The 57671-nt window shown below is 43.3% G+C and carries 53 protein-coding genes, 1 tRNA gene and 1 pseudogene (2 of these 55 only partly in view); 30 read left to right on the top strand and 25 right to left on the bottom strand.

Annotation, left to right across the window (positions count from 1 at the left end):
- A protein-coding gene (locus tag ABEB05_RS13325; protein WP_265790876.1) for a class I SAM-dependent methyltransferase crosses the window boundary here: on the bottom strand, window positions 1-63 show its start. The gene continues 594 nt to the left of window position 1, outside the view; only the first 63 of its 657 coding nucleotides appear in the window; its start codon is at window positions 61-63; its stop codon lies off the left edge, out of view.
- Window positions 64-343: 280 nt separating this feature from the next.
- Between ABEB05_RS13325 and ABEB05_RS13320 the strand changes: the two genes are divergently transcribed.
- Both ABEB05_RS13320 and ABEB05_RS13315 read left to right on the top strand, forming a co-directional pair.
- The gene (locus ABEB05_RS13320) at window positions 344-1108 is read left to right on the top strand and encodes a ThuA domain-containing protein (protein ID WP_265790875.1); all 765 of its coding nucleotides are present in this window, start codon (window positions 344-346) and stop codon (window positions 1106-1108) included.
- 35 nt (window positions 1109-1143) lie between these two features.
- Entirely contained in the window at window positions 1144-2154 is a 1011-nt protein-coding gene (locus ABEB05_RS13315) for a Kelch repeat-containing protein (protein ID WP_265790874.1), read from the top strand.
- A 152-nt stretch (window positions 2155-2306) separates the two neighbouring features.
- On the opposite strand, the gene ABEB05_RS13310 is transcribed toward ABEB05_RS13315, so the two are convergent.
- From ABEB05_RS13310 to ABEB05_RS13295, 4 genes are all read right to left on the bottom strand, one after another.
- Window positions 2307-4910: a M14 family zinc carboxypeptidase gene (locus tag ABEB05_RS13310; RefSeq protein WP_265790873.1), complete on the bottom strand. Its 2604-nt coding sequence runs from the start codon at window positions 4908-4910 to the stop codon at window positions 2307-2309.
- Between the two features lie 55 nt (window positions 4911-4965).
- On the bottom strand, window positions 4966-6285 hold the full coding sequence (locus ABEB05_RS13305) for a RagB/SusD family nutrient uptake outer membrane protein (RefSeq protein ID WP_265790872.1): 1320 nt from the start codon (window positions 6283-6285) through the stop codon (window positions 4966-4968).
- A 37-nt stretch (window positions 6286-6322) separates the two neighbouring features.
- Window positions 6323-9559 (bottom strand): SusC/RagA family TonB-linked outer membrane protein, encoded by a 3237-nt coding sequence (locus ABEB05_RS13300; protein ID WP_265790871.1) that lies wholly within the window; start codon window positions 9557-9559, stop codon window positions 6323-6325.
- Between the two features lie 311 nt (window positions 9560-9870).
- Window positions 9871-11151 carry an Nramp family divalent metal transporter gene (locus ABEB05_RS13295; RefSeq protein ID WP_265790870.1) on the bottom strand — a complete coding sequence of 427 codons (1281 nt, stop codon included), beginning with the start codon at window positions 11149-11151 and terminating at the stop codon, window positions 9871-9873.
- Between the two features lie 189 nt (window positions 11152-11340).
- On the opposite strand from ABEB05_RS13295, the gene ABEB05_RS13290 reads away from it, so the two are divergent.
- Together ABEB05_RS13290 and ABEB05_RS13285 are read left to right on the top strand one after the other, a co-directional pair.
- Window positions 11341-12480, top strand: coding sequence for a baeRF7 domain-containing protein (locus ABEB05_RS13290; RefSeq protein WP_265790869.1), 1140 nt, complete (start codon window positions 11341-11343; stop codon window positions 12478-12480).
- Between the two features lie 235 nt (window positions 12481-12715).
- On the top strand, window positions 12716-13609 hold the full coding sequence (locus ABEB05_RS13285) for a M14 family zinc carboxypeptidase (RefSeq protein ID WP_265790868.1): 894 nt from the start codon (window positions 12716-12718) through the stop codon (window positions 13607-13609).
- A 195-nt stretch (window positions 13610-13804) separates the two neighbouring features.
- Here the strand turns inward: ABEB05_RS13285 and metK are convergent, their stop codons facing one another.
- The 4 genes from metK to ABEB05_RS13265 all read right to left on the bottom strand — a co-directional run bounded on the left by metK (window position 13805) and on the right by ABEB05_RS13265 (window position 17683).
- Window positions 13805-14953, bottom strand: a complete 1149-nt coding sequence (metK, locus tag ABEB05_RS13280; RefSeq protein ID WP_265790866.1) for a methionine adenosyltransferase — start codon at window positions 14951-14953, stop codon at window positions 13805-13807.
- A 198-nt stretch (window positions 14954-15151) separates the two neighbouring features.
- Window positions 15152-16153 (bottom strand): Holliday junction branch migration DNA helicase RuvB, encoded by a 1002-nt coding sequence (gene ruvB, locus ABEB05_RS13275; protein ID WP_265790865.1) that lies wholly within the window; start codon window positions 16151-16153, stop codon window positions 15152-15154.
- A gap of 93 nt (window positions 16154-16246) precedes the next feature.
- On the bottom strand, window positions 16247-17035 hold the full coding sequence (locus ABEB05_RS13270; protein WP_265790864.1) for a tetratricopeptide repeat protein: 789 nt from the start codon (window positions 17033-17035) through the stop codon (window positions 16247-16249).
- 102 nt (window positions 17036-17137) lie between these two features.
- Window positions 17138-17683: an RNA polymerase sigma factor gene (locus ABEB05_RS13265; RefSeq protein ID WP_265790863.1), complete on the bottom strand. Its 546-nt coding sequence runs from the start codon at window positions 17681-17683 to the stop codon at window positions 17138-17140.
- Window positions 17684-17848: 165 nt separating this feature from the next.
- On the opposite strand from ABEB05_RS13265, the gene ABEB05_RS13260 reads away from it, so the two are divergent.
- Window positions 17849-18592 (top strand): segregation and condensation protein A, encoded by a 744-nt coding sequence (locus ABEB05_RS13260; RefSeq protein WP_265790862.1) that lies wholly within the window; start codon window positions 17849-17851, stop codon window positions 18590-18592.
- Between the two features lie 34 nt (window positions 18593-18626).
- Complete coding sequence (locus ABEB05_RS13255) at window positions 18627-20336, top strand: M28 family peptidase (protein WP_265790861.1); 1710 nt, start codon at window positions 18627-18629, stop codon at window positions 20334-20336.
- Between the two features lie 25 nt (window positions 20337-20361).
- Here the strand turns inward: ABEB05_RS13255 and ABEB05_RS13250 are convergent, their stop codons facing one another.
- Complete coding sequence (locus ABEB05_RS13250; RefSeq protein ID WP_265790860.1) at window positions 20362-20823, bottom strand: GAF domain-containing protein; 462 nt, start codon at window positions 20821-20823, stop codon at window positions 20362-20364.
- A gap of 94 nt (window positions 20824-20917) precedes the next feature.
- On the opposite strand from ABEB05_RS13250, the gene ABEB05_RS13245 reads away from it, so the two are divergent.
- Entirely contained in the window at window positions 20918-21637 is a 720-nt protein-coding gene (locus tag ABEB05_RS13245) for a MarC family NAAT transporter (protein WP_265790859.1), read from the top strand.
- Between the two features lie 42 nt (window positions 21638-21679).
- Here ABEB05_RS13245 and ABEB05_RS13240 read toward each other — a convergent pair whose 3' ends face one another.
- Window positions 21680-22441: a type III pantothenate kinase gene (locus ABEB05_RS13240; protein WP_265790858.1), complete on the bottom strand. Its 762-nt coding sequence runs from the start codon at window positions 22439-22441 to the stop codon at window positions 21680-21682.
- Between the two features lie 111 nt (window positions 22442-22552).
- Here ABEB05_RS13240 and ABEB05_RS13235 point away from each other — a divergent pair, with 111 nt between their 5' ends.
- The 8 genes from ABEB05_RS13235 (at window position 22553) to ABEB05_RS13200 (ending at window position 29776) form a co-directional block, all read left to right on the top strand.
- Window positions 22553-23041 (top strand): DinB family protein, encoded by a 489-nt coding sequence (locus ABEB05_RS13235; RefSeq protein WP_265790857.1) that lies wholly within the window; start codon window positions 22553-22555, stop codon window positions 23039-23041.
- 91 nt (window positions 23042-23132) lie between these two features.
- A complete protein-coding gene (locus ABEB05_RS13230; protein ID WP_265790856.1) occupies window positions 23133-24470 on the top strand; it encodes an alanine/glycine:cation symporter family protein in 1338 nt (445 codons plus the stop codon).
- A gap of 461 nt (window positions 24471-24931) precedes the next feature.
- A complete protein-coding gene (locus ABEB05_RS13225; RefSeq protein ID WP_265790855.1) occupies window positions 24932-25411 on the top strand; it encodes an ankyrin repeat domain-containing protein in 480 nt (159 codons plus the stop codon).
- 123 nt (window positions 25412-25534) lie between these two features.
- Complete coding sequence (ruvC, locus tag ABEB05_RS13220) at window positions 25535-26119, top strand: crossover junction endodeoxyribonuclease RuvC (protein ID WP_345694293.1); 585 nt, start codon at window positions 25535-25537, stop codon at window positions 26117-26119.
- 6 nt (window positions 26120-26125) lie between these two features.
- On the top strand, window positions 26126-26722 hold the full coding sequence (ruvA, locus tag ABEB05_RS13215) for a Holliday junction branch migration protein RuvA (protein ID WP_265790853.1): 597 nt from the start codon (window positions 26126-26128) through the stop codon (window positions 26720-26722).
- A 117-nt stretch (window positions 26723-26839) separates the two neighbouring features.
- The gene (locus tag ABEB05_RS13210) at window positions 26840-27520 is read left to right on the top strand and encodes a response regulator transcription factor (RefSeq protein ID WP_265790852.1); all 681 of its coding nucleotides are present in this window, start codon (window positions 26840-26842) and stop codon (window positions 27518-27520) included.
- Between the two features lie 3 nt (window positions 27521-27523).
- Window positions 27524-28609: a sensor histidine kinase gene (locus tag ABEB05_RS13205; RefSeq protein WP_265790850.1), complete on the top strand. Its 1086-nt coding sequence runs from the start codon at window positions 27524-27526 to the stop codon at window positions 28607-28609.
- Window positions 28610-28690: 81 nt separating this feature from the next.
- Complete coding sequence (locus ABEB05_RS13200) at window positions 28691-29776, top strand: mannose-1-phosphate guanylyltransferase (RefSeq protein WP_265790848.1); 1086 nt, start codon at window positions 28691-28693, stop codon at window positions 29774-29776.
- 15 nt (window positions 29777-29791) lie between these two features.
- On the opposite strand, the gene ABEB05_RS13195 is transcribed toward ABEB05_RS13200, so the two are convergent.
- Genes ABEB05_RS13195 through ABEB05_RS13185 form a run of 3 tightly spaced genes read right to left on the bottom strand, consistent with a single transcriptional unit; the run spans window position 29792 to window position 31602 of the window.
- Complete coding sequence (locus ABEB05_RS13195; protein ID WP_265790846.1) at window positions 29792-30550, bottom strand: MBL fold metallo-hydrolase; 759 nt, start codon at window positions 30548-30550, stop codon at window positions 29792-29794.
- A complete protein-coding gene (locus ABEB05_RS13190; protein WP_265790844.1) occupies window positions 30547-30855 on the bottom strand; it encodes a hypothetical protein in 309 nt (102 codons plus the stop codon). The genes ABEB05_RS13195 and ABEB05_RS13190 overlap by 4 nt, the downstream gene beginning before the upstream one ends.
- A gap of 9 nt (window positions 30856-30864) precedes the next feature.
- Window positions 30865-31602 carry a hypothetical protein gene (locus tag ABEB05_RS13185; protein ID WP_265790842.1) on the bottom strand — a complete coding sequence of 246 codons (738 nt, stop codon included), beginning with the start codon at window positions 31600-31602 and terminating at the stop codon, window positions 30865-30867.
- A gap of 116 nt (window positions 31603-31718) precedes the next feature.
- Here ABEB05_RS13185 and ABEB05_RS13180 point away from each other — a divergent pair, with 116 nt between their 5' ends.
- On the top strand, window positions 31719-32237 hold the full coding sequence (locus ABEB05_RS13180) for a glutathione peroxidase (protein WP_345694298.1): 519 nt from the start codon (window positions 31719-31721) through the stop codon (window positions 32235-32237).
- Between the two features lie 89 nt (window positions 32238-32326).
- Here the strand turns inward: ABEB05_RS13180 and apaG are convergent, their stop codons facing one another.
- Entirely contained in the window at window positions 32327-32737 is a 411-nt protein-coding gene (gene apaG / locus ABEB05_RS13175; RefSeq protein WP_265790841.1) for a Co2+/Mg2+ efflux protein ApaG, read from the bottom strand.
- A gap of 104 nt (window positions 32738-32841) precedes the next feature.
- Here apaG and ABEB05_RS13170 point away from each other — a divergent pair.
- Window positions 32842-32915 (top strand) — tRNA-Asp (locus ABEB05_RS13170).
- Window positions 32916-33305: 390 nt separating this feature from the next.
- Here the strand turns inward: ABEB05_RS13170 and ABEB05_RS13165 are convergent.
- Window positions 33306-33434 (bottom strand): annotated as a pseudogene (locus ABEB05_RS13165) (integrase core domain-containing protein); the annotation flags it as partial.
- 473 nt (window positions 33435-33907) lie between these two features.
- Complete coding sequence (locus ABEB05_RS13160) at window positions 33908-34390, bottom strand: ankyrin repeat domain-containing protein (protein ID WP_265790839.1); 483 nt, start codon at window positions 34388-34390, stop codon at window positions 33908-33910.
- A gap of 339 nt (window positions 34391-34729) precedes the next feature.
- On the opposite strand from ABEB05_RS13160, the gene ABEB05_RS13155 reads away from it, so the two are divergent.
- The 7 genes from ABEB05_RS13155 (at window position 34730) to ABEB05_RS13125 (ending at window position 42774) form a co-directional block, all read left to right on the top strand.
- Window positions 34730-35785, top strand: a complete 1056-nt coding sequence (locus ABEB05_RS13155; protein ID WP_265790837.1) for a histidine kinase — start codon at window positions 34730-34732, stop codon at window positions 35783-35785.
- A 301-nt stretch (window positions 35786-36086) separates the two neighbouring features.
- A complete protein-coding gene (locus tag ABEB05_RS13150) occupies window positions 36087-36899 on the top strand; it encodes a sensor histidine kinase (protein ID WP_265790835.1) in 813 nt (270 codons plus the stop codon).
- 15 nt (window positions 36900-36914) lie between these two features.
- Window positions 36915-37670 (top strand): LytR/AlgR family response regulator transcription factor, encoded by a 756-nt coding sequence (locus ABEB05_RS13145; RefSeq protein WP_265790833.1) that lies wholly within the window; start codon window positions 36915-36917, stop codon window positions 37668-37670.
- Between the two features lie 391 nt (window positions 37671-38061).
- The gene (locus tag ABEB05_RS13140) at window positions 38062-39093 is read left to right on the top strand and encodes a glycoside hydrolase family 5 protein (RefSeq protein ID WP_265790831.1); all 1032 of its coding nucleotides are present in this window, start codon (window positions 38062-38064) and stop codon (window positions 39091-39093) included.
- A gap of 84 nt (window positions 39094-39177) precedes the next feature.
- Window positions 39178-39528, top strand: a complete 351-nt coding sequence (locus ABEB05_RS13135; protein ID WP_265790829.1) for a cupin domain-containing protein — start codon at window positions 39178-39180, stop codon at window positions 39526-39528.
- Window positions 39529-39659: 131 nt separating this feature from the next.
- Window positions 39660-41231 (top strand): cation:proton antiporter family protein, encoded by a 1572-nt coding sequence (locus ABEB05_RS13130; protein WP_265790827.1) that lies wholly within the window; start codon window positions 39660-39662, stop codon window positions 41229-41231.
- Between the two features lie 163 nt (window positions 41232-41394).
- On the top strand, window positions 41395-42774 hold the full coding sequence (locus ABEB05_RS13125; protein ID WP_265790825.1) for an amidohydrolase family protein: 1380 nt from the start codon (window positions 41395-41397) through the stop codon (window positions 42772-42774).
- Window positions 42775-42804: 30 nt separating this feature from the next.
- Here the strand turns inward: ABEB05_RS13125 and ABEB05_RS13120 are convergent, their stop codons facing one another.
- The 3 genes from ABEB05_RS13120 to ABEB05_RS13110 form a co-directional block, all read right to left on the bottom strand.
- Window positions 42805-45732, bottom strand: a complete 2928-nt coding sequence (locus ABEB05_RS13120; protein WP_265790823.1) for a CHAT domain-containing protein — start codon at window positions 45730-45732, stop codon at window positions 42805-42807.
- Window positions 45733-46117: 385 nt separating this feature from the next.
- A complete protein-coding gene (ftsY, locus tag ABEB05_RS13115; RefSeq protein WP_265790821.1) occupies window positions 46118-47071 on the bottom strand; it encodes a signal recognition particle-docking protein FtsY in 954 nt (317 codons plus the stop codon).
- Window positions 47072-47146: 75 nt separating this feature from the next.
- Window positions 47147-47737: a CDP-alcohol phosphatidyltransferase family protein gene (locus ABEB05_RS13110; RefSeq protein ID WP_265790819.1), complete on the bottom strand. Its 591-nt coding sequence runs from the start codon at window positions 47735-47737 to the stop codon at window positions 47147-47149.
- Window positions 47738-47816: 79 nt separating this feature from the next.
- Between ABEB05_RS13110 and ABEB05_RS13105 the strand changes: the two genes are divergently transcribed.
- Window positions 47817-48383 (top strand): NUDIX domain-containing protein, encoded by a 567-nt coding sequence (locus tag ABEB05_RS13105; protein ID WP_265790818.1) that lies wholly within the window; start codon window positions 47817-47819, stop codon window positions 48381-48383.
- A 95-nt stretch (window positions 48384-48478) separates the two neighbouring features.
- Here ABEB05_RS13105 and ABEB05_RS13100 read toward each other — a convergent pair whose 3' ends face one another.
- Complete coding sequence (locus ABEB05_RS13100) at window positions 48479-48772, bottom strand: hypothetical protein (protein WP_265790817.1); 294 nt, start codon at window positions 48770-48772, stop codon at window positions 48479-48481.
- A 50-nt stretch (window positions 48773-48822) separates the two neighbouring features.
- On the bottom strand, window positions 48823-49233 hold the full coding sequence (locus tag ABEB05_RS13095; protein WP_265790816.1) for a helix-turn-helix domain-containing protein: 411 nt from the start codon (window positions 49231-49233) through the stop codon (window positions 48823-48825).
- A 396-nt stretch (window positions 49234-49629) separates the two neighbouring features.
- On the opposite strand from ABEB05_RS13095, the gene ABEB05_RS13090 reads away from it, so the two are divergent.
- The 3 genes from ABEB05_RS13090 (at window position 49630) to ABEB05_RS13080 (ending at window position 52842) form a co-directional block, all read left to right on the top strand.
- Window positions 49630-50103 carry a DinB family protein gene (locus ABEB05_RS13090; RefSeq protein WP_265790815.1) on the top strand — a complete coding sequence of 158 codons (474 nt, stop codon included), beginning with the start codon at window positions 49630-49632 and terminating at the stop codon, window positions 50101-50103.
- A 63-nt stretch (window positions 50104-50166) separates the two neighbouring features.
- Window positions 50167-51474: a two-component system sensor histidine kinase NtrB gene (locus ABEB05_RS13085; RefSeq protein ID WP_265790813.1), complete on the top strand. Its 1308-nt coding sequence runs from the start codon at window positions 50167-50169 to the stop codon at window positions 51472-51474.
- A gap of 3 nt (window positions 51475-51477) precedes the next feature.
- Window positions 51478-52842 (top strand): sigma-54-dependent transcriptional regulator, encoded by a 1365-nt coding sequence (locus ABEB05_RS13080; protein ID WP_265790811.1) that lies wholly within the window; start codon window positions 51478-51480, stop codon window positions 52840-52842.
- On the opposite strand, the gene ABEB05_RS13075 is transcribed toward ABEB05_RS13080, so the two are convergent.
- Window positions 52831-53517 (bottom strand): YceI family protein, encoded by a 687-nt coding sequence (locus tag ABEB05_RS13075; protein ID WP_265790809.1) that lies wholly within the window; start codon window positions 53515-53517, stop codon window positions 52831-52833. The genes ABEB05_RS13080 and ABEB05_RS13075 overlap by 12 nt on opposite strands.
- A 55-nt stretch (window positions 53518-53572) precedes the next feature.
- Entirely contained in the window at window positions 53573-54169 is a 597-nt protein-coding gene (locus tag ABEB05_RS13070) for a YceI family protein (RefSeq protein WP_265790807.1), read from the bottom strand.
- A 375-nt stretch (window positions 54170-54544) separates the two neighbouring features.
- On the opposite strand from ABEB05_RS13070, the gene ABEB05_RS13065 reads away from it, so the two are divergent.
- Window positions 54545-54910 (top strand): DNA-binding transcriptional response regulator, encoded by a 366-nt coding sequence (locus ABEB05_RS13065; RefSeq protein ID WP_265790805.1) that lies wholly within the window; start codon window positions 54545-54547, stop codon window positions 54908-54910.
- 782 nt (window positions 54911-55692) lie between these two features.
- Here ABEB05_RS13065 and ABEB05_RS13060 read toward each other — a convergent pair.
- Window positions 55693-56967 carry a hypothetical protein gene (locus tag ABEB05_RS13060; RefSeq protein ID WP_265790803.1) on the bottom strand — a complete coding sequence of 425 codons (1275 nt, stop codon included), beginning with the start codon at window positions 56965-56967 and terminating at the stop codon, window positions 55693-55695.
- Window positions 56968-57349: 382 nt separating this feature from the next.
- Between ABEB05_RS13060 and ABEB05_RS13055 the strand changes: the two genes are divergently transcribed.
- On the top strand, window positions 57350-57671 hold the 5' portion of the coding sequence (locus tag ABEB05_RS13055; protein ID WP_265790800.1) for a DoxX family membrane protein. It continues 56 nt past the right edge of the window; 322 of the gene's 378 nt are visible here — the first part of the coding sequence; its start codon is at window positions 57350-57352; its stop codon lies beyond the right edge, outside the window.

Genomic DNA, 57671 nt, shown 5'->3' with positions numbered 1-57671 from the left:
TCCGGTTTTACCGGTAGGCTTTTTTAGTTGGCGGGAGAGCTCAACGGGATCAAGGTTTTCCATGGACTAATTGAAGGAAGTTTATTGATGAATAAATCTGGCTTTCATTATAATAATTTTTAACTCATGCCACCAGTACCTAAGAGGATATAGTTACTATATTTATGCCCATTTACAGTTCCCCAGAGCACTTCTTTTTTAATAAAATAAAGAAATTGAATTTCGTTATAATCATTTTAGATTAAGAAGACGGATAAGAGGCAACAGATTACGCTGATTTTATTAAATATTCTCCTGCGGATTAGCAGTTACTAAAACACTACCAACGAAGAAATTACTTGTAATGCAGAATATATCACTTCTTACTCAGCTATTGGGACTAACCTTAATCCTGGTATTTGTATCCTGTGCTTCTGCCCAAAAGCAGGGAAAGCCAATACAGGCCCTGTTGCTTACCGGCGGAGGCTGGCACGATTATGAAACGCAGAAAAAACTGTTAACGGAGGGGATTAATGAACAGCTGGCGGATAGTGTTGATTGGACCGTTATACACGAAGGAGATGGAGAACCTGATCACCTGCTTTCGATATTGCAACAGGAAAACTGGGCTGAAGGCTACGATGTGGTTGTGCACAATACTGGCTTTGGCCGGGTGGAAGACGCTGATTTTGTAAAGCAATTTGTAGAGCATCACAAAGGGACTCCTGCCGTGCTTATCCATGCCACGATTCACAGCTATCGTTATTCGGAGCCAGCCGATCCCTGGTTTGAGTTCATGGGCTTTCAGTCCATGCGGCACGAAGACCAGCGAGAGTTCGACGTCAAAAACATTGCCCCGGATCACCCGATTATGGAAGGATTCCCGGATACATTCCGCACTCCAATGGATGAAGTGTATGTTGTTGAAAAAATATGGGGCGATATAACGCCGTTGGCCCGGGCCTATGGTAAAGAAACCGAAGAGTATCACACGGCAACATGGACTCACGAGATTGAAGACACACGGGTGTTTGCAACTACCCTTGGTCACAACAATGAGATGTTTGAGGAAGAAGTCTTTTTAAGAAAGGTGGCCAATGGACTTTTATGGGCTATCGATGAGCTTTAATTAAGAATATTATTTAAAATGAAGACAAAATAGATATGAAATTATCAATAATTACACCAACAGTTGTACTTCTTATAGGATTACTGGTTCTTACCGCGGATGCCCAGCAATCATCAGGAGGCTGGGAACTGATTGAAGGGGAAGAGCTCCCCACGCACCGGCACGAAAATGCCTACGCCACTGTGGATAACAAGTTATACCTGCTTGGTGGACGCGGTGAACGGCCGGTGGAGGCCTACGATCCTGCAACAGTAGAGTGGGAAACCAAAGCCACACCCCCTCTTTCGATGCACCATTTTCAGGCGGTGTCGCTGGATGGAAAAATTTATGTAATCGGGGCTTTTAACGGTGGATATCCATATGAGGATCCGATCCCTAATGTCTATATCTATGATCCATCGGCGGATGAATGGACCAAGGGTCCCGAGATTCCCGAAGACCGGCGGCGGGGTGCGGCCGCAGCTGTGGCTCATGAGGGCAAGATCTATATAGCAGGCGGCATCCAAAACGGTCATGCTGACGGACATGTGCGGTGGCTGGATGAGTTTGATCCAGAAACAGGCGAATGGAACAGGCTGGCCAATGCCCCGCGCAACCGCGATCACTTCCAGGCAGCGATAATTGACGGGAAACTTTACGCAGCAGGGGGGCGGCGTAGCTCTCAGGCAACCGGCGAAACTTTTGAGCTGACGATTCCAGAGGTGGATGTGTATGACTTTGACACGGGTAAGTGGACGCCCCTCCCTCCTTCCGGCGATCTGCCGACCGAACGTGCAGGTACAACATCCATTGCCGTCGGAAAATATGTAGTGGTTTTAGGTGGGGAAAGTGCAGCCCAGACCGAGGCCCATGCCGAGGTGGAAGCTCTGAATACAGAAACCGGGGAATGGGATGCCCTCGATTCGCTGAATGTAGGTCGCCACGGCACGCAGGCTGTATTGCATAAGGATAAGATTTATATTACGGCGGGCTCCAAAGTGCGCGGTGCTGACGAGATCAACTCCCAGGAAATCTATACCATTCCGGATTCATTGATAGGTGAATAAGTAATGAAATGTCTACTTCTTCCAATCCTGAAGGCCGGAGCAATAAGACTCAACAAGCTTTAGAATTTCGATATCTCATAAAAAAGCCGCAAGCCAATATTAGAAATGACTTGCGGCTAAATGATATTAAAAGCGCTTTACTCTTTAGTCGGTTACAGACTCAGGTTCCGGCCAAAGAAAATGGCATTCAAAAAGAGGCGGCTGGTCGTATGCCAGTAGCTGCGGAAGTTGGGATCATCGGCAAAAAGAATGACTTTTCCGCTGCCCTCCTCTTTGGCAACAAGTGGCGAAGTTCCGCGGACTTTATCCAGGTTTTCGTCACTGATGTGTCCCCCCACAAAAGGCTCGTCGGTATATTTAGCGACGGTTGCATAGGGATTGTCACTCTGCTTTAAAAACAGGCTGCTGTTCTTGATAAACAACTGACTTCGGTCCGGTACTCCAAAGGCAAGCGGATTGGAGGTATCAATATCGGCCTCTAAAATGGTGCCGGGAATAGTACTGGCTCTCCAGCGATCGCTCTGCTCTTCGTAGTCGTAGCGAGGAGGCGTGCCCGTGGTATCTTCGGGAAAGGTTTGCAGCAGATCTTCACTGACCAGCTTTTGATTGATAGCCCATTCCGAAGCGTCTTCATCCGTAATGAGAACGCCGCCGGCATGCACCCAGTTTTTTAGATTTTCTACCGCCTGCTCGTCCCAGTCGCTGTAGTTCCCGTCAACGAGTATAATGGTATTATAACGTTGCAAATCGGTTTGCGGGAACTGCGGCTTTCGGATTTTGGTCGCTTCTATTCCCGCGTGTTTGTTTAACAGGAACCAGGCTTCACCCACCTCATAACTGCTTACACCGGGTCCAATGACAAGGGCCACTTCTGGCTTTTCAACTGGTTCGATGTTATTGCTCCCCAGATCAATTCCGGAAGGTGTCATGCCGGTATCCACCGCATAGAAGGTAACGTCGTGTGCTTCTGCCGTCTCGCTCAGCTTTTGATGCAGCTCGGATGGGGACAAGTCCTGCTCGCGTACGGAAACAACTATAGTGCCGTAGCCGAATTCCTCTTCTCCTGAAGCCACGTTTGCGGTGAAGGGTTTATGAGCCACGCGACTGGTAATATTATTACTTAACAATTCGTATAAAGCAGGTGAAGCATTGTAATCCGACCATTTGAGCAGGTAGGCGTATTCAGATTGTCCGCCTTTAACCGTTCCGCTCCGCTCGGGAAGCTCAGCAACCTGTTGGCCCTGGTAATTTTGGAAGTTGTCAGATTCTACTTCGTTATATTGGATGCCATATCCCTGTACTACTGACCAGCCGGTAATATCATAGAATACGCTGTCCGGGAAAGAAGTATTGGGCTCAAAAAGATCGTGGATAACTCGGTAGTGAATCTGATCAGTAGGCACCACATAGCTGCTGCCGGCTTCAAAACGCTTGTCGTTTCGTTCAACCGTCTGGTCCACTTCATAGACCTCAAGACGATGCTTGAGCAGCAGATCCAGAAACTTATGAGTGAGCGAGGGATCTTCTGCATCACCGAAGATGTAAGCGTTCACTGGTTGGGAGTTAGCTACATCCAGTGCTGAGGCAAAGTAATCTTTCTGATACTCAAAGAATTGTTCCTTTTCGGAAACAGCGCCGCGTACTGTGGCAATGCCTGTATGCAGGTGCTTGCGGATAGTCGATCGGAACGTAATTTCGCCGGCATTGCTCTCCTGAACAAGTCCACGGGAACTGCCGACCTCAAAAGTCACACCTACGCCGCCCTGTATATCGGGATAGGTAGAACCGTAGATAGGAGAAATGTTATCGAATACTTCTTTGGTCCAGTATAGTGCGCCTAAATTATCCAGCGCATCGATATGATATTCGGCCAGCAGGGGATTCATTTCCTCGTAGTGGTATTCCGGGATAATCGGGTTCCAGGTACGTACCGGTTGGGTAGGCTCCAGGTAGTAGGTGCTATTGGTACCCATCTCGTGGAAGTCGATCTGTACATTGGGATACCACTGGTGGTAAAAGTCAATGCGGTTGGCACTCTCCTTCTGGGTGATAGCAAACCAGTCGCGGTTCAAGTCGTGCAGAAAGTGGTTTGTGCGTCCCTCTGGCCAGGGCTGGTTGTGTTCAGCATCGGCTGGATCGGCTACCGGTGGAAAGGATTTATAGCTATTATGGTAATGAGCGGCGCGATCACGGCCATCAGGATTCTGGGCCGGATCGATATGAATGACTCCTTCTTCCAAAAACTCCTGTGTTTCATCGCTTTCATTGGCAATCAGGTAATAGGCCGTAAGAAGGGCCGCTTCGCCGCTGGAAGTTTCATCGCCGTGCACGCTGTAGTTGAGCGCAACCACGGATTTTCCTTCTTCGGGGCTCAGGGTTGGTGCATCGGGATCCAACAGGGTGAGGTGATCCTGCCGGATCTGCTCGAGGTTTTGATGGTTGGTGGCAGAAGTGATCGTTAGTATGACTTGTGACCGTTTTTCGTAGGTTTCCCCGATCACCTGGAACGTCGCCTTATCCGATAATTCTGCCAATTCCTGAAAATAGGCAACGATACGGTCATGGCGCGTATAGTGCGTGCCGATATCGTATCCCAGGAAGTCCTGCGGAGAGGGAATGGATTCATCAAATTCAGCTTGGTTCGCATCCGGAAAGTAGTAGTCCGTTTGTGCGGCCGACAGAATTGGTAGCGCAAGCACCGCCAACGCGGCCAGGAGCACAGTTTTAAATGGTGTTTTATGATTCCGTAAGTACATTATGAGTAGATTTTTTGTTATGAATTGGTCTATTATAAAGTGAGTGAATTATTTATCAGTTTTCGAGACTTAAATTCGGATTCGCCCGGATTTCCGTGATAGTAATCGGGAAGAAAGTACCCTCTTCTACCCTGTTCAGGTTCCATTCCGGGGAGGTCTGTTCAAAGCGATACAGGTCTGCCAGTCGTCGTCCCTGTAAAAAGAGATTGACTTGGCGGGAGTGTTGCAGGAGCTCTAGTGCCGGAACCTGCCCCTGGTAGTCTGTAAGACCGTCCAGTGCCCGTAAATCATTAATGGTGGACTCAAAAGATTGGCTGTCATTTCGGGCCAGTGCATCTTCAGCAATAATTAGGTGAAGCTCACGGGCTGATACAACCGTAATATCGGCGTATTCGTTGGCTTCCACGAAGGCATCAATTTCGGCTTCCAAAAATGGCGCTGGAATCTCATCGATAGGATCTTCCAGACTTACGCTCTCAGCTTTGGTATTATCGTCAGTAGGCTCTATAAAAGAGTTACCAATGCGCAGTTCCAGCCGTTCGTTAACCTGGAAGGCCATATTATTATTGGGTGTTTGAGAAGATACACCAAGACGATAGTTCCAGTCCGCTCCGTCCTGAATGATAGCCAGGGCTTCCTCCGCATCATTTACTGCATCGGCACTTTGAACCAAGGGGTCACTGCTGGCAATATCCGGATTAAGCTTATTCCATAGGGCTTCTTCGTAGTGAGCCCGGGCCCGTATGGCCAGCAGGCGGGCCTCCCATTCTGATCCTGATTGAACCAGCGCGAGTCCACTATTGAGATAATCAATGGCCGTTTGGTACAGCTGGTCCATATTTCCTTCACCTATCGCTGGTGCCGGCTCTTGGCGATCACCTATAACGACATCATCAAAAGAGGAGGCAATGGACAGATAGTTTACGGCTCCATACAGGTAGCTTCGGATCAATGGCAGATTGCTTTGAAGGGCTCCCTCCTCACGGAAAGCTTTCAGTCTGCTTATGGCGTTATCGGCTGTCCAGCGCGATTCACTGATAGAGTTAAAAGCGCCATCGGTGAATTCGTTAATCGGGTTGTCAAGCATTCCCTGATCCAGCTCCTGCCAACCGTCACGGGTACCGATCCACGTCAGTTCGTCGGTAGCAGTGGAGTATGGAGCAAGAAGGTCTCCCAGAGCGTTGGTCAGGGTGGCCTCGGCACCGTTTGCGATAGCCGGAGCAGCTGCGGGATTATTCAGATCTTCTTCGATCAGGCTATTTGGATTGTTGACATTCAAAATATCACAGCCTGTGATTGTGATAATGAATCCTGCAAATAATAGGGGTATCCAATAACTCTTTGTGATAATGAGTATTTGATTGAGAGTATTCATGGTATTATACGGTTTAAAATTCTTTAGAAATCGTCAGCTATAAGCCAAGTTTAAGGGTAAGCAGTACTTTGCGGGGTATAGGCATATTCCAGGCATCGGTACCCAGCAGGAAGTTATTTTCCAGACTGCTGCCCCCGTCACGTCCTATGGCATTGACCTCGGGATCGGGACCGGGATATTTGGTCCACAGCATGAGGTTGCGTCCTGAAAGCGAAAATGACAGTCGACGTACGTTCAGCCGGTCTGTAAAGTCCTGAGGCACGGTATAGCTTACGCTCAACTCTCTCCACCGGAGAAAATCTGCCTGTTGAATGGTATTGAGTCCCGGAAAAGGATCCAGAGCCAGGAGTTCATTCAACCACTCTTCCGCGGCATCCAGACGGACCTGACCGTTGTTTTGGGGTTCATAGCTTGCATTTACGCCTCCCGTAACATAATCGCGTTCTACACGAGCGGATGCGGGCGTATTGCGACCAATACCGGCACTGCGTTGACGAAAGCCTTCGGTAAGATTGTTTATGTAGAAATTACCGGCTTTATATTCGAACATAGTGTTAATACGGAAGTTATTGAAACTAACAGATCCGCCGAAGGAACCCTGCCAGTCGGGCGTAGGCTTGCCTAAATGGTGGTCGAGTTGATCTCCATCTCCATCTTTATCTGCAAGCAATACATAGTTATTCAGCTCTTCGAGACTGGCCGTACCCGGTGTGAGCGAATTCAGGTAATCGAGTACCAACTCACGTTCGGCAGGCTGACCGGGATCTACATTGGCGTAGTCTCGTCCGAGGGTCTGCAGTAGTCCTCTTTTGTCGAGGGGCAGGTGCCCTTCGGACACATCCGGCAGCTGGGCTCCAAAATTAGTGGCAGGAGCATAACCCTCCGTCAGGAATTGTCGATATCGCGGATAGCTTCCGCCAACCTTAATAGGAGGAGCACCACCGAGGGAGGTAATTTGTTCCCACAGGTAAGCACTTCCGGCAAAAACACTAGCCGACCAGTTGCTGTTTTCTACAATCTGGGCATCTATACTTAGTTCCAGACCGCGTCCTTTTAGCTCTCCAATATTATCGAGCTGGGTTTGCAGAAATCCTCCACTGACAGGGAACTGCCGCTGAACGAGGGCGTCGCTGACAGTACGATCCCAATAGGTGGTTTCCACCGTCAGGCGCTCGTTAAAGAGTCCGGCATCAATTCCCACTTCGTATTCGGTTGAGATTTCCGGTTTCAGGTTTGGGTTTCCGAGATTTTCCGGAACGATACCGGGACCCGTAGCCGAGGTAAGAGATGAGTAGGTTGTAAGAGCATCAAAGGCACCCGGCTGGAGTCCCGACTGACCGACAGCAGCCCGAACTCGAAGAGAAGAAAACGGCCCTAATCCACTCCAGAAGGGAGCGTCAGATGGTACGACGGAGAGGGAAAGTTTGGGATAAAAGACTCCGCTGAATTCCGCACCAAAAGCGCTGTGGGTATCATAACGACCACCTATAGTGGCAAAGATGAAGTCGTCAAAGCCAATCTGTTCCTGAAGAAAAAGGCCAACCTGTGTTTCTTCAATATACTCTTCGGATATATTCTGATTTGCAGCAGCTCCGCTTACATCTAAGCCCGGACCGGGAAAATTAACGGCTTCACCGCCCCGAACCAGGTTCTGTTGATTGAAAATCTGGAATCCTCCAATGAGAGTAGATTCAAAACGCTCGCTGATCTGATTTTGTAACGTACTTTTTACGTCCACCGTAATATTCAGGTTTGAACGATCGGAAGTACGCCGGGCGCCTTCGGTTTCAATACTGGCGTAATCGTTAATATTCCATCCAAAAGGCCGTCGCGATTCACTAAATTGACTGGTATAGTCAATTCCAAAGGTTCCATCAATGGTCAGGATGTCGAATGGACGATAATTGGCCCCAATGCTGCTGTTGAAGTGTTGGACTTCCTGGCTAACGGTTTGCTGGATACGTTCTTCAATAGTAGCAGTATAAGAAGCCCCGGATCGGTTTTGATGGCCGACCAGCTCAGGCTTTCCATGCATAGCCCCGGAGGTAACTCCATACGGGTTATTACCGGTTTGAAAGGTTTCAAAGTTTGAAGAAGTATACCCGGATATAACCCTTAACTGAAGATTCTCAGTTGGGAAAATATTGAGATTTGTAGAAAGCTGGCCCTTTTTTAATATATCGTTAGCCAACGGACCTGCACCTTGGGGATAAACAAGGTTATCGCCCCCCAGCGGACCGTCTTCATCTGACCAGCGAGCATTGACAAAATAGGTAATACCTTCGGTACCTCCGCTTACGGAGCCGGAATATTCTTGGGTTAGGCCGGTTTCATATAGCTCATGAAGGTAGTTTTCACGGACCAATTCATAGGGAGAAATATTACCTCCTATATATTGGCTCATGGTGTCTGCCTGTGCTCGCGTTCGTGCAAATCCGGTATTATCGGGAATAGATTTTGGATAATTAATGGTCCCCTGGCTAACCTTGAAGTCAAATTTAGGTTCGCTTACACTTCCTTTCTTGGTAAATACCTGAATAACACCGTTAGAGGCTTCCGTACCATAAAGAGTAGCTGCAGCCGCGCCTTTAAGAACTTCAACCCGATCAATAGCTTCGGGATTCAGGTCGTCCAGCCGTGATGGAGAGGCACTACCTCCTGCACTTACCGAACCACCAAATCCACCGCCTCGGTCAACGCGAACACCATCGATAAGAACGATCGGTTCGTTGCTTTGGGAGAGGCTGGATGATCCCCTAATACGAATTCGGGAGCCTTCGCCTGTTACTCCACTGGATGGGAGTCCCACGAGGCCGGGAATACGACCCTGTATTACATCTGAAAAGTTCGATATAGGGGCGTTTTCCAGTTCTTCAGCACCGACCCTGCCAATAGAGTTGCCGAGTTTGCGCACTTCTACGGGTCCACCCGTACCAGTGACCACCACTTCGTCTAGGCTGACCGAGCTTTGGCTGAGAGTAAAATCAACAGTCAACGCTTGATTTGCTTCAAGTGAAATTTCACTTGATTGTTCTTCGTAGCCAATAAAGCGTGCTCTAAGGGTATATGTACCCGGTTCTATATTGGTTATTTCATACTTCCCCGCAATATCCGTTGCGGCACCTTGAGAAGTACCTTCTATAAGAATGTTAACACCCGGAAGCGGATCACCGGTGCCGTTTTCTGTAACGGTACCCGAAATGCTTTGGGCAAGAGCATGATGCGGTCCTGCCGCAAGCACTACGAGAAAAAAGAATAGTAACGATGATTTCATTGCGTTTTGTTTATGTTTGGTTTTTGATTGAAAGTTTAGGCCCAAACAGACGCAAGAGAGTGGAAGGCAAAACAAAAAAGCCCACTCATCTGCGTGATGAGTGGGCTTTTATTTGTTTTAAAAGCTTTTAGGCGGGAAACCTTTTTCCACTATCATCCCAACAGGTGCAGATCATACAGCACATCATAGGCATACACATACAGCACGCCATATTGCACATATTGAGTTGACAGTTATTGAAAATCATAATATATAAAAAGCTACCCCGTTTCGTTTTGCGAATGGGATGATAAACGATTAATTTTCCAATGTCAAACTAAAATAATCCAGTAGAGATAAAGCAGGGCAAAACCAGTAAGGAAAAGAAGTCCTCCAAAACTTAACCATTTGAGCCAGGATTTAGGCTGGCAGTCTTCGGGCATATGGTCGGCTGTAACAAGACGATAATTAATATAAGCAAGAACCGGTGCCGTTAAAAAGGAGAGTGTTGTCGCTATATCTATCATCAGGGTAAAGGAGTCTCCCAGAAAATACAGTACTCCCAAAGACAACACAGGAATACTTATCAGTAGGAGCCGATAGAGCGGCAAGCTGTTTTCAGTTTGAACAGTATCAGGCCTGATCACTTCTATCATCCGCCGACACACACGGGGATATGCATCGGTGACCGTTAAAGTAGTGCTAAACATTGTTGTAAAAGCGCATATAATTATGATAGTATATGACCAGTCACCAAGTGTATCGGTATAAAGGCTAATAAGCTGATTAGAGAAAATCGTTCCGCTACTAGCAAACTCCTCTCCGCTGCCGTACATCACTAAAGCTCCCAGCAGCAGGAATCCAAGTGCCAGAAATGCTGCTCCTATATATCCAATATTAAAATCGAGTAAAGACTCTTTTAGCTTGGGACGATATTGGGTTTGTTTCTCCCGCTCTAATGTCCATAGGGAATGCCACGCAGCAGCATCAATGGGAATGGGCATCCATCCCATAAGCGCTATCAAAAAGGAAATGCCTGCCATATCCCAAATAGACGGATAATAGTTCGATACTTCCTGCTGTCCTCCCTGTATAAGAACAGCCGCCAGTGCAATAATGGTTGAAATAGCGAGCACCGCCATAATGATCTTAACGGCTCCGTCGAGGGCAGAATATTGCCCTGACATTAAAAGGATGACACAGATGACCAGTAGAATAGTGCTCCACGTTAAGGGGGAAAGCGCAATGCCGGTAAGTTCAGCCGCCAGGGTAGCGCTGACAATGGTAACCGCAGCCTGGACAGCAAACATGGTTCCGAGTGTAAAAGCAGCAAAAATCCATATTGCCCAGTTTCCCAAGCGCTTATAGCCTTCAATCATGCTCTCACCGGTGGCAATAGCATAACGGGGGCCATACTCAAGGAACGGGTATTTGAAAATATTAGCAAGCACAACTGCCCAAACCATAGCGAATCCAAAGGTGGCCCCAGCCCGGGTAGATTGTACCAGGTGGGATACCCCAATCGCTGCGGCGGCCATCAATAGACCGGGCCCTAAACTTTTTTTGATCCCCAGCCAAGTGGTCTTTTCGGAACTTTTTTTCTGCTTGCTCAATGTAATAATACTATGTTGGGTTTCGAATCGGTTTATATACCAAATTTTATAATGAATTTAAAAACATGACGTATGATTGGAAGCATATTCTTTAAAAAAAGATCTGGAAAGTAATAATTGAATCTTGTCTTTCGACTTGTTGTTTATTAATTATCCGTATAGAGTTAATTTAAATAATTGGAGGTTTATATGATTACGCGTGATGATATCCTTGGCCTTGCGAAGCAACAGAATGATGTTAGTATTTCTATTTATTTACCTACACATAAAAAGGGCGAAGAGGTACAGCAAGACCCTATACGCCTAAAAAATCTTTTAGCAGAAACTCAAAAACAGCTTAAGGATAAAAAGGTAGCAGATAAGCGCATTGAGAACTTACTTGAAGAACCTCGAAAATTATTGGATCAACCTCCTTTTTGGCGCCATAACGACAAGGGCTTGGCACTATTTATCAGTGAAGAAGATTTTGAATATTATCGCATTCCACACTCATTTGAGGAGCGTGTCATGGTAAGTGATCATTTTTTGATTACGCCGCTTGTCCCCATGATTTCCCTGGAGGGAAGTTTTTGTGTACTAGCACTTAGCCAGAAAAATATACGATTGCTTAAGGCAACGCGCGATAGTGTTGATGAAATTGAATTGAGGGATGCTCCGGAAAGTCTGGAGGAATTTTTAAAGTACGATGTGAACGAGGATCACTTGCAACACCATTCCGGACAAGGTGCCAATGCCCAGGCTATTTTTCACGGACACGGCGGAGCACGGGAGACCGATACTCAGGAAATTATCAACTACCTGAAAGCTGTGGAAAACGAAGTTACCTCTATAATGCGGAAACGCAATGACCCGCTAATTCTGGCTGGTGTCAATGAGGCTGTGGCGGAGTACCGAAAAGTAAACCACTATAGTCGCCTGATTGAACAGGCTGTTTCAGAAAATCCGGATCCCAAAAGTAATGAAGAGATTCGGGATGAGGGATGGAAAATTATCCAGTCGTACTTTCTCCAGGATATGTATAATGATATAAAACGTTTTGGAGATTTATCGGGCTCAGATAAACAGTCTGATAATCTCAGCAATATCGTTGAGGCGGCCTATTACGGAAAGGTTGAGTCCCTCTTTGTTCCGGTTGGCGAACATAGCTGGGGCTGGTTCGACCAGGAACGTGATGTTGTTCATCACAGCACAAAGCCAAAAGACGGCGAACACGATCTTATCAATATGGCCGCTATAAAAACGCTGACACAAAGTGGAAATGTGTATGCGTTAAACAGGGATGAGATGCCCAATCAAGCACCCATAGCTGCTATTTTCCGTTACGCCTGAGCATAAATAATTATATTTATCTTGCATTAGGAGGCACCTGTCAAGCTACAGGTGCCTTTTTTTTAATGATATTTTTCATCTATATACTTACACTTTTAAAAATAGGGTTACTTTTAAGCACAAACCTTTAACCTAGTATCTATTTAAAATGCGACTACGTTCTTTATTACTACATTTTCTCGCTTTTATTGTCGTGACAGTGCAAGCCTAAAATCCGGAGAAGGCTGAGATTTGCATGGATTACTATCTGCCGGAGGGCATCACTTATGATTCTTCCATTCCTACGCCAGAGGATCTTTTGGGTACTGTTCCGGGTGAGTGGCATGTTCGCCACGATCAGTTGGAAAAATATATGCGTGCCGTGGCGGAGGCTTCAGACCGGGTAAGCTTGCATGAGTTCGGGAAGACGTACGAAGATCGCACACTTCTTTATTTGGCGGTTACTTCTCCATCTAACCAGAATAATATTGAACAAATTCGCAGCAACCATGTAGCTCTGACCGATCCTGAACAGTCAGGTAACCGTAATACCCAGGAGATGCCTGTGGTTTTGTATATGGGCTATAGTATTCACGGAGATGAGCCGAGTGGTGCCAACGCCTCTATGCTTGTAGCCTATCATCTGGCTGCTGCACAGGGCGAAGAGATTGAAGAGAAACTGAAAAATAGTGTAGTGCTGTTAGACCCGAGCTTAAATCCAGATGGGCTTAACCGTTTTGCTGGTTGGGTAAATACAAATAAAGGCAAAAATGTGGTTTCTGATCCCAATAGCAGGGAGCTAAATCAGCCCTGGCCCGGGGGACGGACTAATCATTACTGGTTTGATTTAAATCGCGACTGGATGCTGGTTCAACACCTGGCCAGTCAGGGTCGTATAGAAAATTTCCACGAGTGGAAACCCAATATTTTAACAGATCATCACGAGATGGGCACGAATGCTACCTTCTTTTTTCAGCCGGGCATTCAGTCCAGAACACATCCCATTACGCCGGATAAAAACCAAGAGCTGACAAAGTCGATTGCAGAATATCATGCCCAAAAATTGGACCGGGAAAAGCGGCTCTATTATTCTGAAGAGAGTTTTGATGATTTTTATTATGGTAAGGGGAAGAGTAATTTCGATGGTTGATAATCCGAACTTCCGCGTGTTTTGGTATGGGACCAATAAGTTGTTTATGAATGCCATTTTCTTTGGACAGGCTATTGCAGGATCATCCGGGAATTAAAAAATTAGAAAGGAAGGAATTCACAAAAAATAAAAAGGCCAGGTTATATTAAAACCTGGCCTTTTTTATATATAGTATGTTATTGTAGCAGATTCCGTTTACAAGGCATCGTGAATTTTATCAGTATAATCGAGCTTTTCCCAGGGAAATTCCTTGCGTCCAAAATGTCCATAGGCTGCGGTTTGTCGATAGATAGGCCGCTTAAGGTCAAATCGTTCAATAATGCCGGAAGGTGTCAAGTCAAAGGTTTTTTGAATAACGTTAGCCAATTCGGTGTCGTTTACCTTGCCAGTCCCATATGTATCAACACTAACCGAGACGGGCTCCGGTATGCCAATCGCGTAGGCAAGCTGTACGATGCATTCATCAGCGAGTTCAGCAGCTACAATATTTTTGGCTATATGCCGGGCGGCATAGGCTGCGCTTCGGTCAACTTTAGAAGGATCTTTGCCGGAGAAAGCGCCTCCACCATGTCCCCCGTATCCGCCATAGGTGTCTACAATAATTTTACGTCCCGTGAGACCGGTATCACCGTGCGGGCCGCCAATAACGAATTTCCCCGTCGGGTTAACATGAAATATCGTTTCACTATCAATTAATCCATCTTTAATGACCTGGGGGATCAGGTGTTTCTTCAGATCCTTTTTTATTTTCTGTTGATCAATTCCCTCATCATGTTGCGTTGAAATGACAATGGTATCTATGCGCTTGGGTTGTCCGTCTTCTCCGTATTCAACCGTTACCTGGCTTTTGCTATCTGGGGCAAGATAAGGGAGCAGAGCTGTTTCCTTACGAATATGCGCCAGCTTTCTGAGCAGGTCGTGCGAGTATTGCAGCGACATCGGCATATAGGTATCTGTTTCCGTCGTGGCATAGCCAAACATCATTCCCTGATCGCCAGCGCCCATTGCTTTACCAGAGTTTTCATCTACACCCTGAGCGATGTCTGGACTTTGTTGGTGAATCGTCGTCAGTACTCCACATGAATCGGCATCAAAGCGGTAGGCATCTTTTGTGTATCCAATTTCGCGGATTACATCCCGTACAATTTCCTGAACATCTACATAGGCATCGGTTGTAACTTCACCGGAAATCACAGCGAGACCAGTGGTTACCAGCGTTTCTACAGCTACTCGAGAATCCGGGTCGTCTGCCAGCATATTATCAAGAATAGTATCGGAGATCTGGTCAGCGATTTTATCAGGATGTCCTTCTGATACAGATTCGGAGGTAAAAAGTTTTTTCATCAGTAAAAAATTCGTGAAAATGGTGATTATTCAGAAGCCTAGAAGCTACAAAAAAATGAATAATATTGCAGATGAAAGAGGAGAGAAATAAATTGGCTGTACCGGATAGTGAGTACGGCCAATTATAAGAGTTATACTAAAAGCGAAGAGAGTACTGCTTTACTATTCAGTTGGAGATAAAACGCCATCTATATTTAATTAGTCATCCTCTGAAGGTGGCTTGATACCCAGATAATCAAATGCCCTTCGGGTAGCAACCCGACCTTTTGGGGTGCGCTGCAGGAAGCCTTCTTTAATGAGATAGGGTTCGTAGACCTCTTCAATGGTACCCTTGTCTTCCCCGACGGCTACACTGAGCGTACCAAGTCCTACCGGACCTCCTTCGTAGTTTTCTATTATTGCAGTAAGAATGCGAATATCCATTTCGTCAAAGCCGTTTTGATCCACATCAAGAGCATTCAGAGATGTATCTGCGATTTCATCGGTAATGGTATTCATATCCTGAACCTGGGCAAAGTCCCGGGTACGCCGCAATAGCTTGTTCACAATTCGGGGAGTACCTCGGCTTCGGCGCGCAATTTCGTGCGCTCCCTTATCGGTAATACCCATATTTAAAATAGAGGCTGTACGCAGGGCAATACGTTGAAGCAGTTCCACATCGTAATAATCCAACCGCATGTCAATCCCAAAACGGGCCCGCAGCGGGGCCGTAAGCAGCCCTTTTCGGGTAGTCGCTCCCACCAGGGTAAAATTATTAAGCTCTATCTGGATACTGCGCGCATTGGGTCCCGAGTCGATAACAATATCAAGCTGATAATCTTCCATGGCCGAGTAGAGGTATTCTTCAACCACAGGATTCAAACGATGAATTTCGTCAATAAAGAGAACATCTCCCTCCTCAAGATTGGTGAGCATGCCTGCCAGATCACCGGGTTTCTCGAGTACGGGTCCCGTACTGGGTTTAATCTGAACTCCCATCTCATTTGCGATAATATGCGCCAGAGTTGTTTTACCCAGCCCCGGTGGTCCGGAGAGAATCACATGGTCGAGGGCTTCCTGTCTTTTTTGGGCAGCCTCGATAAAGATAGAAAGATTTTGGATAACCTTTTTCTGACCGATGAATTCGTTGATGCGCGTGGGACGAAGCGTTTGTTCGTACTCTTCGTCATTATCTGTGGCATCTAAAAGAGGATTTTGCAAAATGGATGAATTAATAGTTTATCAATCAGTGGATTGAAGATAAAATTAACTCATTATTTGCAAATATTCGAAGGGTTTATTCGTATAATTTACCTATGGTTTATAATTTTGTTCAGGATTCTCTAATTCCTTATCCAGCTTATGAAGAATATCGATTGCCGGCTGTTCATAAATGCCTTCCATTGAGTATACCTGATACATTGCATCATGTGCATTATTAAGACTATCGGTATTGATGTAGGCATTGCCTAAATACCAGTATCCTTTTTCCTTAATAAAAGAGGTCCCCTCTGATTGATTTATAACATTCTTGAAGGATGCTATGGCCTCTTTTAAATCGCCATCGTTAAAGTGGATAATTCCTTTGTTAAGGTAGGCCTTGGTAGCTATTGGTTCGCCCGGATATTTTTCAATAATTGTGTCATAGAGTGAAACAGCTTTAGAGATATTGCCAGCCAGAGCAGCTTCAAATCCAAGGTTTAATAGAGAATCTTCCGTACTAACCTGAGTATTGTTGGATCGCAGAACCGGAGATGAAACCAGGTTTTCGGAGATGTTGATATTATTGAGCGCCAAGTCTTCCAGCGATCTTTCTGAACTTCCCGTAAAGAAATTGAAGGCAACAACAATTAACGCAATAGCTGCAGCCGCGGCAGTCCACTTCCATGAATTTTGAAGAGTATAAATGAAGTTATGCCGCTCCTCTTTCTTTTCCGGTTCCTTTTTGGATAGAAGGGATTTTACTCCTATTTCGGTATTCAGAAGCTCAATGTATTCGGGTTTCTTCAACAGTTCCTCCCACAACTCACGGCCCTGCTCCTCTGTCAACTGGCCCTTAACATAGGCGTCTATTTTTTGTTCAAGTTCAATGTCTCTTGACATAATTGTGCGATAAATTAGTTCTTATTAGCTTATATGTCACTTCAAAAGGTTATATAATGGTATCACTACTAAGTAAGTACGTTTTAGAAGCAAATCCTTACATTATAATTTACTTTTTTTCTGATAACATTCGCTCAGCTTTTTTATTAACCGGTGTTTTCGGGTCCAGGCATTGCTTAAACTAATATCAAAGTGGTCGGCTACTTTTTGTGTATGCATATCAGGATTATCAAACCAAAATTGCATATATTTCTGATATTCATCCTTTAGCTGGTCCAAACACCACTGTAGCAGGTTTTTCTGTTCCTTGTCTAGTAAAGACTGTAGCTGGCCGGGCTTATGCTGATAAAGGTCAGAAATTTTTTCAAATGATACCTGCTTTCTATTTTGTTGTTCTTTTAAATAGGCGTTGCGAGAGACCGATATCATATATTTAACAACCTGATCCGGATTTTTTATTTTATTGTTGCGAATAGATTCTATACTAATAAGCAGCGCTTCTTGTGCCATGTCTTCGGCATCCGACTGGCTGGCGTTCATGTGAATACGCAAAAAAGCTACCAGCCGGGATCTGATCGCTTTTACTAACTTGTTTGTTTTTTGGGTATTATTTTCCTTTAGGGCACTAACCAATTCGGAGTAATCCATGTCGCTTCAAATAAAAACTATATAAATAGGACCTTAGATTTTAATAAAAATAATAACAATATGTGCCTCTAATTCTAAAATTCTGGTAGTAAAAACGATAAATATTCCCTTTTTTTATTAAATGAGTGCATGGTTATGGATATAATTCCAATTATTAAGGCATAAATGTACCGCGTACAGTTAAAAAACTTTGAAGGTCCCCTGGACTTACTTCTCTTTTTTATCAAAAGGGATGAGCTTGATATCTATGATATTCCCATCTCATATATTACCAATCAGTTCCTGGAGTACATCAGCCTGATGGAAGAACTGGACCTGGATGTGGCTAGCGAGTTTATCCTTATGGCCAGTATGTTGATGTCCATAAAGGCAAAAATGATGCTGCCCCAAGAAGATTCCTCTGAGGAGCTGGATGAACACGATCCCCGTTATGAATTAGTGCAGCGGCTGTTGGAGTATAAGCGGTATAAGGAAATGGCCGAAAAAATGGAATCTATTGAGGAGGAGGCCCAGAAGAAACACTTTCGTGGATACCGCGAAGTCGATCAGGTAGAAAAACAGGCCAGCGGTGAGGCCTTAAAAAATGTAACTATGTTCGACCTGATGACTGCTTTTAAAAAGGTGCTGACTGATATTAAGAAGCAGGAAGCCATGCACCATGTAGAAAAAATTCAGCATACCATCGAGGATCAAACGGAATACGTCTTGAATAGACTACAAGAAAGCGGACGAACCGGATTTCGGGCTATGTGCAGGGAACTGGCAACCCGTACAAAAATCGTAGTTACGTTTTTGGCTATTTTAGAGATGCTCAAGGAACGGCAGATAAATTTATATGTGGAAAATGATGATCCAACCGATTTTTATCTGGATTTGAAACCCGTAGATGAAATTATTAGTGCAACATAAACTATAAGTATCCTCAAAAAGTAAATCAGCCAATATGCAACGCAATATTACGACAGGACTATGTCTAAGCCTACTATTAATCATAGCAGGCTGCAGTGGAACAGAAAAAGCAAGTCAGAAAGTCCCCATTTCTGATACGGAAACACTCTTAAGCTACCAGAATAGTATCACGGAGAATTTTTTGCGACATCATTTGTCTATATTTGCAGCTGATTCTATGGAGGGGCGTGAAACCGGTACTCCGGGAGAAAGAAAAGCAGCGGAATATTTGTCCGAGCAATATGCACAAATGGGACTGATACCCGTAGGTGATAACGATACTTACTATCAGCATTTTGATCTTAATACCACGCAAAATGATAGTATAATATTTGAGACATATACTACAACAGGTGAAGAAAAAAGTATTGTAAGTCGGTCGGTAGCTAGTAGCCAGTCTACTGCAGACTATATTCGTGCTTTTGGAGGTACTGATTCCTTAAACGGTGAGATTATATTTGCCGGCTTTGGTGTTAATGATCCTGCCCGAGAGGTTGCTCATTTAGAAGGGGCAGATCTTCAGGGAAAATGGGTTATGGTATTTCAGGATATTCCGCATGTCGAAAATGGTGATACTCTTATCAGCTCGTCTGTGGATAACCGAAGTAGATTTAATGCCATTTTTGGAGCGGGGGCCGAAGGGATATTACTGATTTCGGATATGAGCGAAGCCGAATTTGAAGAAGCTGCAAGAGCAGATCAGTCTGCATTTGGAGAGCCATCAAATATGCAGTTGGCTTACCTCGACGATGGGAATAGTTCCGGACAAGGTCCTTTCTCAAAAGGATATAATATGATTAGTCCCGATATGGCTGCCCAGATGCTTAATTTAGTGGGAGGCGCAGATGCAATAAGAGACTATCGAGAGAAAATTTTGCAAAATATTAAAGATTTTTCCCTTCAGCCGCTCAATTATAGCCTTGCCCAAATGCCATATACATCCAAAAACTCTATAAGAACAGAAAATGTACTGGCTTATATTGATGGGAGTGACCCGGAGCTTAAAGATGAGGTTGTGGTGATCACTTCACATTATGACCATGTAGGAATTGGTCAGCCGGATTCTACCGGTGATCGTATTTACAATGGTGCGGACGATGACGGCAGCGGAACCATAGGGCTGCTTAATATTGCACATGCATTTCATAAAGCGGCCGAGGATGGCGTTCGTCCCAGAAGAAGCATTTTGTTTTTGAACGTCACGGCAGAAGAGAAAGGTTTGCTGGGATCCCGATACTATTCCGACCATCCGGTCTTTCCCATAGAAAATACGGTGGCTAATATTAACAGTGATATGATTGGCCGAATTGATGAAGAACACGAAGAACAGGGGATAGAAGAATACGCCTATATTATCGGGGGTGAAATCATTTCCTCAGATTTGGATAGTCTTATAAAGGCGGCGAACAGCCGTTCCGGACAGATAGAGCTTAATAACAGGTATAATGACCTGCAGGATCCCAACCAGTTTTACCGGCGTAGTGATCACTGGAATTTTGGACGGTTGGGCGTACCATTCGCATTCTTCTTTACCGGGATACACGAAGATTACCATCAGCCTTCGGATGAAGTTCACAAAATCCGTTTTGAAAAGTTGAGTAAAATTGTGCGCACGATGTATGCCTCTACCGTACTAATCGCAAATGCAGATCAGCCACCGGCAGTAGATAACCAGCAATTTATAGAGATTACCAAAGAAAATTAGCGCTGGTAGAATCAGATTCGTTTATTTAGAATAAGTCGGCTGTTAGGTCACATATTTCTTCCAGCATCTTTTGGTGCTCTTCGGTAATGGAGTCCCGGGTGTGAGAATCGATGTCGAGTTCGGCTATAAATTTTCCGTCCTTTTTGATGGGGACAACAATTTCGGCCTTTACGTGGATACTGCAGGAGAGATAATTATCGGCCTTGCTGACATCCGGGACTACAAAAGTTTCGTTCGTTTCCGCAGCCTGGCCGCAAATGCCCTTCCCAAAAGGGATACGGGTATGATCGGTAGCTTCCCCAACATAGGGACCCAGTACCAGCTCTCGGTCTGCATTAGGATCGACTAAGTAAAACCCAACCCAGTCAAACACTTCTATCTCATCAGATAATAACCGGCATATTTCCTGTAGCTTTTCCTTCCTGCTTGCCTTTGATTTATTAACAATTTCAGCAACTTGTTTTGTTAAATCGTGCGTGTTGTTCACTATGCCTGGATTTGTTTTAATTGTATACTAACATTAGTCATGACTACAAAAATTGAAAATACGACTTAATTTTTCCTAAGAAAAATGTGTATTTTTGAAGGTCCTTATACCTTCCAAAAGTTTTCCGGTTGTCAGTATTATGGTTGAAGACCTATTGAATCAAAGTAATTTAGTTACGACTTATTTTTCGAGTTCTTTTTCACTGTTTATTGCCGCTTTTACATCTATTATTTCGGTAGCAAATCCATTGGCGGCGATGCCTGTTTTTTTATCTCTTACTGAGCAAAATTCCGATACTGAGCGCACAGCAGTTGCGCAGAAAGCCTCTTTTTACATGTTTTTAGTTCTCGTCATTTTCCTATTGGCGGGAACCTATATTATGAGCTTCTTTGGTATAAGCCTGTCGGGGATTCGCATTGCCGGTGGACTAATAATCTTGCGGGCGGCTTATTCGATGCTGAACCCCGATCAGTCAGAACGAAAAATTTCTGATGAAGCACAAGAAGCAGCCAAAGATAAGGAGGATGTTTCCTTTAGCCCCATGGCAATGCCCATGCTTTCCGGTCCTGGAAGTATAGCAGTTGTTATTGGTTTGGCATCTCAGGCAGGCGGTATTATGGATCTTGCCATCATGACGCTGGCTATTATTTTGGTTGCCATAATTTCGTTTGGAGTTCTTCGATTAGCTCCCTTCTCAGCAAAGTATATTGGTCCCACCGGTATGAATGCCATCACCCGGATGATGGGATTTATCGCCATGGCTATTGGTGTACAGTTTATTTTAAATGGTATCTCAAATTTTTTTGGCGTATAGACCAGGTAAGGTATTCCATCGAAGGCTAGGCAAAAGTACTTTTTATTTCTGCCTGTTAGCAATTAGGCGGAGGCCATCGAGGGTTAACATGGGATCCGTAACATCAAAATAGTCTGTATGGGGAGCTATTTTTTGGGCAAGACCGCCTGTTGCTACTACTTTTGCCGCTCCTATCTGTTGGCGCATACGGTCAATGATGCCTTCGATCATACAAATATGGCCAAGCACCAGTCCCGACTGCATTGACTCAATGGTATTCGTACCGATTACCTTCGGCGGTGGCTCCATTGGAATTTGGGAAAGCTGAGCAGCTTTCCCAACCAGGGCGTCAATAGTTACCTTAAGTCCCGAACAGATAGCTCCTCCCATTAATCGGCCCGGCTTTTCCACCGCCATCACGGTTGTTGCGGTTCCAAAATCCACTACAATGCAGTTGTCATTAAATAGTTCGTAGGCACCAACGGAATCAGCGATGAGATCGGCGCCCACTTGCGCGGGATCGGGGCGGCCTATTTCGATACCGGTTTCAATATCTCCGTTTAGAATTAGCGGGTCCACATTTGATCGGTTACTAAAGACATCACGAATAGTTTGGGCAAGCTGGGGAACAACACTACCAATGATAATGCGGCTGAAGTGGGGGTAATTCAGGTCCACTTCTTTAAACAAACTGCCCATCAGTACGGCATATTCGTGAGCAGTTTTATCGTCATCCGTTTGAATGCGCCATTGATGCACCCATTTATTTTCGTCAGATACTCCTATGACGATATTACTGTTTCCGATATCCAGTGCTAACAGCATAATTTATTGATTCAATTTCTTTTTGATTAGATACCTTAAAATAGTCTCCCAAATATCTACTTCAAAATTTGTATAATAGCAATGATTCTGATATGATTTTATAAAGTTATTTTGATACTGAAAACAGGTCCTATGGATGCGGCTGATCATTTTTTGCGATTGTACTCTTATGATATCTGGGCAAATGACCAAATATTGTTGACGTTGCAGGATAATTTGAATTTTCCTGAAGCTGATGAAGCCATAGCTTATTACAGCCATATTGCCGGCGCGCAGGAAGTATGGTATAATCGAATTAAAGGCCAATCTACTGATGAGCTGGATATTTGGCCAGACTATGGATTATCGGAAGGACTTCAAAAGCTAAAAACGCTTTCCGAAGAATGGAAATTATTAATTGAGAATAATCGCTCATCATTAGAAAAGCTAATTGCCTATCAGAATTCTAAGGGCAAAGCTTTTGAAACCCCCTTATCGGATATTTTGCAACATCTTATTATCCATGGGCAGCATCACCGTGCACAGATCGCCGTTTTGTTGCGAAATGCAGGAATCACACCACCTGCAACCGATTTTATCTTTTTTAGCCGTTCTAATTAGTATATTCGCACCGTTAAGCATTTAATTAAATTCACACGAGGTATCCGTTCTGAAACTTATTGAAGAGTATCTGGCTGCATTTTCAAGTTTTATGTGGGGTATGCCGCTGGTGTATCTGTTAGTCGGTGGTGGACTTTTCTTTATGGTCTACTCCCGCTTTGCTCCTTTTAAATTCTTTTTTCATGCGCTCGAAATATTGCGGGGGAAATATGATAATCCTGATGATCCGGGAGATATTTCTCACTTTGAAGCCCTTTCCAGTGCTCTTGCTGCTACCGTTGGGATGGGAAATATCAGCGGGGTTGCAGTCGCAATCTTCATGGGTGGGCCTGGCGCACTCTTTTGGATGTGGGTAAGCGCCTTTGTAGGGATGGCGACGAAATTTTTTACCTGTACGCTTGCTATTTTATATCGTGGAAAGGATACAGCAGGAAAAATACAGGGAGGCCCCATGTACGTAATAACAGAGGGACTCGGTAAAAAATGGAAACCGCTGGCTATGTTGTTTGCTGTTGCCGGTATTTTTGGTCCGCTGCCCATTTTTCAGGCAAATCAGCTGACACAAATACTGCGTGACAGTATTTATATTCCCCAGGGATGGGTGGCTGAAAATGCCCATATGGGAGGAGATCTGATTACCGGGCTGGTGCTTGTAGTCCTTGTCTCTTTCGTCATTTTCGGGGGCATTAAACGGATCGGAAAAGTTACATCACGGTTGGTTCCTGCTATGGTGGTTATTTACGTAGGATGTGTGATTGCTATTTTAGTTTCTCATATAGCCGAAATCCCCTATTACCTGGGACTGATTGTTACCGATGCTTTTACGGGAAAATCAGTGATGGGGGGAGCGGTTGGCTCCTTAATTGTAATAGGTATTCAGCGCGGCGTATTTTCCAACGAGGCTGGCCTCGGTACCGAGGCCCTTGCCCACGGAGCTGCTAAAACTAAGGAGCCCGTACGGGAAGGCCTCGTCGCTATGCTCGGTCCAGCTATCGATACAATTATAACTTGCACGATGACAGCTCTGGCTATTTTGGTAACGGGGGTGTGGAAATCTACGGAAGCTAATGGTGTCACCCTTACTCTCAATGCATTTAACGAAGCCCTGCCTACCGTCGGTACCTATTTACTGGTAATATGCGTACTCTTTTTTTCCATAAGTTCTATGCTTACATACTCGTATTATGGCACCAAGTGCCTGGGATTTTTAATCGGGGCTGAACGACAACACTGGTACAATTATTTTTATGTGGGATCCATTGTTTTTGGCTCTATTGCCTCTATTGGAGCGGTTATCGATCTTATCGATGGGATGTTCGCTTTGATGGCTATACCAACTATGGTGTCCGGATTGATTTTAGCGCCGAAAGTAATGGAAGTGGCCCGGGATTACTTTTCAAGAATTGGCACTTTTCAAGAATTTCAATAAGCCCAAGAAATAATAGGCTTTTATTGTATATCGTACCTTCCCCGCATTACTTATTCGTTGAATAAGTCAATGTCTTATTAGGTGGGGGGGGATTATATAAAAAGTCCCAGCCAGCGCTTAAAAGAGCGAGAATATCAATTACTGAGAGTATAATTTTTATTGACTAATAAAGCTCTGCGCACATAAAAATTCCTCCTTCATCATCCCTTCATATTCCGGGCTAGCTATGTTATTTACAACTTTGGGAATATAGTGGTGGCTGCCAAAGGAATTAATGAATATATAGAATTTTCGTTAATAAGTAAGGAGAGGATCCTACCTGTACTAACCCTTTCTAGTTATTAGGAAAGTACTTTTGTACCGTAACTTTCGCTGCAGAAAGTGCGTATCTTTGCATCGCTCTAAGTAGAGCAATAATTAATATCTAATTAACTGATAATAAAATAAATTTTATAAAAATAATGAAAATATTAAAAGGATTATTCTTAATCACCGCCCTAAGCCTGCTATGGGTTAGTGGTGCAAAGGCTAATTCTAACACAGATCAGATCAAGGAGAATATATTTGAAGCCATCCGAAGCATCGATTATACCAGTATAAACGTGCTGCTTTCTGATGATGTTGACGTAAATAAACGAGATAAGCAAGGTAATACTCCACTGATGGTTGCTACGGAGATAGGAAATCATCGCATTTTGGATATTATCCTGTCTCACGACCCGGATATTAATTTGCACAATAAGGAAGGAAAAACCGCGTTAATAATAGCAGCTGAAACAGGTCAGCTGCAGGTGGTTGAAAAGCTATTGTCTCACCATGCAGATCCAACAATTGAGGATGAAAATGGTAATACTGCCTTAACCCTGGCAGCAAAATTTGGTCATCAAAGAATTGTAAGTTTTTTTAAGAAAATGCGAACGCAACCAACCCTTACCAAGTAGCATTCTAAGCATAGATACCCTTGAAGTCCCGGTGGTAACCCGCCGGGACTTTTTTATTTGGCTAAATATGGAATGGTGATGCTAATCTGTTATATTTTAATGAACCGTCATTAAAATATGGGTATGGCAGAAAATATCATTTTAGGTATAGATCCCGGATCACGTACCACGGGCTTTGCTATTCTTACCAGGCAAAAGGGCAAGCTTATTGCACTGCGTTGCGATACTATAAATATGGCTACGATGGATGACCATTCCGATCGGTTACAGTATATTTTTGATAAGGTTTCTAAAATAGTTTCTTCTTTTAACCCTACCTCCTGTGCTGTAGAAACGCCCATTTATGGCGTTGATCCCCAGGCGATGCTCAAACTTGGACGGGCCCAGGCTGCAGCCATGCTGGCTATTACCAACCATGACATTTCAGTTACGGAATACTATCCTAAGCAGGTAAAAAAATCGATTACCGGCAACGGGAATGCAAGCAAGGAACAGGTCGCTTTTATGCTTCGTAAGATGGTGAAACTTCCGGGGGAAAAACTTTCAAAAGATGCCACGGATGCGCTTGCGGTAGCGTGGTGCCACCTGATGAAGCAAAACAGTATTCAGAATGATATCCCCAAATCTCAGAACAAAACCCATCAGAATAATAGTAAATCCAGTTGGGAAAGCTTTGTCGCTAATAATCCCGATCGGATACGTTCTTAATATTTTATGATTGCATATTTAAAAGGTATTGTACACAGTAAGGCAGCAAACCAGCTTGTTTTGGATGTTCATGATGTTGGCTATCTGTTAGAAATTTCCACACAGACTCTGGACGAGCTGCCCGCTAAAGGTGAAGAAGCGGAGTTATTGGTCCATCATCATATAACGGATAATGATCAGCGGTTGTTTGGCTTTTTAGGCCAAAACGAGAAGGATCTATTTGAGCTTTTGATTACGGTTAAGGGGGTAGGACCTAAACTGGGACTAACCATTCTTTCGGGTTTGCCCGCAGAAGAAATAACAGGCGCTATCGTGCAGAAGGACAAAGGAACTCTTTCCCAGATTAAAGGAATTGGGAAAAAGACGGCAGAACGGATGATCCTTGAGCTTAAGGATAAGGTTTCGGAAATGGTGGATGCGACTTACACTTCTTCTTCTGCTGTTTCAGGCGATTTGAAACAGGAAGCTATTTCTGCCCTGCAGTCGCTCGGGTTTAAAAAACGCGACTCTGAAAAGGCTGTTGGTATGGCTGTAAAAAATGGACAATCTGCCGAAAACGTACAAGAACTGGTTAAACGGGCACTTGCCCAGCTTAATACGTAACAATTATTTAACAGCCAATGGGTTTAATATTAGACGGGCCCTTTGTACTATTAAGCAGATAAAGGTTCGGTAATATTCTGCTTACATAAATTAAATATTGAAATTAACTATTTGCCCGTGTCTAAGAAAAATATTTTAGTGGTTGATGATGAGAAGGACTTGCTTGATCTCATTGAATACAACCTAAAAAAAGAAGGATTTGATGTCCTAAAGGCTGAAGATGGTCAGGAAGGAATTGAAGTTGCTCGAAAACACCAGCCTGACTTAATCCTGCTTGATATAATGATGCCCAAAATGGATGGGCTGGAAGTGGTAGAGCGAATTCGCGATGACAGACAGCTCAAGCGTATTCCTGTGATCTTTCTAACAGCCCGGGGAGATGAAAAAACGGAGATCGAAGGGCTTGATAAAGGCGGCGATGACTATATAACCAAGCCGATCAGTACCACAAAGCTCATATCACGCATAAAAGCCGTATTGCGCCGTTTTGAGGAGACGGCTATTGAAGATCAAGATAAGATAAATGTACACGACATTACTATTGATAAAGATCGTTATATCGTAACCCAGGCAGACGAAGAATTTCAGCTGCCCCGCAAGGAATTTGAACTGCTTTACTTCCTGGCCAGCCGAAAAGGAAAAGTAATGGATCGCCAGACACTCCTGAATCACGTTTGGGGTGATAATGTATACGTGGTTGATCGAACGGTAGATGTGCATGTTCGAAAAATTCGCAAAAAGCTGGGAGATGAATATATTGAAACCGTAAAAGGTGTCGGATATCGCTTTAAGGAATAAGGAATGAAGAAGGCTCCATTTAAAAAATCATCCCGCCTCTCTTTTAAAATTGCACTTGGCTCGGCTTTAGCTGTGGGAGTAGTGGGTTTTGGATTGGGTTATCTTTTCTTTACTCCCGCCTTGGTTACTCTCCTTCTCTTCAACCTGATCCTTATCCTGTTAACATTTGGATTGGTCTATTATGTGAGTTACAGGCTCCAGTTTCGTCGTATGGAGCAGTTAAATCAAATAACCAGAAGTATTGCCCGTAAACGTTTTGAGGATTATTCGGACTTCACCTCCGAAAACCGAGATGAATTAGATTATGTAATTACCCAGTCTATTCGGGCCAGTAAGACTATCGAGCGTGAGATCCAGCGTCTTAACCGTATTGAGAACTATCGCAAGGAATTTATCGGAGACATTTCGCATGAGCTTAAAACCCCTATTTTTGCCATCCAGGGATTTATAGAAACACTGCTTAACGGGGCCATTGATGACGAAGAGGTAAACCGGAAGTTTTTGAAAAAGGCGATGCGAAATGTTAATCGCCTGATTTTCTTAACCAAAGATTTGATGGAGATCTCCAAGCTCGAAACCGGAGAATTGAAATCCGAAGTACAGGATATTAACCTTCGAAAAATTGTGGATGATACCGTTGAAAATCTACAATATAAAGCACAAAAAGAGAACATTACGTTGCAAAAAGAAGGATTTGATAAGGATATTATCGTAAGTGCCGACCAAAATCAGATTAAGCAGGTGCTTATAAATCTTATTGAAAATGCAATCAAATATAATGTGCCGGAAGGAAGCGTAACCATAGGCGAAAAACCGTTTTCCAGGGACGAAGACAAGGTATTGGTTTATGTTCAGGATACCGGTATCGGGATTGAGCAGCAGTATATCGAGCGTGTCACCGAACGCTTTTTCCGCATTGATAAGTCACGATCGCGAGAAAAAGGGGGTACCGGACTGGGACTGGCTATTGTTAAGCACATAATGGAAGCCCACGGAGAGGAGTTTTTTATTGAAAGCACACCCAATGTAGGTTCTACATTCAGCTTTACGCTCAGTAAAGTACGGCGCGCAGCGGGCTTTCCGGAATGAGGAGATGACTTTTTCACTCTCATCGCATTTTTAAGTACCTTTCCGATAGTAAATTTTGATATCAAAAATAGTTTATCAGTCATGTTTTATGCAGTAATAATGGCCGGGGGATCCGGTACGCGTTTTTGGCCCAAAAGCACTAAAAAGCATCCCAAGCAGTTTTTAAACCTGTTTGGCGACCAAACCATGTTACAGACTACTGCAGACCGGATTAAGGAGCTTATCCCGGCTGAACGCCTGTGGGTTATAACCAACGATCGCTATGTCGATTTGGTTAACAAGCAGCTTCCTGAAGTTCCCCCAAAAAATATCATTGGTGAGGCCGTTGCTAAAAATACAGCCCCTTGCGTGGCTCTGGCTGCTGCTTTAATTCAGGAAGAAGATCCTGACGCTACCTTGGCGGTGCTTCCGGCGGATCACCTTGTCCGGCATCCGGAGAAGTTTCGCAAGGTACTAAAAGCCGCGAATGCCAAAGCAAGGGAAGGGAATAACCTGGTTACGATAGGCATAGAACCCAATCGGCCGGAAACAGGATACGGATATATAGAGTTTGATACAGAACAGTCGGAGATGCATGAGCAAAAAGAAGTAAGAAAAGTTAAGCAGTTTCGGGAGAAACCCGACTTGCAAACCGCTCGGCAATTCATTAGTTCGGGAAATTTCTTATGGAACAGCGGGATGTTTGTGTGGAGTGCGACAACCATTCTGGATGAGTTTAAAAAGCATCTGCCGGAAATAAGTGAGCAGATAGATGCGCTTGCTCCCGCTATAGGCAGTGAGAAGCAGAAAGAAGCCATTGATCAATTTTATCATGCCTGTCCATCTATCTCAATTGACTACGGCATTATGGAACAGTCGGAAAGTGTATATGTGGTTCCCGGCTCTTTCGGATGGAGTGATGTAGGAAGCTGGAATGCCGTGTATGATTTGAGGGAGAAGGATAATAATGGTAATGTCATTGAAGCCGAACATATTACTATTACCAAATCCAAAAATAACCTTGTTCAGAGCAATAGTGACAAGATGATTGCGCTCGTTGGGGTCGAAGATTTGGCAGTGGTAGAAACCGACCAGGCTATTTTAGTGTGTAATTTAAATGAGGCGCAGGGAGTCAAGCAGATTGTAAATCAGCTGAAGGAAGAGGATAAAAACAAAAAATATTTATAGCTGAGGGATTCCTATCTATATTTCTACCGTTAACTGATCATACGCAAGCTGAACGTGATCGGGAAGGCGTTCATTGCTCTTGCTGTGATTAACAGAAGAGTTCATGTGGATAAGGTAGGTTTGGGGAACTTCAAGCTCCTCAGCTACGGATACGGCTTGGGGAATGGTCATATGGGTTGGGTGTTCGGGCTTCCATCGCAGTCCGTCGAGGACCAGCATTTTGGATCCCACAATTTTTCTTTTGGTAGCATCCGGGATGGCGTTTACATCCGTGAGGTAAGAAAGGTCATTAACCCGGTAGCCCAGCACATTTATTTTTCCATGAGTAGCGGGCAGAGGAGTAATTTCCAGATCCCGAAAGGTAAATGAATCGGGGACCTCCTGAAGATCCAGGGAAGTTGCTCCAGGATACCGGTTAGGGCCGAACATATAGTCAAACCGCTTGCGAATGGCGTGGAGACATTTTTTCCCGGCATAAACAGGAATACTTTGGTTTTGCTCATAGCAAAAAGGCCGAAGATCATCCAGTCCCGAGATATGGTCCATGTGTTCGTGGGTAATCAGTACCAGATCTATATGGGAAAGACCCGAGCGGATGCTTTGCAGGCGAAATTCGGGTCCGGTATCTATAACGATAGATGACTCATCTGTTTCTATCCAGGCCGAGCAGCGCCATCGTACATTCCGGGGATCCCCATCCAGCCGTTCCTTGCCAAAACCGCCGGCCACTGGGACGCCCATTGAGGTACCGGTTCCTAAGAAAGTTAATTTCATTCTTCCAAATCTATATCTAGCTCTTCAATTTCCTGATCCTTAAATCGTTCGAAGCGATCCCACAGTTCTTCCAGGTGTTTTCGTACTGCTGGTTTAATATAGATATCCTGCAGGGATTGATCCTGGAGTACTCGGGCTAAAAGCCCCACCTGTTGTTGTTCAGGCTTTTTTTTATTTAAAACTACCAGCTTTTCTCCTTCCATTACACAGGAATCACCTCTAAAGGTACCTTTTTCTTTACGTATGGCGTAGCCCGATTGTTCTACCAGCTGTTCCAGTTCTAAAAGTAGTTTTTCCGTCTTCATGCCGCTGATTTAAAAAGTAATTCCCAGTTGAAGGCTGTGTCCTTTTATCCGGTAGTCATATCTTTCTTCCTCCACATTATAGTTGCGAAGCTCGTACATGTATCCGAAACTTAAGCCTATATTATTATTAAATAGCCGGTCGAGATAAAGCCGTCCATTCAATGCGAGTGATCCTAATGATCCGCCAAAAAGTCCTCCGGAAGCAAACGAAAAGCCATAAGCCGGCACTGCTCCGGCCTGCAGACGTACTTTCTGAGTAGGACGAACCATTGCTTTGATACCGGTGCCGGCCGTAAGGCTGCCAAAGCGGAAACGATCCAGGGTAGCAACATTCTGACTATTGGTAATATTTACATATCTGGAGGCGATTTGTATGGGCAGTTGGATAAGCACTTCTTCAGTAGCATAGAGTGGAAACCCGTAATTTATATTTCCGCCCACATCAAAATAACCTACATTATCGCTTCCGGTAATTTCTCCGCCAGCCCCCATAAAAAGGTTGAGGCTGCGGCCGTTATAGCCGACACGAATAATCGGAGCATCATAGTTAAACTGTCCGGGCAGTTCAACAGATTCATCTCCCTGGTACGTTACTGTGGTAGGCTCTAAACCGAGATATACCTCAGATGTTATGCGAGATAAAGAGGAGCGGTCATTATCCATAGAAAACATCTGTGCCCTGGCATTGGTCTGTAGAGCAGATATAATTCCCGCCGTTAGGCAAATAACTAAAAAAGATCGTATCATTGGACAATCATTTAGGGAATGATTATTCATAAATTTACATTTATATGTTCAGTTACATTAAATAAAACAACAGCTTACAATCTATGAAATCTCTCGGATTACTGATAACCTTATTCATGCTTACTTTTTCGTTTATGGGTGAAAATAATACTTCTGTATATGAATTTGAACCTACAAACATTGACGGCGAGGTAACACCTCTTCAAAAGTATGAAGGGAAGGTACTGCTTATTGTTAATACGGCGTCTGAATGTGGTTTTACTCCCCAGTACGAGGGGTTGCAAAATATTTATGAGAAGTATAACGATCAGGGGTTTGAGGTTTTGGGCTTTCCCGCGAACAATTTTGGAGGTCAGGAACCGGGCAGTGACGAGGAAATAAAGCAATTTTGCAATGTGAATTACGATGTAGGGTTCCCGTTGTTTTCAAAAATTTCGGTTAAGGGTGAAGATCAGCATCCTCTGTTTAAATACCTCACAACGGCTTCAAACCCCGATTTTACCGGCGAGATTAAGTGGAATTTCGAGAAATTTTTGATTGGAAAAGACGGGGAGTTAGTCCATCGTTTTCGCAGTGATACAAAACCTGAAAGTGATGAAATTTTAAAGGCAATAGAAACGTCTTTGGATAGTTAATACACTGTATCCCTAATACATCCCATCACCATCCCGACAGAGGGCCGTAACTGATACTTACGGTCCTCCTTTTATTTTTGACCAATAGTTTAATTCAACAGGTGTGAAATCAGCAGGAATTTTGGAATGCGTACTTTTAAAACCTGGTCATCCATAGTCTGCATGGTATAAAATCCCTTCATACTGCCCTTATACGAATTTAGCACACAGAAACTGTTATAGGAATGCTCACCATCTGGTGGGATAGTGGGTTTTTGTCCGATAACTCCTTCCCCGTCTATCTCGTGCGTTTCGCCAATAGAGTCTTCAATAAGCCAATGCCGGCGGAGCAACTTTACGGTTCGCGATCCTAAGTTGTTTATAGAGATAAAATAAGCAAAGACATGTTTATTGGACACAGGACTCGACTCCTGTTCCAGGTAAACCGGTTTTACTTCGACACTAATGTCGTGAGAAACTTCTATAAATGTCGGTTGATACATAAGCAGTATGTTATCCATTTTTTAAATGGTAACTAATTTATATGAGTCAACCAAAAGCATTAAAGAAAATAAAATTAGAGCTTGACATGTGTGCGATAAGGTAGTTATATTTGGAGCTCTTTGGTCCGGTAGTTCAGTTGGTTAGAACGCCTGCCTGTCACGCAGGAGGTCGCGAGTTCGAGTCTCGTCCGGATCGCATTATTATAAGCCGCTATCTCGCAAAGAGTTAGCGGCTTTTTTGTTTTGTATGGTTAGCCAAATTTAAAGCCCTCCTTCTGGTCTGGTACAAGGTTTCTATTAGTTCTATTCTTAAGGGATACTCAAGTTTGGAGACAAGCTCTTTTTGCATAAGTTTCAGTTGCTGTGCAGAAATAGATGGGATACGAGCAGATGATATTGAACATCAAGATCGGATTACCGACGTGATCTTAAAACATATAAGAAAATCTGAATAATTGATTGCAGATTTGTCTGGTTCAAGACCTAATGTTTATGAGCCCCTCCCCGTAATTTACCCAGTCAAAAGTAGAGAATAGGTCATTATTTGATGTTTCTGAATGTGCTCATTCGGGGTTACATCTCCTAGTTAGCTGTGCGGACGGAAGGAGTTATATTCGGTCTTCCAGGTCTCAATCTTCCCGCGAGCATCGACAAGAGAAAGGAACCAGTGCAGGTTCAAGCATTCGTCTTGGAAGCTCCCGTTAAAAGACTCAATAATACGGATTGTCGGTATATACCCTCAGCCAGAGCTTCTGAAGTTCTGAGTATGCCGCCATGCTTTTTAAAGACATTTATGGCATTATTTTTTTCTGATACATACATGTGCACAAGTTTACATACATTTATTTATAAGTGTATGCGTTTTTGTACATAAGTGTATCTTTTCGCACCTTTATACAAAAATTTAACTCCATAAATCTTAGTTTTAAACCTTTAGCTGGCGACCGGAGTTGCTGATCAAGCTAAGTTATCTCGATTCTTTAGAACTATCACCTACTCTATTGGTTAAAGACAGGCTCGATGGTATATCTAGTGGTATTGTATATTGTATATCAAGCATTCCGCATCATTTGATAGTACCACAGCAGCTGCTAAAATATGGAACCAATATAAAAAGCCTTCCATTTTGTATGGAAGGCTTTTCTTATTTTCAATTTGGAATATGTTATTATTCATGTTCGACATATTTTACTTTTGAGCAATGAAGTTTTGTTCAGCTAATTTTAGCTGAGCAAAAATTTCAGATCGTTTGTAAGCCTTGGCAAAACTAGAGGCGGTATGTCCATCATTATTTTTAATCGTTGGATCAGCTCCGTTATCAAGCAGTGCAGTAACAATATGGGAATTGTTATATTTTGCTGCAATCATGAGTGCTGTTGCTCCTGCGTCATTACGTAAGTTAACGTTAGCATCATTGGATAGAAGTGCCTCAATTGTCAGGCGATCACCAATTTTAGCTGCAATCATGAGGGGAGTATTTCCTACTTTTGTTTGCTGGTTTACATCTGCTCCGTTCGATAGAGCAGTCGACAATGCTTTTGAATCGCTCTTCAATACATATTGAATTATATCAGATTTCATTTGTGCTTCCGCAATTTCTGTTGCTGTCATAAATATTACTGAGATCAACAGAAATCCGAATACTTTGGTAAGTGAGTTGATAGCTTTCATTGTTTTCCTTGTTGGTTAGTATTGGGGTGCTTGAAGAAGTATACGCGAAGCAAGAATGGAGGTTGTGATTAAGTGACGAACGATAGCAGTATGTGATAAAATGGTAATAGAGCGTGATGAAATATTAAATGGGAGTAAACCAGTAACTATTTTTCTATAGAGATAAGTTATTCGTTGCAATATTATAGTACTTCATCACATTTTCTTCCTTATTTTGCGGTACTAAATGTATCTTTAGAGAGAAAAAACGGTGGCACTATAGTGAATTTTGTAAGTATGATGAGGGTAAATGACACCTTTTAAATCACTATAAGAGGCAGAACAACAGGAATACAGATAATGAAACAGTCGGGTTTAGTTTTAGCGGTAGCTGCATCTATTTACGTACTGTATAATTTTACAGTCACCAGTTTTATTGTGGCAGAAATGGGGGAGACATTCAGCTTAGGGAGAATTTTTTTGGCTGAGGTGGTAGTATTTATTCCGGTAGGCGCTTTTTTTATTACGGTTCAAGAATTATACAAAACCAAAAGATGGCTGTTTACCTCTATTTCTGTTAAAACGGCTGCGATTCATCTTTTACTGTTGGTAATGTTAATTGCCGTGCATTCTGTATGGCAGGTATATTTCAATTCATTACTAATTGGGGCCAACTTTATAGTAGATACTATAATCAGAGATGTAATGGGGTTTTTAAATCTTCGTGTGCTTATTTACATCATCTCAATAGGATTAGCTGTTGGCATGGTCAAAATTCAGGAAAAGGAAAACCGGTTACTTAATCAGTCAGAAATAAAACTGAAGCTACAGAAAGAAAATTTTAAACAATTAGAGCTGAAACTTAATCCTGAGATCATTTATCCTAATCTGGATTTTATCAAAAAAAATATGCACGAAAATCCCGAAAAAGCATCTGCCTTACTGTTAAATTTAAGTAAGCAGCTGCGAAATTTGATTGATAACATCCAGGAAGAGCGTATTCCCGTTAAAAAGAATCTCCAATTTTTGGAACATTACTTAAAGGCTTTGAAACTCAGATTAGGGCGGGAGTTATCATATCATCAAAAGATAGATGACTTTCATTTAGATATAGAAATACCCTCTTTGGTGTTGATGGCTCCCTTTTTTGAGCAGTTGTTTTTTGGAAGATATGCAGATTTTACGCGGCAGGTTGAGAAGGTTGTATGCAGATCAACGGAGATCAATGCCGATTTTATACATTTGGTTCTTGAATTTTACCCGATCGAACAAGCAGAAACGCTGGAGGGTAAATTAAAGAACGATGATCAGTTTGCGGAAATAAATGATTTACTTGCTCCATATGCTGGCAGTACACTAAAGGCTGAAGTTGATAATGATTGTTTATCCATTTACTTATATATGAAGGTGGAATAGCATGAATATTCGGTTATTAAAGAGCCCGAAAGTTAAAACCGGTCTATTCCTGGGTATACTCTTTGCAGTTTTGTTTATCACCACGTTTATACCAGCGCTATATTTCTATGCAGGTAGAGAAGCCAGTTTTTATAATTTAATTGTACGTTCTGGGTTGATAGCTATAACCCCAATTCTGTTTCTGCCGCTCATTTACTGGTTATCTGTAAGTAAACCCATTTTCAACAGTGGCAGTAATATCCTTTTTCATATCCTCCTTAGCCTACTGTTCATGCCGGTCTTTTTAATAGTTTTTCAATTGATGATCTTCTATTTTCTGGAGGGAGTATTTTTCTTTGGGATGGGATATCATCAAATCGAATCTATTTTAGTTCGGCAATTTTTTAGCATTGGTTCAATTTTATTTTTTACCTATTGGGGGCTCGTTGTACTGTTAGGCTTGAGTAAATATTATGAAGAACTTGGCAACATTAAACGGAAATCAAATGAACTAGAGTCACAGCTGGAACTTGCCAGCTTATCCAGCTTAAGAGCTCAGATCAAGCCCCACTTTTTATTTAATACCCTGAGTATGGTAGATCAAATGATTTCTACCGATCCGGACACCGCCAAAAAAATGGTGGATAAGTTGGAAAAGCTTTTGAAAAATACCTTTGACCGGTCCGGTCCAGAACAATCTTCCCTGAAAGAAGAAGTGGATTTCATCAAAAAGTATCTCGCTATTGAAGCACATCGTTTCCATGATCGGCTACAAGTTGTCTATTCCATTGCGCCGGAAACCATGAATGTTCAGATTCCCCGTTATTTACTTCAGCCATTGGTTGAAAACTCACTGGTGCATGGGGTGGCAAAAACGATGAAAAAGTGCACTATTAAAATAAAGTCTGAATCCCGGGGAGATAATGTCCGTATAGCAGTCATAGATGATGGTCCCGGTTTACGAAAAAGAAGTCAAGAAAAAGATAAAGGAATCGGACTTAAAAACGTAAGGGAACGTATCAGGTTATACTATGGAGAAAGTGCAAAATTAAACCTTCTTTCTTTAGAATCCGGAGGTATTATATCAGAAATATTGATTCCTGAGAAAGATTTAAAAGCAAATGTGACATCTTGATAAGCAGGTGATATCATGAGGATAAAAACGATTCTTGTTGATGATGAAGGTCACGCCCGGGAAAAGTTATCGGCACTGCTAAAAAACTTTGGGTATATAGAAATTTTGGCAACCTGTAAAAACGGGCTTGAAGCTATTAATACTATCAATGAATATTGTCCCGAGCTGGTTTTCTTAGATATAGAAATGCCTGAAATAGATGGTTTCAGAGTTATAGATAACATCGAATGCGAGCCTCTTCCTTATTTTATTTTCGTTACCGCCTACAGTGAATATGCTGTAAAAGCTTTTGAGGTAGAAGCTCTTGACTATATCCACAAACCACTGGATGAAGATCGCTTACAGGTAAGTCTCAATCGTTTTTTAAAAGAGAAAGATCGTCATACTTCACAATATGACAGAAAGATTAAATCTGCCCTTCATAACATAGAGAAAAAGAATCCACTCGAGCGCTTTATAATAAAAAAGAATGGGGAATATTTTCTGATAAACTCAGATGATGTACTGTGGATGGAGTCGGACGGCAATTATGTTAGGATTGTCACCGAAGAAGCAAAGTATTTTATTCGTCACACTCTTTCCGGTTTTGAAGAGTGCCTTGATCCATCACAGTTCTATCGGATTTCGCGTTCCGTCATTGTCAATATAGATTGGATTATCAAAATAGAAGACCATAATTATGGCAATTATCTGGTTCACATGAAGAATGATGTCAAACAAAAAATGAGTAAAAACTATAAAAGCTTGTTACAGGAATTTCAAAACTTTTAGTTCAGCCTCTGATCGCTCTCACTCCCCCCGTTGATTTAACGCTTGTCTTTATATTCACGTCTATCATAAATAGCTTTTACCTGGCCATTCCTGAGCAAACTTTTGAGATTAAGAAAAGTACCTAACACTGTCTGGTCAATCCCCAAATGAGTCATATGATTTGCAATGGAACTTCGTGTGGAATTCCTGTAGTCATCTCGTGAAAGTCTATTATCAAAATCTTAACCATAAATTTTTTTCTTAGCTATAATGAGATGCAATTTTGTATGCACATGGAAAACCTCTTAGATTAAGTACTTCGACTCCAACAGCAACCACTTAAACCATCCTTATGAGATGTAACTTCGGTTTTTGTTTTGTTCTCGTTATTCTTTTTTCTCTGACATCCTGTATGAACAATAGGAATACGATAGATTCTACAGAAAATGATTACTCCCCACCCGAAAATCCGGCTGAGGCTTTTAATCCTTTTGAGTTAAACCAAAAACTTGGCAAGGGCATTAATCTTGGTAATGCGCTCGAAGCGCCCAGCGAGGGAGAGTGGGGAATGGTAATTGAGGAAGAGTATATAGAGCTTATCCGGAAGGCCGGTTTTGATGCGGTCCGCATACCAATTCGATGGAATGCTCATGCTCAAAGCACCGAACCCTATACCATTGATCCGGATTTCTTCGAGCGTGTTGACGAAGTGGTGAACTGGGCTATGGACCGGGATTTACTGGTGATGATTAACATTCACCATTACAATGCATTGATGGAACAGCCGGAAGAACATCGGGAGCGATTTATTTCGCTGTGGAAACAAATTGGAGACCATTACAAGAAATTTCCCAATACCCTTCTTTTTGAAGTACTTAACGAACCGCATGATAATCTTGGTCCGGATCGGTGGAATGTATATTTGCAAGATGCCCTGGAGGCAATCCGGCTAACCAATCCCAATCGCACGATTGTTATCGGAACCGCTCCCTGGGGAGGTACCGGTGGATTAGAAGACCTTTCTCTTCCCGCTGAAGACCAGAATATTATTGTGACCGTCCATAACTACAATCCCTTCCAATTTACACACCAGGGAGCTGAATGGGTTGGTGAGGGTGAGGAAGCCGATGAGTGGATCGGAACTACGTGGACCGGAACGGAAGAACAGAAAGCGGAGCTCGATAAGGAGTTTGACCGGGTCGAGAAGTGGGCCGAGGAACATGACCGCCCGATCCATATGGGCGAATTCGGGGCCTACAGCGAAGCACCAAAGGAATCCAGGGAGATATGGACAGCTTATATGCGTCGGTCAGCCGAAAAGCGTGGGTTTAGCTGGGTCTACTGGGAGTTTGGAGCAGGTTTCGGCATTTATGATCGGGATAATAACCAGTGGAGAGAAGGACTGCTGGAGGCTCTGATACCCAATAGTCCAGAGCTGCAATAGCCTATCTAAATAATTATGAGAAAAGTTCAACTGAATACTTGCCGCTGTTGGTGTTCTAAACCATAATAAATCAAGTACAGAAAAATGAAGATAACGCGTTTATATACCGGAGAGGACGGAGAATCTCAATTCGAAGATATTGAAATAGCTTTGGAAGATGCCGGAGATATCGGAGTGCTTTCGGAATTGGAGGAGGCCACGGGAATTATTTTCAGGGAGACAGGACCTAAATATGATTACGACTGGCATAATGCTCCCCGAAGACAATATATCATTATGCTGGAAGGAGCGGTGGATGTGGAAATCGGGGATGGCACGGTACGCCGCTTTAGTACGGGAGACGTACTGCTTGCTGAAGATACCACCGGTCGCGGGCATATCAGCCGAGCGGTTGATAACCAGCCGCGGAAATCCATTTTTGTGACGCTGGATTAAAGAAGGCACAAAGCAGAATAAAACCAAGTATTTATAGCATATACTTTATATATTTGGTTTTACTTTGCCTGCTGCTCAAGGGCTTTTTAAACGAATCGTAGATGAAAATGAATTTTCAGAAGATACATTAGATGGATATTCTTTGGATTGGTATGGCCTTTATTTTCGGGATGCTGGTTTCCCGGATAAAACTCCCTCCTTTAGTTGGTTACCTGGCAGCAGGAATGCTTCTTTCTGTTTATGGATATGAGGCCGGCGCGGCACTTCATGAAGTGGCCCATCTTGGAGTATTATTACTGCTTTTTACTGTTGGACTTCATCTGCGGCTAAAGAATATATTTAGAATTGAGGTTCTGGGAACAGGTGGACTGCACCTGCTCTTCAGTACTGCTATTTTTGTTCCGGTTGCCTTAGCCTTTGGATACAGCTTGCTGGCCTCTCTCATTATTGCGGTAGTGTTGGGGTTTTCAAGTACCGTTTTGACGGCCAAAAATCTGGAGCGAAGGGATGAACTCGGGGCATTCCACGGACGGGTGGCCATCGGTATTCTCATTCTTCAGGATATAGTAGCGATCGTATTATTGGGTTTAACCAGCGGCACGGTACCTTCCCCGTGGAGTCTTGTTCTGTTTGGGTTGCCGTTTATTCGTCCTGCGGTAATTAAAATTGTGGAACTCAGTAATGAGGAAGAGCTTAAGCTTCTCTTTGCCCTGATGCTGGCTATTGGAGGTGGGGCTGCTTTTGAGGGAGTAGGCCTTTCCTCGGAATTGGGAGCACTGGCTGCGGGAATGCTGTTATCCGGTCACGAGGTAGCAGATGAGCTCTCAAAAAAACTCTGGGGACTGAAAGAAGCGTTTCTGGTGGGTTTTTTCCTTGAAGTGGGATTAGCAGGATTCCCAGGGCTCCAGGATTTTTACCTTGCCCTGGCTGCAATTGCTATCCTTCCTCTGAAAGCAGTGATGTTTTTTATTCTGATGTTGACCTTTAAATTGAGAGCACGAACTTCCTTTGTTGCAACCATCACCCTTACCTCATATAGTGAATTCACCCTGATTGCCGGTTCGGTTGCAGCTTCTGCGGGATTTATTCCGGAAGGAGTGGTCGTCGCTTTTGCCCTGCTTACCGCGATCTCCTTCGCCCTGAATGCCCCCATTTCGATCTGGGAAGAGGAACTGTGGGAACGCATGGAAATGTTTTTGATCCGTTTTGAGCGTGACGTGCGGCATCCCGACCAGCAGACCATATCTCTCGGATCAGCCGAATTCCTTGTTGTGGGTATGGGTAATGCTGGTCAGGCTGCTTATGATCGACTTAAAAAAGAGGAAAAGCACGTAGTAGGGATGGATATAGATCCGGCTCGTATTGAAAGTAACCTGTCGGAAGGCCGGCGCGTAATCTATGGTGATATGCAGGATATTGAACTTTGGAGCACCCTTGATTTGAGTGATATACAATCTGTTATTCTGGCAATTGGCAGTCCGGAAGCAAAGGTGAATGCCACTAAGTATATGCGTTCCAACAAGTTTAAAGGATCTATTTATGCCCTTACAACACAAGAGGAAGAACACAGGGCGTTAGCAAAAGCAGGTGCCAGCGCCGTCTGTCTGCCTATTACCCAAGCGGGACAAAAACTGGCGGAGCTAAGCCTGTCAGATAAAAGCGGATCAGAAGAGATGATTCTCAGTACGGAATTCAGGACCTGATACTGGCCTCATTTTTTATTCTATCTATTGTGTAGATTCCCGAAAAGTTTACTTTGATAAAAATTTTAATCAAATTATTTCATTGACAATAACTGGGTACTTGGTGGGATTTATTTACTGTAGGCACTTAAATCCATTCATATAAATATAAAGGGATAATATTATGCGGATACAAATAGTGCTATTAGGGCTAGTGGGATTATTGCTCAGCTGTTCGACACAGGAAACGGTTGATGCCGATAAAGTGATCGAAAATGTAGGAGTCATTACAATGGACAATGACGGGAAGGTCCTGCAGAATCGTACCGTATTCATTAAGGATGATCAGATTGTACGAATTGTCACGGCAGATCAGGCAGGGATACCAGAAACAGCCAGCCGGATTGACGGAGAGGGGAAATTCCTGATCCCCGGTTTATCGGAAATGCACGCCCATATTCCATCCGGGGATGCAGAGCAGGAATATGTGGAGGATGTGCTGTTTCTCTATCTCTCCAATGGTATTACGACTATCCGGGGGATGCTGGGAGAACCATCCCATCTTGATTTGCAAAAGCAAGCCGCTCAAAATGAAATCGTAAGTCCCCGGGTTTACACTTCAGGTCCGGGTTTCAGTGGGGAGAGCGTAGACAGCCTTGAGCACGCCCGGCAGAGGGTTCGCGACCAGCACGAGGCCGGATACGATTTCTTAAAAATATTTCCCGGACTTACCCTGGAAGAATACAACGCAATCGCCGAAGAGGCGAATAAAGTTGGTATTGAGTTTTCCGGACATGTCCCTGCTTCCGTTGGACTAGAAAGGGCTATTGAAGCAGGACAAACGACGATTGACCACCTGGACAAATATATGGAGGCCTTGGCAGGAGACACACTGGATACGGAGGAGGTTGAAGATCCCGGAGTTATTTATTTTGGGATGCACGCAGTGCCCTATGTTGACCGGAGCCGTGTACCGGAGGTTGCTAAGATGACGGCAGAAAGCGGAACCTGGAATGTCCCGACACAAGCTTTGCTTGAACATGTACTGGGTACAGACCCGCCGGAAGAACTGGCCGAGCGCCCGGAATTTCAATATATGCCCAATGAAACGGTTGAACAGTGGATAGACAGCAAAAAGTCAATTACCGGCCATGATATATATACCGAAGAGTTAGCAAAGGAATATTTACGGCTCCGTCGTGATATGATCAAGGCGCTGCACGATGCGGGGGCAGACCTCTTGCTGGGTTCCGATGCTCCTCAAATCTTTAATGTCCCTGGATTTTCGGTTCACCATGAGCTGCGTTATATCGTGAATTCAGACCTGACACCCTACCAGGCATTGAGAACCGGTACCTATAATACGGCCAAATATTTGGATGACCTGGAGAATAGCGGGACTATTGCTGAAGGAAAAGTAGCGGATATGGTTTTGCTGGAATCCAATCCACTGGATGATATTTCCAATTCAAATAATATTGCCGGGGTCATGTATCGCGGTAACTGGCTTTCCAGAGAGGATATTGACAAGCGACTGGAATCCATCGCTAAAAAGCATCAGTAGATTTGTTGAGTCTTTATTGCTGCTGCTTTTTTAGCGGCCCACTACAATAAATGGTGCCCAGTAGACCGGATGATTGAATAGCGGATGATTAATCATTTGTAGCTTCGCCTGTCGCATTGCCGGGGCTTTTAGTCCAAAGGGAAGCGATTCATCCCAGCCAATCCAGCGGAGGGCGGTGTCCATCCAGCTTTCTTGCATTTCTTCGTTTAAAAGGGCCTTGTAAAATTCATTCATAAGGGAAGCGGTAGAGCGGTCATAGACATTCCACAGGCTCACCACCACTGTAGAAGCTCCGGCAAAGAAGAAAGAACGCTGCATACCCAGCATGCCTTCTCCCTTAACCACCTTGCCAAGTCCGGTGTTGCAGGCACTCAATACTACCATATCCGAATTAATATTGAGGCCGAATATCTCAGAGCTACGCAACATGCCATCTTCTATGGAGGATGGCGTAATTTCATCACCGGAAGAAAGTGCCAGTCCGCTCCGGCCCGGTTGTGATTCATCAATAATGCCATGCGTAGCCAGGTGAACATATTGGTAGCTGTTTTCCCGAAGCCGGTTCTTAAGATTTTGTTCGGTTACCAGATCATCCTTAAGTATCGCTTTTTGCTGGAAGTGTGAGGCGATGGAATCTACTTCCATGTTGGTAGAGGGGAGTGACGTAAGGCGTCCGGTACTGTTAAGGCTGACCTCTGATGTATTCTCATTGAACTGTGATCCCGCAACGGCTAATAAATCGTTCTGTTTCTCCGGTCTTGATTGATCCAGTAGCGTAAGCGTGGTGAGAGAAGGCACATATTTTATGTGATAATCCTCAACTAAATACCGGTTGTTCTGTAATATCGCTTCGAAGGGCATATAAGCCAGTGCCCCATCGGGTACCACTATTAATTGCTCATAGTTTTTCAGCTGCTGTTGAAAGGGTTGGATGAGCGTGCCGAATAGTTTTTTGGAATGTTTCTGTAAGGTTTCTTTGGGTGCGTTCGAGAGTATGGCATCCCGGAAACCTGCTACCTGTTGGGTCAGGGTACTATCGATTGATTGCCCTTCGGCAATGGGGACCCGCTTAAGCTGTACATCATCCTGGCAGATAAGAAAGATAAGCAGGTCTTTATCACTAATAGCATATTGTAATACCGCCGTATTTTCGTCGATCAGGGACTGAGCCTGTTCTAAGTTGATGGCCTCGGATGATTGTACTTTCTGAATAACCGGGTATTGCTCAGCCAGCTCGTTTTCATAAGCTGCAAGCTCCAGCTCTGCCGTTTGGATGGTCTGGTTAATTTGGGACTGTTCCTGCAGATCAGATGTGATATCCAGTTGGGTATAGAGCGAATCAATCGTGTTGCGCTTTTCATTGCGCTCAACCCGGACTTCTTCGGGCAGCTGCTGGTCGATGTTTTGTCGTGCTTTGGCGAGATCATCCCGTAATGCCCGGGCCTTGGCTTGTTCAACCAGCTCGAAAGCCCGGGACGTGTCCTTTTTGTATTGCAGAACCCAGGAAGCCAATTCTATATAAAAGTCGGAATGCTTTTGAAAATATCCTGTTTTTAATTCTGAAACAGACCCTGCCCTGGAACGGTTGTTTTCGATGATGTCTATGACCTGCTGACCGTAGATGAGCGCACTGTCGGAATTCATTTTGTGGTACTGCCGGGCCAGATTTTGCAGAGAAGCTAGTTGTTTGTTTTCCGGCAGGAACTGGCTGTAGGCGTGGGCTTTTTTAAAATGCTGCAGGGCTTCCCGATCTTTTCCTTGGGCTTCATGAATATGCCCGGCATAGGTAGCGGCGTCCTCCAGGATCGAATAGCTGTCGGTAGAATCTCCAATCTGCTGAATTTGATAGGCATATTCCCAAGCTTGCTCAAAATTTTTGTTTTCAAGTTCGAGCGTTACCATGGTATTTAGTGAGGAAGCGATATCATAGGGATTGCCAACTTGCTTGCGCAGCTCCATCGCTTCCCGGTAATGCTCAGCGGCCTTTTCGGTCTTTCCCTGCTCCCAAAGCAGCATACCCAAGTTTTTAGTAGTAACGGCAATAGATTGGGGACTGGTCATATCGTCCTTCATTGCCAGGCTCTGCTGGTAATAGTCCAGGGCTTTGTCGTATTCACCCAGCCGTTTGTACAATAAGCCAATATTGTTAAGGGCTGAAGCAATACTGCTTGGCGTTCCCGTCTGGCGGGCCAGTTCCAGGCTTTTTTGGTGGGACACCAGTGCCTGATCATAATTGCCAAGTGAAAACTGTACGCCGGCAATACTACTATAAACGCTGTATAACGAATGGGCGTTGCCTATGTCTTCTTGAAGATCAAGGCTTCGATTATAGTATTCTAGGGCTTGGTCATACAGTAATAGGGCTTCATAAATATTGCCTATATTATTGAGTGTAATGGCAATAGAACTCTGATTGTCGATCTCTTCAAAGTACGGGAGAGCTCGTTGGCTGAATTCCAGCGCCTTGCTGTAGTTCCCCTTTCGGTGATACGCGCTGCCCAGGTTGTCATATACTACGCCAATTAGCTCTTTATCCCCGGATTTTTCGGCCAGGGGGAGCGATTGCTCATAATAAGACAGCGCCTGGTCGGGCTTCCCCATTCGGTTGGAGGCCCACCCCATGCTGTTGTAGAGATCGCCCCGGTTATAGGTGTCATTAGCCGGGTGGTCGACCTTCAGCAGCTGCTGGTATAACTCCAGAGCCTGCTCATTCTTTGAGCGGTACACCATGGCGCTGGCATATTCTTTTCCAGCCTCCAGCCAGGAGGTGGTATCCTGGAAATTGCGATAGATCTGATAGGCCTCGCGGTAGTAGAATTCCGACTCCTCCATCTGGCCCCGTTCGTCAAATTGCTGGCCCGTTTTAAAGAGAGAATCGGCCAGCTGTATACTTTGTCCCCATACTATAATCGGTAGAAGAAGAAAGGCAAAGAAAAAGAAAAGCCACCGTTTGTTCATGGTAGATGTTGAATCCCAGCTATTTTAATCGCCGTTGAGCCACTAATATATAAGAAAGTATTTAAAAAGTTTGATATTATCCCAAATTAAAACCACTTTATAATAGTGCTCAGTTTGAGGGGGCGCCAATTATATATAAATCATAACAAAATCAGGAGATCATTATGTTTGGACTAATCGAAGATCACAAACTTACGTCGATTAAATTTGCTTTGCCTGACCATGAAACTGAAACAGATACTGATGAGGAAGATGACGGCAGGGAGTAAGGGAAAAGAATAATTCTTTAACGAAATACGATAGATTTAAGCCATGCTATTTTTAGCATGGCTTTTTTATTGGATGAGTTGAAAGATGTGCACCGTGCATCGGGCAAAAATAGCCACTAGTCGCTAAACATGGAGTTGACAAACAGCTCGCGGTCAAAGACCTGCAGGTCTTCGATATTTTCACCCACGCCGATATATTTGACCGGTACATCCAATTCGTTGGAAACCCCAATTACGATCCCTCCTTTAGCGGTGCCGTCCAGCTTGGTAAGCACCAGGCCGGTAATATCTACAAAATCGGTAAATGCTTTGGCCTGCTGCATCGCATTTTGACCCGTTGAGGCATCAAGCACCAGCAACACCTCATGCGGGGCATCTTCAACCACTTTGCCCATCACCCGTTTTATTTTAGCCAGCTCTTGCATCAGCGATTTTTTATTGTGCAGGCGTCCGGCCGTATCGACCAGTGCTACATCGGCATTTTTGGCCTTGGCCGATTCTACGGTATCATAGGCCACAGCCGCAGGATCAGCATTTTGTCCCTGCTGAATGATGGGAACGTCCGCCCGTTCGCTCCATATTTTAAGCTGGTCCACTGCCGCGGCGCGAAAGGTATCAGCCGCTCCCAGCATTACTTTTTTACCGGCTTTTTTATAGAGATGCGCCAGCTTCCCGATCGAGGTTGTTTTGCCTACTCCGTTTACGCCTACTACCATTACGATATGGGGCTTCTGCGGAAATTCCGCGTCAAATTCAGCTGGCTTGTCAGGGGAGTGATCCTTAAGCAGGGCAATAATCTCTTCGCGCAGTATCCTTTGAAGCTCACTGCTGTTGAGGTATTTATCCCGTGCCACGCGTGCTTCTATGCGGTCGATAATTTCAAGCGTGGTCTTAACGCCTACATCCGAGGTAATAAGAATTTCTTCCAGCTCGTCGAGTACGGCGGCATCTACAGTATCCTTACCGGCAATAGCCTTACCAATCTTTTTCATGATGCCGGATCGGCTTTTTTCAACGCCTTTTTCGACCTTTTCTTTCTTTTTGAGACCTATTTTTTCTAAAAAACCCATACGATTTCTTCGATTATAAAGCTATACATACACTGCTTGTGTATGTTGTTAGTGCTGAAAATTTACGATTATCATTCAATTAAACTCTACTCCCTTCCGTATTTCATTGAATCGGTAAAGATAATCAATGAAGGAGAAAAACATAAGAGCCAGTGATGCACCCATTAGCATTTGCTGAGCGGCCGTGGCTTCAGGAAAAAAAAAGGCGGCAAGCCAATAGAGTCCCAGTACATTAACGCTGATTTTCCCGGACATCCCCGCCATGGCAACTTTGCCCCGAAGGTAGCGGATATATAGTGATCCGGCCATTATGATAAAGTCACGCAATATCTCAATGATAAAAAACCACAACGGGATGATATTGATATAGGCCGCATAAAAAAACAGGAGAAAAGCACAGAACTTATCCGCCACCGGATCCAGAACTTTGCCCCATTCGGTGACTTTGCCCGTAACGCGCGCAACATAACCATCCAGATAGTCTGAGAAGATACCATACAAAACGAGTATGGTAATTGTCCACGTAATATGTTGGCCATTTGTATAGTGCAGGTACACAATGGGCAGGGCAACCAGTATGCGCGAAAAAGAGATAGCATTTGACCAGGTTAGCAGGTCTTCTTTTACCTCTATTTTTTTCTGATCTATGTTATATGTTTCGCCCAAGAGAATGCAATTTCTTTGTTATTATTGACGAAGTACTATATTTAATAGTTTAGTGTCTAAGATACATAAAAATATGACTATGAACGATTCCCAAAAACTCGTAGAACAGACTTTATCTTCAAAAGAAGTTTTTAATGGCCGGTTGCTACACGTTTTTTTTGATAAAGTCCGGTTACCGGACCAATCAAACTCTACCCGTGAATGGATTGATCATCCCGGAGCGTCAGCTATTATTCCGATTTTCAGAAACGGAGATGTAATGATGGTCCGGCAATTCCGATATCCGATTAAAAGTATTTTTTATGAAGTACCCGCCGGAAAGCTGGATCCCAAAGATACCGCGGGAGAAGCCGCTAAAAGAGAAGTACACGAAGAAGCGGGACTCATTTGCAGCTCTTATGCTTATATTGGCCATTTTTACCCTGTAATAGGCTATTCGAATGAAATTATTCATCTTTATGCAGCCTGGGATATTGAAATAGCGAGGCAGCAGGTCGACGATGATGAGTTTTTAATAAAGGAACGCATGCCTTTTCAGGAAGCCTTGCAGATGGTGCATAAGGGAGAAATTACGGATGGGAAAACCATCATTGCCCTGCTGCGAACCTGGCACTGGTGGCAAGAAGAAGGTCCCTTCGATATTTAGAAAGCTATTAAGGATTTACTCCCTGGTACTATATGCTGTCCAGGAGTATGTGATTCTATTGCAATGGCTCAGTCTATCTTGTGATATTAAATGAATTACTTAATAATTCCCTCGTCTACGGCTAATTCATAGAGGGACTTCTGGAGATCGGCATCAGTAATGGCATCACGGTTGATCAATTCTTCAATCTCATCCCCGCGCAATAGTAAAATGCAGCCCATCTCATTGAGCGCTTCATCGAATTTTCGGGGATCCGCGTTAGAAAGTTTCTCCAGGTCAATACCATCGGGACTTTTCTTCGTATTTACAAGACAATAAAAGGTATCTTCCTCATCGTTTTCGTCTCCGAACCCAAAAATTTCAAGTTTGGTGTCGTCTTGCTGAAGCATAATGGAATAACTTTGGTTGTAAGTTGTGCTGTAATGTTTTTGCTATAAATCTATTGATGCCGTTCCAGGAAATCCCGGGCTTTAATCAGTTCAACAATTTCATCGGTTTCACTGTCAACCACGGCCACCTGGAATAGGCTGATAATTGCTTGGTTTTCGATACAGCTGACCGTTTCTTCAATGGTGTCGCACTGTTCCTGTTCGCTTACCAAATCATTAATTCCTTTAACAACATACCGATAATTTTTGGATTTGCTATTCTTTTTCTGTCTGGGTGATGCTGTGGATTCTCCGAAATATTCGCGTAAAGCTTCCTCGGTGACATACCACTTAACGCCCAGCTTGCGACCACGGATCTTTTCTTCCCGCAAATAGGTGCGGATGGTCATTTTGCTGAGCCCTAACTGTTCATGGAGGTCATCCACCGAATAAAGGGTAAGGTTTCCAAGTTGTCTGGGCATTGTGCGCAAATTTAGTGTTTTATTATAGTAATAGTGGTTCTCTTGAAACCATATCAAAGTAATAATACTTAGTTATTACTTAAAGCTTAATTTCTATTAATTATATATTACTTGGGTATTAATCATTAATTATAAAAAATACTTGTTCCGTATGGGGTAATCCTCGTATATTGTAAACAGTTGATTGAAACAAAGCCTTGCAACTGCAGGGCTTTTGTTGTTTTACCCTCCTTTTTAAATTAACTTTTCCTTTCTTCTAAGTAATCCATTATAGTGTCATTCTTTTTCTTATCCACCCTAATAATATAGTACTGATATAAAGAGAACTTTTGCTATTCTGTTATTACCTTATGGTTCAGTAGCTAATAGTAATTCGTAAACGGAAATGATCCGTATATGAAGCCTAAAAAAACAGTACGTGACTTATTGCTTGAACAGCTGGAGGGCCGGAATGCCCATGTTGATTTCAACCAGGCGGTACAGGGACTCACATATAAGCAGGCGGGAATAAAGGTAGAAGGAGTTCCTCATACTATTTGGGAGCTGATCGAGCATATCCGGATTGCTCAGGATGATATCCTGGAGTTTTCTAAGAATGTTGATTATAAGGAAATTGATTGGCCGGACGACTATTGGCCCGAATCGCCGAGCCCCGAAAACGAAGCGGAAATGGAAAGGGCGATTCAGGCAGTACGCGATGGTCTCAAAGAGATGCGTAAGTTGATCGATGATCCGGAAAATGACTTGCAACAACCCTTCCCTCACGGAGATGGACAAACACTATTTCGGGAAGCAATGCTTATTGTAGATCATAGTGCCTATCATATTGGCCAAATAGTGCTGATTCGTCGCATGCTTGGTAGCTGGTGAAACAGAGGGTTAAATAGCTTATTTTCATAAAGTTCGTATGTAGCAGATGAATACACATATAGTATGAAAGACTTATTACGGTTTTTACGGGATGCGCGTATAGGATATTTATTTTTTACGGCGCTCATTATTTTAGGGGTAATATATGGGGCATTTGAAATAATTGATCAAACATTGCTGTCTGATACTCCACAGGATACCATGCGGTGGCTTTATTTTAGCAGAGGGATTATTGTTTCGTTAGTTTTAATGGTTTGGGCAGCCTGGACGGTTTATAACTATCGGGCATACTATGAAGACCAGCTTGAGGCTACTAAGCTTCGTTATAGTGATATTATTGAGCACTCTGCTGAGGCTATTATTTCTCTTGATAATAAGGGGGTGATCGGTTCCTGGAATCGCGGCGCTGAAAAAATGCTGGGATGGAATCGGGATGAAATGATCGGGAGCTCGATTGAAAAAATAGTACCACCAGAACTGATTGAACAGGATGAATTCGGGGAAATAGGCTCAATCATGGAATCGCAGGGTTATGTACAGAATTATGAAACGGAAAGACTAACCAAGAACGGGGAGAGGAAACTGGTAAACCTGACAGAATCGTTTGTAAGGGATGAGAATAATGAGGTTGTCGGGCATTCCCAGATTTTGCGTGATTTAACGGATATAAAGATGCGACAGGAACAAATTCAGCAGTCCGAGCGGTTAGCAACGGTGGGACATATGGCCGCAGGAGTAGCCCATGAGGTTGGAAATCCCCTTACCGCTATTTCATCGCTTGTTCAGGTATGCCAGCGAAAAACCGATGATGAATTTATACAAAATCAGCTTAAAAAAGTCCGGGAGCATATCCAGCGCATTAATAAAATAGTGCGCGAGCTGGTAGATTTTTCCCGTCCATCAAATAAAAAAACAGAACATGCGCAGGTAAACGATATCATTCAGTCAGCGGTTGGTCTCTTAAAGCACGATGCCCGCTGTCGGGATGTTGCCTTTGAGCTTAATCTTTCGGATAGTCTGCCCGCTATTTCTTGTGTGCCCGATCAGATCCACCAAGTAGTAGTAAACCTATTGCTAAACGCAGTGGACGCAATGAAAAGGGTCGCCGATCCAAAGGTGATGATATCCACTGAAAGTCAGGATGATTATATTAAGATAACCGTTTCCGATGTAGGTAAGGGGATTAAGGAAGAGTATCAATCCAGAATTTTTGAGCCTTTTTTTACGACCAAAGAAGTAGGAAGCGGAACGGGTTTGGGATTATCCGTAAGTCATGGGATAATTACCCAGATGGATGGTTCAATTTGGGTGGATTCTGAGGAAGACAAAGGAACAACATTTACGATTAAATTGCCGATTTCAAAAAGATAAACTATGACAGGATCAATATTAGTGGCCGATGACGAATCGGGTATACGTGAATCTCTTACTATTGTATTAGAAGATGAGGGATATAATTGTACTGCAGTTAAGGATGGCCAAGAGGCGGTAGAAGCCATAGATAAGCACAGTTTTGATATCATTATTACTGATTTGAAAATGCCGAAAACCGATGGCCTTGGAGTGCTGGAATACGCCCTGCAACATTCATCCAATACACTTACAATCATTATTACGGCTCACGGAACTATCGAATCGGCAATTGAGGCATTACGCAAGGGGGCAGCTGACTATATTTTGAAACCCCTCGATTTTGATGAGGTGCTTATCCGGATAGAAAACCTGCTGGAGCATAAAAATCTGATTCAGGAAAATAAGTATTTACGGGAACAGATCGACCAGGAGTACAACTTCAATCATATTATCGGTGAAAGTGATGCCATGAAGAAGGTCTATAAAATGGTAGAGCGGGTAAGTAAGGCCACCAGCAACGTACTGATAACGGGAGACAGCGGAACGGGAAAGGAGCTTATCGCCCGGGCTATTCATTCTAACAGTGATCGCTCTAAGAAACCATTCCTGGCTATTAATTGCGGTGCTATTCCCGAGGATCTGATTGAATCAGAATTATTTGGCCACACAAAGGGAGCTTTTACGGGAGCCTCCTCTGATAAAGATGGTGTATTTGTGGCAGCTCATGGCGGAACGGTATTTTTGGATGAAATTGCTGAAATCCCTCTTAATCTTCAGGTAAACTTGTTGCGGGTGCTGCAGGAACGGGAAGTAAAGCCGGTGGGATCAAATAGTCACGTGAATTTTGATACGCGCATTATTTCCGCGACCAATAAAGATCTTGAAGCTGAAGTAGAGAAGGGCAATTTCCGGGATGATTTGTATTATCGATTAAATGTAGTAGAAATACCACTTCCCCCCTTGGAACAGCGCCGGGAAGATATTCCGCTGTTGGCCCACCATTTTTTACAAAAATATAATAAGGAGCTTAAGCGTAATCTTAAGGGCATTTCCAGCGAGGCGATGAGCGCTATGATGACATACCAGTGGAGAGGACAGGTACGGGAACTCGAAAATATTATTGAACGAGCGGTTTTACTCAGTGATAACGATTATTTGCAGTTAGAGGATCTGCCGGTAGCAATTAGAAAGTCAGTGGATTCGAGTGAGGTAAATATAACTATGGACAGTGAATCGCTGGATGAAGCCGTAAAGGTATTTGAAAAGCATCACATCCAGAGCATGCTAAAACGAACGGAAGGTAATAAATCGGAAGCGGCGCGCTTGCTGGGTATCGATCCTTCTACCCTGTACCGAAAAATGGAACGCCTTGGTTTATCGGACTAGACCGATTATTGTTAGTTCCGAAAGCGCCTGATCCTGGAGGGTTACTGTAACATCGAAATGAACGGTCAGTTCCTTTTTGGCTTTAATAAGACCGAACATTTTGCTGGGTGGATCAATATTGTAGGTATCCATATGAAGCTCTTTGATCCCTTTCACCTGGAATTTATTATTCTCTAAAACCCTGCCCTGAACTGTTACCGTAGTGGTATCTTTTACGCCGGCAATTTGCATGATGCCGTACGTTCTAATGTTCATCCAGCCATTATCGTGATTTTCAGAAACGGAATCGGAAGATTTCTGATCAGATGAAACCGCTGAGGCATCCAGAAGCTGATAACTGATGGTAGGATGCTTGGTAGCTTTTAAAGCTTCATACATATCTCTGTTCATCCCGCTTTTACCACAGTTGAGTGACTTAACGGGGAGGGTAACAGAAACCTGCACATCTCCTTCATTTGTAACGACAGATTGGGGATTCGAACGATTGTTTATTTGTCCCTTGCCCGAAAGTTCTTCAGCATTGCACTGGTAATCGACAGGGCCGGCAGAACCTTCAATCCACAATTGCCCGCCTTGCTCGATAGTAATCTCTCCCGGCATGGATTGGGATTGCGCCCCGCTTGCCATGGGGTATAGCAGAGAGATTGCCAGTATTATGAAGAAGGATAGTTTCAAGATTTTGTTGATTGAGTTATTAAATAAAGCGGGGCGCATTGTCCATCTGCGTTATTTATTGAACTGAGAAAAAGAGTTCAAAGTTTATAGTAACCATTTCACCACTTCTGACAGCCCCAAACATAGCAGTAGGGGGATCAACATTGTAGTCGTTCATGTCAATTTCGTAACTACCGGTAAACTTAAAGGTACCGTCGTCTTGAATCGTTCCCTCGACCGGGAAACTGATTTCATTACTGGTACCGGCGACAGTGAGCGTTCCTGATGTGTTGAGCATAAAGCCGGTATCGGAGGTAGTCTTCGCTAATTCCGAGGACGACATTTTAAATGTAATTGTTGGATTCTTGTCTTTTTTGAGGGCATCATACATTTTTCCATTCATGCGTCCCTTGCCGCTTTCAAGTCCTTCTACAGGAATAGTTAGAGAGAGAGCGGTAACCGGATTTTGAAGAGACTCTCCCTCTACAGCCGATTGGTCGAGTGAGATGTCAAAGTTCAGCTGTTCTACGTCAGCTGTCCAGTCGTGAACATTTGAAGTTCCATCGATTTGCATAGTACTCTTTTCCAATAGAGTAACGCTGTTTGATTGCGCGAATACATTACCTATAGCAACAGATAAGAACATAATTAAAGATGTAAGTAGATACTTCATAACAACCTCTTTTTAGATATTAAAAACAATGAGTTATTTGATATAAGTAATAGTGCAATCATCATACCAAAATTTGGATTATAAAATATTTTTTTGTGAAAAGGGGCCAGTTTATACCGTCTGAGGAGGGGTTTTGAGAATTATTTGGAAATTAAAAAAGTACACCTGATAGCTATATGCAGTTATGCAACGTAACGCTTCAAAATGATTGCATTGCTGCAACTATTAAATAATTACTGATAGCCTTTCGATTTGTAGATTCTCTTTTTTACTACTTCATGCCATAATTATGTCTTTTCTATAAAATTGGCCCGTTAATTGCAATAGTAATAGCAAGAGCTATTCATTACTACAATAGCAAGCAAATAATTATCAATGCAATTACCTTCAATTTTAATACTCGACAAAGAAGAAGCCATCCGGGATTCCTTACAGCTTTTACTGCAGGAAGAAGGGTATGACTGTTTTGTCCCCAAAGATGATGAGGGCTCCAAAGAGTATTTGAATAGAGAAAAGATTGATATTGTAATTGCATGCAGTCAATATATTTTTAAATCCACGCTGCTGCATGAGGTTAAACAAGAATTCCCTTCTGCAAAAGTTATTGCAATAATTTCATATCTGACCTACGAAACCTGTTACCTTGAATTAATGGAGTTGGCAGATGACTGCATCTTGGAGCCGATTGAATTCGATGAGCTGCTTGGAGTTATAAAGAAAATGACGCTTCCACTTGCCTGATAAAAATAAAAGAGATTCCTCATAACTTTAAAGTGGTTCTCTTCCTATTTTGTTACTTTTTCCTGTTATTCAGCACGCTATAACCCCAAGAGTGGTATTATAAGATTTGGTGATCCAAAATTTGTAATCAGCCAACTGATAGAAGGCGTAATAGCATTACTTGTCTTTACTTTTTCGTGCCAGGTATTCCTGCTAGAACATTCATTTAGTTTTATATAAGACACATCATCCGTTGAAGAATATCTGGCCTAACCTTAAGGTATATAATGGTTTCTTCGGAAAAGGAATACTATATACAAGCAACATAAACTTTTCTGCAGGAGACTGAGAGTTTTCTATTTGTGCTGGAATGTTTAGGAGGTACGGCGAACTCAACTTCTAGTCCAAGATATCCGGGACAGGTCATAAAAATTAGAACCGGTAATAAGCTTTTCTATTTTAGGTAGGACTGAACGATTAATAGGTAAGGATCTGAGTAGATGAATCTTTCAAAAAACTATCAGATATCTTAAATGTTAATTGGGGGATCAGAAAACAAATTCCTTTCAACTGGCAATTGATTTATGTTAATCTGGGCTACCGATAATGGAAGCAACAGGTGTTTCAATTATCAGATGACGGACAGGCCGAAAGGATGTTACTATTAGAAATCTGGTGGAGAAAAAAGCCTTAGAAGAAAATTATGTATAAAATAAAAACGGTGCCGCCATATCCTGACGACACCGTTGAGGGATTATATATGATTTGCCTTAGGGATGAGGCAAACAAAGAGGTATTTATGTTTAGAAACTGATAACGGCTTCGAGCATTACACCATCAAATTCGCCACCTTGGTATTTGGTGTCGGTATAACCTTCACCGTCAAAAGATTGAGTGACATACTCGAGTTTGGCCATCACGTTTTTAGTAAGGAACCAACCGCCGCCAATGTTAAAGCGATCGATTTCTATATCTCCACTCATAGTTTCGCCACTGACCAGGTTATATCGACCACCCAGGTAAAAGTCTTCATTTGCACCGAAGCGATACAACAGTTCGGCACCATATTGGTTGAAGGTTCGGGAATCGTTGCCTTTGATATTTCCAGAAGTATTTTCGAAAACACCGTAGAATTCAAGTCCCTGGAATTTTACGAATGGGTTGATCATAATGGCAGTCATTTCACCCGCAGCAGCAGGCTCACCACGTCCGGGAGTAAAGCTGGGGGCAAATCGGCCAGAACGGAATCCGTCATCCATTACACTATAATAACGAGAACCTGCTCGGTCTCCGGAATAGAGATAGATGGACGGAGAATTTGAGACATTCAGGACTGAACCTGTTAAACGGAAGTGTAATTGGTCGCCCATTTTTTTGTCATAACCTAATTTACCATAAACGGTAGCATGCGTTTTAATATCCCCCGCAACAACGCTTTGATTCAGTTTGCCATTGCTTACACCTAACATTGCTAAAAGGCCTTTATCGTAATAATAAACCTCTCCTGCAACTTCAGTAGTAAATGAATCCATAATGTAGTTTCCTACAAATGGGTTGTGGATGGCAAAAGCGTTATCGGTACGCCGAAAATGGTTGTCCCCGTAGTTCAGCTCCATGTGACCTACTTTAAAGCGCATCTTATCCATAAGTCCGGATAATAAACCTTCCTTAATGAAATCCAGTCGGTCAACTTGCATGTATCCACTTTTTACATAGGCTTCGGTGTGGTGTTGTGAGGTTAAATAGGTTCGCAAATGCATTCTCAGTCCGTCTCCGAGTCCAACATCGAGGTCCAAGTTAGATGTTGCGAGGTTGAAGTTTGATTCAAGTGCCGGAAGGTCACCTGCATCGTTATCCTGGCTTAATCCCTGAAACTGGAGTGTATTGGCTCCACCAATGCGAACATTGACTCCGTCAAATTCGACATCGGTTTGGAATGGGGCCTCAAACTGATTAAGTCCTCTTTGGTCGGGATAAGTATAGTATTGCAGATCCCGATCAAATTGGGCAAATGCGTTTCCGGCCATGAAAAAGAAACCGAGAACTAGGGTAGTGATGTATTTTATGGAGAGCTTCATAATGATACTCCTTTTTTTTGTTATTACTGTTAGTTGTTTAATAATGCTTATTAAAAAATATTTGATCTTTCTTCGTTGAGTTTTATAGTGATACAATATCTATTCCAAAACGGTACCAGATAAGAAAAAAAATTCATAAAGGGGCATAATGGAACATAAGGTGTGTTTTTTTTGAAACTTTTTTACCTGGTAGATGATCAACGGAGAAAAGAAAAGGAGATTAATTGCAGTTGTGCAAGCATGAATATAGGAGTGATGCAATACTGCAATATGAGAATAGGCAGAGATTTACTAATTTGAGAAATATGGTTTATTTAACATTAAACTATATTTATTCTATATTGAATTGCACCATCTAACACTAACAAAGAAAGGGGTTATTATGGATGCGTTATTAAAAGCAGGTCGTTATTTATATGCACTACCAATGGGTGTTTTTGGATTATTTCATTTTATGAATACAAGCCAAATGGCCGGTATGGTTCCCATCCCCGGCGGAGTATTTTGGGTTTATTTAACTGGAGTGGCCTTGCTGGCAGCTTGTATTAGTATTCTTATAGGTAAGAAGACCCGGTTGGCATGCCTGCTGCTTGGGGGGATGCTTCTTATTTTTATGTTAAGCATACATCTGCCTTCTGCAATGGGAGATGGAGGGTCATCAGCAATGACGATGTTGCTTAAAGATACGGCTCTGGCCGGAGGTG

Source organism: Fodinibius salicampi, from assembly GCF_039545095.1.
Lineage (GTDB): Bacteria > Bacteroidota > Rhodothermia > Balneolales > Balneolaceae > Fodinibius > Fodinibius salicampi.
This window is presented reverse-complemented; position numbering and strand designations above follow the sequence as displayed.

Excerpts from the sequence above, each read along its gene's own strand:
- ABEB05_RS13320 (WP_265790875.1), top strand. The coding sequence starts at position 344 with ATGCAGAATATATCACTTCTTACTCAGCTATTGGGACTAACCTTAATC.
- ABEB05_RS13315 (WP_265790874.1), top strand. The coding sequence starts at position 1,144 with ATGAAATTATCAATAATTACACCAACAGTTGTACTTCTTATAGGATTA.
- ABEB05_RS13310 (WP_265790873.1), bottom strand. The coding sequence starts at position 4,910 with ATGTACTTACGGAATCATAAAACACCATTTAAAACTGTGCTCCTGGCC.
- ABEB05_RS13305 (WP_265790872.1), bottom strand. The coding sequence starts at position 6,285 with ATGAATACTCTCAATCAAATACTCATTATCACAAAGAGTTATTGGATA.
- ABEB05_RS13300 (WP_265790871.1), bottom strand. The coding sequence starts at position 9,559 with ATGAAATCATCGTTACTATTCTTTTTTCTCGTAGTGCTTGCGGCAGGA.
- ABEB05_RS13290 (WP_265790869.1), top strand. The coding sequence starts at position 11,341 with ATGATTACGCGTGATGATATCCTTGGCCTTGCGAAGCAACAGAATGAT.
- ABEB05_RS13285 (WP_265790868.1), top strand. The coding sequence starts at position 12,716 with ATGGATTACTATCTGCCGGAGGGCATCACTTATGATTCTTCCATTCCT.
- metK (WP_265790866.1), bottom strand. The coding sequence starts at position 14,953 with ATGAAAAAACTTTTTACCTCCGAATCTGTATCAGAAGGACATCCTGAT.
- ABEB05_RS13270 (WP_265790864.1), bottom strand. The coding sequence starts at position 17,035 with ATGTCAAGAGACATTGAACTTGAACAAAAAATAGACGCCTATGTTAAG.
- ABEB05_RS13265 (WP_265790863.1), bottom strand. The coding sequence starts at position 17,683 with ATGGATTACTCCGAATTGGTTAGTGCCCTAAAGGAAAATAATACCCAA.
- ABEB05_RS13260 (WP_265790862.1), top strand. The coding sequence starts at position 17,849 with ATGTACCGCGTACAGTTAAAAAACTTTGAAGGTCCCCTGGACTTACTT.
- ABEB05_RS13255 (WP_265790861.1), top strand. The coding sequence starts at position 18,627 with ATGCAACGCAATATTACGACAGGACTATGTCTAAGCCTACTATTAATC.
- ABEB05_RS13240 (WP_265790858.1), bottom strand. The coding sequence starts at position 22,441 with ATGCTGTTAGCACTGGATATCGGAAACAGTAATATCGTCATAGGAGTA.
- ABEB05_RS13230 (WP_265790856.1), top strand. The coding sequence starts at position 23,133 with ATGTGGGGTATGCCGCTGGTGTATCTGTTAGTCGGTGGTGGACTTTTC.
- ABEB05_RS13225 (WP_265790855.1), top strand. The coding sequence starts at position 24,932 with ATGAAAATATTAAAAGGATTATTCTTAATCACCGCCCTAAGCCTGCTA.
- ruvC (WP_345694293.1), top strand. The coding sequence starts at position 25,535 with ATGGCAGAAAATATCATTTTAGGTATAGATCCCGGATCACGTACCACG.
- ruvA (WP_265790853.1), top strand. The coding sequence starts at position 26,126 with ATGATTGCATATTTAAAAGGTATTGTACACAGTAAGGCAGCAAACCAG.
- ABEB05_RS13205 (WP_265790850.1), top strand. The coding sequence starts at position 27,524 with ATGAAGAAGGCTCCATTTAAAAAATCATCCCGCCTCTCTTTTAAAATT.
- ABEB05_RS13200 (WP_265790848.1), top strand. The coding sequence starts at position 28,691 with ATGTTTTATGCAGTAATAATGGCCGGGGGATCCGGTACGCGTTTTTGG.
- ABEB05_RS13195 (WP_265790846.1), bottom strand. The coding sequence starts at position 30,550 with ATGAAATTAACTTTCTTAGGAACCGGTACCTCAATGGGCGTCCCAGTG.
- ABEB05_RS13190 (WP_265790844.1), bottom strand. The coding sequence starts at position 30,855 with ATGAAGACGGAAAAACTACTTTTAGAACTGGAACAGCTGGTAGAACAA.
- ABEB05_RS13185 (WP_265790842.1), bottom strand. The coding sequence starts at position 31,602 with ATGATACGATCTTTTTTAGTTATTTGCCTAACGGCGGGAATTATATCT.
- ABEB05_RS13180 (WP_345694298.1), top strand. The coding sequence starts at position 31,719 with ATGCTTACTTTTTCGTTTATGGGTGAAAATAATACTTCTGTATATGAA.
- apaG (WP_265790841.1), bottom strand. The coding sequence starts at position 32,737 with ATGGATAACATACTGCTTATGTATCAACCGACATTTATAGAAGTTTCT.
- ABEB05_RS13160 (WP_265790839.1), bottom strand. The coding sequence starts at position 34,390 with ATGAAAGCTATCAACTCACTTACCAAAGTATTCGGATTTCTGTTGATC.
- ABEB05_RS13155 (WP_265790837.1), top strand. The coding sequence starts at position 34,730 with ATGAAACAGTCGGGTTTAGTTTTAGCGGTAGCTGCATCTATTTACGTA.
- ABEB05_RS13150 (WP_265790835.1), top strand. The coding sequence starts at position 36,087 with ATGATCTTCTATTTTCTGGAGGGAGTATTTTTCTTTGGGATGGGATAT.
- ABEB05_RS13145 (WP_265790833.1), top strand. The coding sequence starts at position 36,915 with ATGAGGATAAAAACGATTCTTGTTGATGATGAAGGTCACGCCCGGGAA.
- ABEB05_RS13140 (WP_265790831.1), top strand. The coding sequence starts at position 38,062 with ATGAACAATAGGAATACGATAGATTCTACAGAAAATGATTACTCCCCA.
- ABEB05_RS13135 (WP_265790829.1), top strand. The coding sequence starts at position 39,178 with ATGAAGATAACGCGTTTATATACCGGAGAGGACGGAGAATCTCAATTC.
- ABEB05_RS13130 (WP_265790827.1), top strand. The coding sequence starts at position 39,660 with ATGGATATTCTTTGGATTGGTATGGCCTTTATTTTCGGGATGCTGGTT.
- ABEB05_RS13125 (WP_265790825.1), top strand. The coding sequence starts at position 41,395 with ATGCGGATACAAATAGTGCTATTAGGGCTAGTGGGATTATTGCTCAGC.
- ABEB05_RS13120 (WP_265790823.1), bottom strand. The coding sequence starts at position 45,732 with ATGAACAAACGGTGGCTTTTCTTTTTCTTTGCCTTTCTTCTTCTACCG.
- ftsY (WP_265790821.1), bottom strand. The coding sequence starts at position 47,071 with ATGGGTTTTTTAGAAAAAATAGGTCTCAAAAAGAAAGAAAAGGTCGAA.
- ABEB05_RS13105 (WP_265790818.1), top strand. The coding sequence starts at position 47,817 with ATGAACGATTCCCAAAAACTCGTAGAACAGACTTTATCTTCAAAAGAA.
- ABEB05_RS13100 (WP_265790817.1), bottom strand. The coding sequence starts at position 48,772 with ATGCTTCAGCAAGACGACACCAAACTTGAAATTTTTGGGTTCGGAGAC.
- ABEB05_RS13095 (WP_265790816.1), bottom strand. The coding sequence starts at position 49,233 with ATGCCCAGACAACTTGGAAACCTTACCCTTTATTCGGTGGATGACCTC.
- ABEB05_RS13090 (WP_265790815.1), top strand. The coding sequence starts at position 49,630 with ATGAAGCCTAAAAAAACAGTACGTGACTTATTGCTTGAACAGCTGGAG.
- ABEB05_RS13085 (WP_265790813.1), top strand. The coding sequence starts at position 50,167 with ATGAAAGACTTATTACGGTTTTTACGGGATGCGCGTATAGGATATTTA.
- ABEB05_RS13080 (WP_265790811.1), top strand. The coding sequence starts at position 51,478 with ATGACAGGATCAATATTAGTGGCCGATGACGAATCGGGTATACGTGAA.
- ABEB05_RS13070 (WP_265790807.1), bottom strand. The coding sequence starts at position 54,169 with ATGAAGTATCTACTTACATCTTTAATTATGTTCTTATCTGTTGCTATA.
- ABEB05_RS13065 (WP_265790805.1), top strand. The coding sequence starts at position 54,545 with ATGCAATTACCTTCAATTTTAATACTCGACAAAGAAGAAGCCATCCGG.
- ABEB05_RS13060 (WP_265790803.1), bottom strand. The coding sequence starts at position 56,967 with ATGAAGCTCTCCATAAAATACATCACTACCCTAGTTCTCGGTTTCTTT.